The organism is Agarivorans sp. 2_MG-2023 (assembly GCF_030548085.1).
Taxonomy (GTDB): Bacteria; Pseudomonadota; Gammaproteobacteria; order Enterobacterales; family Celerinatantimonadaceae; genus Agarivorans.
In genome coordinates this window covers 115,344-173,014 of record NZ_JAUORQ010000007.1, presented here as the reverse complement: position 1 = coordinate 173,014, position 57,671 = coordinate 115,344, and the positions used below count along the sequence as shown (strand labels likewise).

Genomic DNA, 57,671 nt, shown 5'->3' with positions numbered 1-57,671 from the left:
GCTGAATAAATTCTTCGTGCAGTAAGGGCGGCACAGTAGTAAGAATATCGTGGCCGCGGCTGGTAAGCCGTGGGTTTACAATGCGTCGGTCGGTGGCACAGCGTACTCGCTCGATCAGCTGCCGCTCCTCCAATCGATTAAGAATAGTGGTTACTGTGGCTTGACTCAATGAGACTTGGTCGGAGAGACGTTTAACATTAACGGTGCCCATTTCTTCAATCGCCCGTAATACCATCACTTGCGGAATGGTTAAGCCACAGGCTTTTACAATGCGTTTGGATTGTAGGTCGGTAGCGCGGATAATTTTCCGTAAGGAAATCAACACGTCTTGCCAGTAAGCAGATTTTTGCATAACTATTTAAATGCTTTTTTGGGGTTTTTCGGAGTATATCCCATACTCAAACCAGAGGGTATACACAGTAGTTAGTTTGAACTCTAATTATTTGAAGTGTATGATTCTTAACGCTAAGAAAGCACACAGGGAAGGATAGGGATATGAAGTTAAGATATGCAGCACTGCTTTTAGTGAGCGGATTTGCTCAAGCTGAAGACAGCTGTGGCAGTGTTACCATTGCAGACATGAACTGGAGTTCTGCAACCGTTATTGCCAACGTAGATAAATTTATTCTGGAGCATGGTTACGGTTGTGATGCCGAACTTGTACCAGGCGACACCATGCCAACCACCGTTTCTATGATGGAAAAAGGCGAACCTGATATTGCTCCTGAGTTATGGAGTAACTCTGCTAAAGAAGTACTAGATCGCGGCGTAGCAGAAAAGCGTATTCGCTTTGCGGGTAAGTCATTGTCTGACGGCGGTGAAGAAGGCTTTTGGGTACCGAAGTACTTAGTAGAAAAGTACCCTGAAATTGCCACTATCGAAGGCGTTAAAAAACACGCTAAATTATTTGTTCACCCTGAAAGCAAAGAGCTATCTGGCTTTTACGGCTGCCCAGCGGGTTGGAACTGTCAAATTTCTGCAAGTAATTTATTTGATGCTTTAGAACTAGAGAAATCAGGTTTTGAACTGATTGATCCAGGTTCGAGTGCGGGCCTTTCAGGTTCTATTGCTAAAGCCTACACTCGTGAACAAGGCTGGTTTGGTTATTACTGGGCACCTACTGCTGTGCTAGGTAAATACGAAATGGTTAAAGTGGATACTGGAAACGGTATTGACGAGCAAGAATTCTTGAACTGTACCACTCAAGAAGATTGTGAAAATCCTAAAGTAACCATGTACCCACCTTCGCCAGTTCACTCAGTAACGACTGAAGAGTTTGCCACTAAGGCACCGGCTGCTTATGAATACATTACTAAGCGTTCATTCACTAATGCTGAAATGAATAGTTTATTAGCGTGGATGGAAGAAAGCCAAGCGGATGGCGATGCAGCAATGTATCACTACTTAACTGAAAACCCAGAAAGCTGGAAAGCTTGGGTATCAGATGACGTTGCCGCCAAGGTCAGTAAAGCTTTAGCCAGTATGTAGTTTAAGTAAAAAAAAGGCCAACCTCGGGTTGGCCTTTCGCGTTTTTAATAGAGGTAGTTATTTATGGCGGATTCGTCATGGTTGGAACGTTTTCCACAAATGAGTCGAGCCGATCTCACCGTTATTCGTAAGTCTTTAGATGGTGCATATCGAAATTTTTCCCGAGAGTATGGCGAAGCCATCGAATCATTTTTTGAGCCCCTTTTACAGTTTCTAGTTTGGTTTGAAAAATTGCTTATTACCACTCCGTGGTGGTTAGTATTGATTGTGTGTGCAGGTTTGGTTTACGCCGCGAGTCGTTCTTGGAAGCTGGTTATTGGTTCCGTAGTATCACTGCTACTGGTGGGTTACTTCGGCATGTGGGAAGACATGATGCGAACCATGAGCATCATTACCGTGTGTACTATGCTGGCCATTGCCTTAGGTATTCCTATTGGTATTGTGATGGCCCGTTCTAATCGAACCCAAGCGATTATTACCCCTATGCTAGATGTTATGCAGACGCTGCCAGCTTTTGTATACCTGATTCCAGTAGTGATGCTGCTGGGCATTGGTAAAATTCCTGGCGTGATCGCGGTGGTTATTTACGGTATTCCTCCGGTAATTCGTTTAACTAATTTAGGTATTCGCTTGGTGGATAAAGAAGTGTTAGAAGCCGCTACAGCCTATGGCGCGAGTACCACACAACGTTTGTTTGGGGTGCAGATCCCCTTGGCGATGCCCACCATTATGGCGGGAATAAACCAAACCATTATGATGGCCTTATCGATGGTGGTGATTGCCTCAATGATTGGGGTGAAGGGTTTAGGCCAGCCAGTATTAAAATCAATTACCAATCAGTACTTTACCTTGGGTTTACTCAACGGTTTAGCGATTGTAGCGCTGGCGATTATATTTGATCGTGTCTCACAAGCTTACGCTAAGCGCACCCAAGCACATCTTCAAGGATTTAAGCATGACTGAGCCGCTAATTAAAATTCAGGGCTTATACAAGCTGTTTGGTGAAAATCCGAAGCAGGTGATGCCGCGAGTAAAGGCCGGAGAATCTAAAGATAAAATTCTGGCAGAAACTGGCCACACTTTGGGTCTTAAAGACATTAACTTAGAGATACAGCAAGGCGAAATCTACGTAATAATGGGTTTGTCTGGTTCTGGTAAATCGACCTTGATTCGTCACTTCAACCGTCTGATTGACCCTACCGAAGGGGTGATTAGCATTGAGGGCACTGACGTAATGAAGCTGAGCAGCAAAGAGCTGCAAGATTTCCGTCGTCATAAAATGTCGATGGTATTCCAACGTTTTGGTTTGATGCCACATCGTAGTGTGATTGAAAATGTCGCTTATGGTTTAACCGTGCAGGGCGTGCCTAAAGAGCAGCGTTTAGCAAAAGCCCAAGAGTGGTTAGATACCGTGGGCTTAAACGGTTATGAGCAGCAATATCCTTCGCAACTTTCAGGTGGTCAGCAGCAGCGTGTAGGTTTAGCTCGTGCCTTAAGCACCGATGCAGAAATTTTGCTGATGGATGAAGCCTTCTCAGCCCTTGACCCGCTGATTCGAAGTGAAATGCAAGATCAGCTGATTGAACTCCAAGAAACCCTGCACAAAACTATTATCTTTATTACTCACGATTTAGATGAAGCGCTGCGCATTGGCGACAAAATTGCTATTTTGAAAGACGGTGAGGTGGTACAGCAGGGCACGCCAGACGATATTCTATTAAACCCCGCTACCGATTACGTTGAAGCTTTTGTAAAAGATGTAAACCGAGCTCGTGCCCTTACTGTAGAGACGGTAATGCGGCCTCCTGCGCGGCGAATCACGGCTGATACTATTGGCGAAGCCTTGCAGCAAATGAAAAAAATCAAAGGCGACTACGCTTATCATGTTACCGAAGATGGCTATCAAGGCATTGTGACGCAAGATTCGCTTGAGCAAGCATCGAAAGCAAATGCTGATGAGCAATTCGAAACGTGTGAGTATCAAGACGTGCCGACTATTTCACCAGACGCGGCCATTGAGAGTGTTATAACTGACAGCTTAGAAAGTGATTTCTCATTGCCTGTAGTAGATGATGACGGCAACCTCAAAGGTGAGTTAACTCGCAAGTCGGTGGCCGAAGTATTTGCCGAGCCTGAAGAGTTGGAAGTAGACGCTGACTCTAATAAAGAAGCGCTTGTTTCGAAATAAATATGTCAACAAGTCTTGCTAATATCGCTTAGCAAGACTTGAGTTTATTCCTTCCTTGTAAGCCGTTTTTATAGGGCTTAGCTAAATACCTTAGTCTTAAATTCAAGCATTCATACTCAACGTTGTGCTGCTATAGGTAGCATGGTTAATCCTTTAGAGAGCCTATAGAATGCAAGTGAGCTTACTGCAATCTGATACTGAATTAGGGCAAGTGGCAGATGTTATGCTGGCGCTTCGCCCAAGCTTCACCAAAGCTACATTGATTGAACAAATTAAGTTGCAGCAGCTGCAGGGTTATCAGTTGAGTTACTTAAGTGACCAGCAGCAAATTGTTGCAGTTGCCGGTTTTGTGATTGCTTGGAAGCTATCTTGGGGCAAACATCTTTATTTGGATGACTTAGTAACACTGCCGAGTTGCCGCTCGAAAGGTGTTGGAAAGCAGTTGCTGCATTGGCTAGAAGACTATGCCAAGCAACAACAGTGTGAGCAGTTTCATTTGGGATCTGGAGTACAACGCTTTGCTGCTCACCGGTTTTATCTACGTCATGGCTTTGATATTAAAAGCCATCATTTTACTAAGCAACTAAGCAACTAAGCAAAGCAGTACCTTTCAATAACAATAAGGTCGAGCGTTATTGCTATTTGACTTAACGCATTGCTAGACCAGCGCTTTGTGCGCAAAGTTGCTTCATCCGGTCGTAAGTAGCAGTAAAGCCTTGTAAAGATACAGATGTGGTCTTTAACTTCAAATTTGCTGTTAGCGTCGGTTGCTGAGAAAACTGTAAGTATCTACCTTGTTTTAGCTGGGTAATTTGTTCTTGAGAGCTAAGGCTATAGTTGAATTGGCTAAGCGTAGTTTTCAGTTGTTTGTGGTCAATGGATACATGCTGTTCAGGCGCTTTAATCACATTGTGTTTCACCGATACCGCGCCATTATTCGCGCAGCTAAGCTTTAAAATTGCGTAACCATCAATAATCCCCACCAGACCTTTTATACGCGCCGGGCGATCACCTAGGCTGGTGTTGTAATAGTGGTAGTTAATTTGCGCGTTTGAATTAATGAATTCAGATGGCGTGGACTCTACTATGTGGCTATTAAAGCCCCAACAGGAGAAGGACAGAGTGCTAAGTGTCCCTAGTATTATCGCTAATGTTCTCACGGAAGTTCCTTGATAAATATCTCTATAGTTAGTTTACTTATTAACCTATCTGTCCGTTTTTTTTGCACTATACTTTGGTCTAATTTGTCCTACAATATTTAAGGTCAAAAAACTAGCATATTTGTGTTATCGCTAACGCTTTAAAGGCAATTTTTGTTTACAAATTTGAGTAATACAGCTTGAAGATATTTGCCCTAGTTAGATGTGTGGAGCTCAAATACAGTATTCGTTTAAGGTTTTGGGCTGCCAAACCGATGCTCAAGCCGATTGTTTGCTGACTTTTCCCCCCACTTTCGATGCTGACTGTGCACTCTCGTTATGAGAACTAAGGGTTAAAGCAACTAAGTTGGGCATTGCTACTTCTTTATCATTTGGCGTTGGATGGAGTTTACGGCTATGACAGGTTATACAAAATCTTATGCATCTAGCAGGTCAAGCGGTATAAAAATTGCCCTTCTAATTTTGTAAAAATGTTTTATTGTGGGGGAGTTTAACTCTGTATTAGGGTGCTTATAGCTCAATTTAGTTTCAACATTGAAGCATAATCTTGTTGAAGGAACGTCATCAAATATTTTACTTTTGTCTTGTATCAAGTTGGCTTTGTTTTTAAGTCGCTGACAGTCAAGCGACTTGTTTGGTGAATACAGAGCGGTATTCGATAGGAAAAGGATAACCATGATCAGAGATGCACAGTTAAGTGATTGCCCGCAAATTTGCAGTATTTACAATTATTTTATTGAAAACAGTCGTGCCACCTTTGAAGAGCGACAGGTGGAGCCTAGTGATATCGCTTCGCGGGTCGCAACTCTGCAAAAAGAGCTGCTGTGGTTAGTGTACGAGCAGCAAGGTGAGATATTGGGTTATGCCTATGTGAGCCCGTGGAAAGGACGTAGTGCCTATCGCTTTTCCGTTGAAAGCTCCATTTATGTCGCGCATAGCGCCGCTGGCCAAGGAGTTGGTACTCAGCTGTACCAAGCTTTGTTAAACCGCCTTCAGGATTATCCTATTGCCACTGTTATCGCGGGTATTGCTTTGCCTAACCCGGCTAGTGTGGCCATTCACGAGCGCTTGGGCTTTCATAAGGTGGCTGAATTTGAAAAGGTAGGGCGAAAATTTGGCCAATGGGTCAATGTAGGTTATTGGCAGCAGCAAATTAAAACCGAGCAACAAATAGATGAGTTGGAACAAGAGGTTCTAGAGGAATATTAACCATGTCTGCTATTGAGTTTTCAGTTGAACAAAAACGCGCATTAGTGAGTAAAGTCCAAAGTTATTGTGAGCAACAGTTAGATGTTGAAATTGGTCAGTTCGATGCCGAGTTTCTATTGGATTTTTTCTCTGAAGAAATTGGCGCATTTTATTACAACCAAGGTTTGCAAGATGCGCAAGTGGTAATGCAAAAGCGTATCGATAATATTGCTGACGATTTGTATGAAATAGAAAAGCCTACCAAGTGTTAGCTGGGCGAGTATTGAGGTTGCGATGAAAACAATTGGCATTATAGGCGGCATGAGTTGGGAATCGAGCCTGATGTATTACCAGCAACTGAATCTTGCCGTTAAGCATGCAAAAGGTGGCTTGCATTCAGCCAAAATAAATCTAGTCAGTGTCGATTTTGCTGAAATAGAACGCTTACAACACCAGGGGGATTGGCAGGCTTTAGCTGAACAAATGCTGGCTGCTGGTTTGTCGGTTCAAGCCTCAGGCGCAGATTTTCTGCTAATTGCTACTAATACAATGCACAAAGTAGCGGAGCATGTAGAGCAAGCTTTAAGTATTCCCCTGCTGCACATAGCGGATGCTACTGCGAGTGAGTTGCTTAAAAATGGTGTTAAGCGAGTGGGTTTATTAGGTACTCAGTTCACTATGCAACAGAATTTTTACAAAGGGCGCTTGCAGCAGCGTGGTTTAGATGTGTTGGTGCCCGACGATGCTGGTATGGCGTTAGTGCATACCATTATTTATCAAGAGCTGTGTCAGGGGAAAGTGTTAGACAGCTCTAGAGATGTTTATTTACAGGAAATGGAAAAGCTTAGAGCTGCAGGGGCGGAGGCTATTATTTTAGGCTGTACCGAAATTGGTTTGTTGGTGCAGCAATCAGATACCACCATTAGGCTTTACGATACTACCGCTATTCATGTTGCTGCGGCTGCGCAGTTCGCCTTAGCGGATTAATCGCTATGCTTACTTTTCTACAGGCAATAAAAAACGGCCAAGCAGGCCGTTTTTTAGCTTAAAGCTAGTGTCTAATTAATCAAAGACTAATTGGATACTATGCCTTAAAGAGCAGCTTAAGCAACAGTTACGTTAGCAGCTTGAGGACCCTTAGGACCTTCTTCTACTTCAAACTGTACTTCTTGGCCTTCAGCTAAAGTTTTGTAACCGTCGCTTTTGATAGCGCGGAAATGTACGAATACATCTTTACCATCTGGACGCTCGATGAAACCAAAACCTTTTTGCTCGTCAAACCATTTTACGCGACCTGTAGCCATGAGTAATCTCCAAAATATAATAAATAAAACTTACACCAAAAACGGGTAAGTTAAAGGGTGCCGAAAGATGCAGAAATTACTTACGAACAAACAGGTATGAAATCTAAGAAATCAACGCATTTGTATGGGGCATAAATATCCGCTGTAACCTTTACCAGCGAGCGAAGTGTAACGTATATTGGATTAATGTAAAGGTGTATGTGTGATCTTTCGCTCACTGTTCAGAGGAGTGCGTCTTGTAAAGTTGACGAGCCCATATATCTCCCCCCGTTGACAATAGGCAATTAGTCTAATGATAAGGAACACAATGAACCTGAAGATTCATCAAGTGGATAGCTTTAGCCAAGACTTATTTAAAGGTAATCCGGCAGCGGTGATCATTCTTGAACGCTGGCTGGACGACGCATTAATGCAGGCAATCGCCATAGAAAACAACTTGTCTGAAACCGCGTTCTTAGTACCTCTCGCGACCAACTATTATTTTATCCGCTGGTTCTCGCCTATTTGCGAAATTGATTTTTGTGGGCATGCCACGCTGGCAGCTGCACACGTTCTCTTTGAAGACAATGCTGAGGCCTTAGAATTAAGATTTTCGACTTCTAAAGTAGGAGAGCTAAGCGCACGCCGAGCGGAAGACCATTTAATTGCTATGGATTTCCCCATTCACCCGCCTCAGTCAATACAAGAGATTCCAGATGCTCTATTAAAAGGCGTATCGATACAACCGAGTGAGATTTTGCGAAATCAACAGGCTTATTTCTTGGTCTATGATCAGCAAGCGCAGGTTGAATCGATAGTTATTGATGAAGCGTTAATTAAAACTCTTGGCCCTTATGATGTGGTTGTTACCGCTAAAGGTCGTGATTACGATTTTGTGTCGCGTTACTTTTGGCCTGCCAATGGCGGATATGAAGATCCAGTTACTGGGTCTATTTATGCTGGACTCACACCATTTTGGGCGGCGCGTTTAGATAAGAAGAAAATGGTGGCTTACCAAGCTTCGAATCGCGGTGGAGTGTTGCATTGCGCGTTAAATGCGCAAAGTGTCACCGTTGCTGGGCATGCTACAACCTATATGCAGGGCACTGTGTTTATGTAAGTGCTAACTCAATTAACTTTCAAGGAGTGAATTAATGAATCAGCACGAAAAGCTGAACTACGTAGAATTCCCCAGCAGTGATCTCGTTGCCACTAAGCAGTTTTTCAGCACCGTTTTTGCTTGGCAGTTTGAAGATTTTGGTGAGCAATACACCGCGTTTTCTGGACAGGGCTTAGATGGTGGCTTTTTTCAAGCGCCGTTAAAGTCGTCAACCGAAAACGGTGCTGCTTTATTGGTGTTTTATAGCCAAGACCTAGAACAGACTCTTTCTAAAGTGGAGCGGGCTGGCGGGAAGATAGTTAAAGCTATTTTCAGTTTCCCCGGTGGGCGACGTTTTCATTTTTGCGAACCTAGCGGTAACGAATTTGCAGTGTGGTCTGAACTTGAGTAACTCCCAGCCTATGCGCACCTACTTAACCACTCTTGTTGCGTTAATTGCCTTTGCCGGTAACTCGGTATTATGTCGCTTAGCGTTAGGCGAGCAACAAATAGATGCTGCCAGTTTTACCGCCATACGTTTACTTGCCGGCGCAGTGACTTTGGCGATACTTATTGGTATGGCTCGACAAAATTCAGCGAATTCCGCCAAAGGCCGTTGGTGGTCTGGTTTTATGCTATTTGCTTATGCCGCGTGCTTTTCTTTTGCCTATTTATATCTAGATACTGGCATTGGTGCATTAATCTTATTTGCGGCGGTGCAGCTAAGCATGGTGGGTATTTCTATGGTAAAAGGTGCTCGATTATCTGTGGGTGAGGGCTTTGGTATTGCTTTAGCCTTTAGTGGTTTAGTGTGGTTATTAGCGCCTAATGAGCAAACCTCAATCTCTTGGTTAGGGTTTGGGTTAATGTTAGTCGCGGGCTGCGCTTGGGGGGTATACACCCTCAACGGTCGAGGCTCAAACAGTGCAAGCCGTGATACCTGTTATAACTTTTGGCGTAGCTTACCGTTTTTGGTGTTGTTGTTACCTTGGCTGTTGATGGATTCAAACTTGAGTGCTGAAGGTGTAGCGTTGGCAGTGGTATCTGGTGCATTGGCATCGGGTTTAGGTTACTGGATATGGTATGTGGCACTTGCCGGCCTATCGGCAAGCCAAGCAGCAGTTTTGCAGCTGTTAGTGCCGATTATTGCGGCACTGGGTGGTTGGCTATTTGCGAGTGAAGGCTTAGGTTTGAGCTTTGTGGTGTCAGCCAGTCTGGTACTTGGTGGCATACTACTTACAATATACAGCAGAGCAAGTATGGAGAAAGTAACAAAGAAGGATTCACAGAATGAGCAACACACTTAAACTGGTGGTAGGGCGAGATTCTACCTGGTCGATCCGCGCCTACTTATCTATGCAGTTAGCTGAATTAGAACTTGAGTTAACTACAGTGCCTTTAGGTGAAAAGGGTTATAGGCAAACGCTATCTACTTTATCGCCAACTGGCTTAGTTCCAGTCCTTCAGCATGGCGATTTATTGCTCCATGATTCTTTGGCTATTAGTGAATATGCTAATGAGCTTTCTCCGGGAACTGTACTTCCGGTTGATAAAAGCAAACGCGCCCTAGCTCGTAGCTATCTAGCCGAGTTACATTCTGGTTTTATCAACATTCGCACTCAGTTACCCTTTCAGTTTAAGCAAGTGGATCGGCCATCTATCAACGCTGACTTGCAAATCGAGCTACAGCGTTTATCTACTATTTGGCAATCCTTTGACGGCTGCTTTGCCTTTGGCCAAGCCAGCGTAGTAGATGCTTTTTATGCAGTGATGGCGGTACGGCTGTTCAACTATGGGATTGAGTTAGACGATGCTGCAGGGCGCTATCAACATCATTTAATGGCTTGGCCATTGTTCAAACATACTCTAAAAGAGGCGGAGAACTGGTGATGCGAAGTGAGCTTGCACCAGAGCTTAAGTTAATCATCGCCGACTACCCGGTAACGGTGCAACGCCAACTAATGGTTTTGCGCCAAGCAATCCTTCAAGTTGCTAAACACACAGAAGGGGTAGGCGAGTTGACCGAAACCAGCAAATGGGGCGAGCTGGCTTATCTTACCGAGCAAAGCAAATCTGGCTCTACCTTGCGAATTGATTGGAAAGCAGCAAACCCCGATTACATAGGTTTATACGTTAACTGCCAAACGCATTTAGTTGCTTCTTTTGGTACTCTGTTTCCAGGCTTGTTTTGTTATCAGAAGCAGCGTGCAATCTTGTTAGGCGTCGATCAAGCATGGCCTCTTGCCGAGCTCAAGATATGTATCGCTATGGCGTTGCGCTATCATTTAGATAAAACACACTAACTATTCACCGAAGAGGGAATCACTATTTCAAGGATGAAAAAAGTGTTAGCTAAGCGATGTAGCCCGTTTATCTTGATTGGCTTTTGCTTACCGTTTATGGCTCAAGCTGCGTTGGTAAAAGGGCATTTAGAGAATGAAATCTTACCCATACTAGAGCGCAATTTGTCGGGTACCTTTGCCGCAGATGCCATTATTCATGATCGCGAAACGGTAACTATTGGTTTTGTTAATTTTGACCCCTCAGGTTTTATTCCCATTGACGATGACAATCTCGGTGGAGACGATGCTAATCGTTTAAAAAATGAGTTGAAAACCATCACATTACCGCTAACGCTAAGTTTGCCTTGGCATGGTTCTGGTTGGGAAACCTACACCACAGGCCGGTTGGGTTATACCCAGCGCTTTCATGATGTGGCGCTGTTTGAAGAAATCGACTCTACCCGAGACCACGAAAAACTTCAGGTTTATTCTGCTTATCTTGGTGGTGGCTTGCATCTAGACCCTTGGTCTAATTGGCGCTTAAGTGCGGAACTAGGTGGAAGTTTGCGTCGTTTGAATCAGAGTTACACCTACAACAACTCGATAAGTCAGATTTTTCAGCCTGTATTTGACGGAGTGCTGACCAACTTTTCTTTGAATGCATGGATGTTACACCCGAGTATTGCGTTGCAGTACCAGCGACGTTGGACTAACCATAAGTTAAAATATCGTTCCCGTTTTGAATACCTACGCGGAGAAAGCTTTGGCTCCGATGTCGCTTCGCATCAAGTGCAAATTGCTGCTACTTCGTGGCGTAATACCCTGTATTACGCTCACCCTATTGGTCGCGCTTTAGATATCTCTTTTGCTGGGCAGTTATCGGCTTCACGGGTTGATTTAACTGGCAATACTAACGAGGCTTTTCAAACACCGCATTATTATGAATTTGGTTTTGATTTGTTAATGGGCACTGGTGCATATGGCGAAGGCTGGTTAGATAATGTGAGCATTGGCTTGCTATTTAATTACGGTAGCGTGCTAAAAGGTGGCAGTTTGGTCTTTAATTACAATACCTATTAGGTCCGCCAGCGATCACTGGCGGAGTGTGAGTTTGCTTAACTTAGCAAGTTAGGTGTCTAACTCTAAACGAGCGGCCTTTCATTTTTCCGTGCTCTAGCTTCTTACGTGCTTGCTTAAGTACTTCGCGTTCCACTGCTACATAAGCGCGGTTATCAAACAGGTTAATTTTGCCAACTTGTGCGCCGCTAATACCATTTTCGCCCGTTAACGCACCCAGAATATCGCCGGCTCTTACTTTTTGTTTCTTGCCGCCGTCAATTTGTAGGGTAGCCATTAACGCGCCCGCTGGTTTTTTGTTTAGTAAAGACATGTCTGGAAGTTCTTCGTCTTCAATGGGGCGGCTTAAGTAGTCTTCCAGTAAGGCGACTTTGTAATGCTCTTTATCGCTAAAGAATGAAAAAGCCAAGCCTTTGCTGCCAGCACGCCCGGTACGACCAATGCGGTGCACATGCACTTCTACATCGCGCGCAATGTGGTAGTTAATCACGGCATCAAGCGAGTCAATATCTAAGCCTCGAGCTGCGACATCGGTTGCCACCAAAATGGCGGCACTGTTATTGGCAAACTGCACTAAGGTTTGGTCGCGATCACGCTGTTCTAAATCACCATGTAAGGCAACAGCGCTAAAGCCGAGTAGGCGTAATTCATCGGCAACTTCTTGTGCTTCGCGTTTGGTATTGCAAAATACCACGCTAGATTTAGGACGATGCTGTAATAACAGCAAGCGTAGCGCTAACATACGTTGCTCGTTGTCATCTACCTTATAAAAGTGCTGAGAAATAGACGAGTCATCGTGAGTGCTAGCCACTTCTATACGTACTGGTTCGCGCATTATGTGCTGAGAAATACTCTCAATTTGAGCAGGGAAAGTTGCGCTAAATAGCAAGGTTTGGCGATCACTCGGTGCTAACTCAATAATGGCATCAATGGCCGATTGAAAGCCCATTTCCAACATGCGATCTGCTTCATCAAGAATCAGATTCTTAATGTTATCTAACTTCAGCGTGCCTTTGTTTAAGTGCTCTTCTACGCGCCCCGGTGTGCCAACAACAATGTGAGCTCCATGTTCTAGCGACCCAATTTGCGGGCCAAAAGGCATGCCTCCACATAGGGTTAGCACCTTAATGTTATGAATGCTACGTGCCAGCTTACGGATCTCTTTAGCCACTTGGTCGGCTAATTCACGGGTTGGGCACAATACTAAGGTTTGAATGCGAAAGCGTTTAACTTCCAAGGCATTAAGCAAACCTAACCCAAAAGCGGCGGTTTTACCTGAACCCGTTTTGCCTTGAGCGATAACATCTTTACCTGCCAGAATCTCTGGCAGACTTTGCGCTTGAATTGGCGTCATGGAGCTATAACCCAGAGTTTCCAGATTTGCTAATAAATCAGGGTGTAGGGCAAGAGTAGAAAAATCAGTTTGGCTCACAATGGCGTCCTCTTCGAGGGAAAAATAAAGGTATAACCGCAGCAGCAATTGCTTTCGGGGGCGCGATGATAGCTGAAAACACGGCACAATTGTGTAAAAAATAGCAAGTTTTTCACTTTACTGAGCTTGTCTTGTAAAAATATATGTCACTTAAGGTGTTTTAGAAGGGCCGAACAGCAAAACTAGGCGGCGTTTTGCTGGGTGCTAATGTGGGCAGTTTATTGTAATAAAGGCTGCTCGATGGCTTGAAACTCACTAGCCGAGTTAACTAAGGCATTGGCGGTAAGGCTAGGTACGCCATAGACCAAGGCTTCAACCGAATACTCTTGAGTGATTTTATCTAGCAAAATGGCAAAGTCACCATCACCAGAGAGCAAGACTACCATGTCTACGTTACGTGCCGCTTCTAATACGTCGATGGTAATGCCAACATCCCAGTCGCCCTTGGCTGAGCCATCGCTGCGTTGAATAAAGGGCTTAAGTTTTACTTTGAAACCAATGTGTTTAAGTGCGTCTTGAAATTTTAGCTGCTGGTTATCACCGCGATCAATCGCGTAAGCATAAGCTGCAACAATCTCGCCTTGCTCTTTTAACTGCTGCCAAAGTTTGCGGTAGTTAAACTGTTTAGCGTAGGCCTCGCGGCAGGTGTAATAGATGTTTTGAACATCGGCGAATACGGCTATTTTTTTCACTAGGCGCTCTCTAAGCTGGTGGCTATGAAATGACTGGCGGCTATTTGATGTATTAAACATTATTACATGCTGGTTATGAAAAGCCCCGCTCTAGCTTATGTTTATAAGTAAAAACGGGGGCTAGCTTAAACATTAAGCAATATAAATACTGCTCATATAGCAGTAATTACCACTTTTCTTAGGGTGTTTTTGAAGACAAATTTGTCATTGGCATTTAAGCAGGGGCAAAATACTCATCATGGATAAGCAAGGCTGTATTCCGTTTAAAACTCGCTGTCATTGCTAAGAATACTGCTACATAGATGCTTATTGCAGAGTCGTGAGTAGGACTTTATGGAATTAAAACGCGGCTAGCTTTGCGCTAGCCGTGAGTGATTAATGGCGTAGTGTGTTGCTATTTTCTGCTGATAGAAAAGGCATCTACGCGTACCTCCAGCTCTTTATCTAAGCTGGGTGTCGTGCTGGTGTCTACTTCTAAAAGGCTAAATATTTCCACTTGGTTATTATCGCCAGTATTGAAGTCGATACTGACTTGGCGGAAACACTTCTTGTTCTCTCCTTGTGGTGCGTTGGCTAGATCTCGCACGTGCGCGCGAGTTTCGGCTAGCATATTGCCGGTGAGTGATGCATCGCCAACTTCTCGAACACCAAAATATAATTGTGTTGGTGAGCTATTACCTTTTTTATCGCAATAGAATAGAGAGAACACCATGTCTGTATTAGCTGGTAAATCACGTACCAGCTGACTTAAACCAGGCATAGCTGAAAAATTATGGTTACTGACATCGCGCTTAAAGCGAAAACGAGATGAGCCTTCTCCTTCAAAAGCGCTATCTTTTGAGCTGCCCACATCGCCTAAACCATTACTTGAATCTTCGTGGCTTAGCCATACTGCACTTTTACCTTTGTCGGCGCGGTAGTTGGTGAGCTGCGGATCTTGAACATAAGCGTGAGCGGATAGGGCAATACAAGTGCCCAGAATGCCAGCACCAAGAGCGATTGTTTTTTGTAAGCGCATAGGTAATCCTTTTGAGTCGTCGATAAATCCCATTATATTTGTATTATTATATAATTTAAGGCAGGTTTGCTGTGAACCTACTCGCGTTTTTGTAGATTGTTTTAACAGCCTGGATTGACGGCATTTTTTGGTGGCAGAGGTTTAGCGCTTGGCGAGTGTTGGTTTAGCCATTTTACTTAAGGCTTATTGGCAATAACGAGGCTGGCTTTCGAGTAAACAGGATTACAGGCGCAGTGCTTTAAGAATGGCTAAGCAGTGGAGGAATAACATTATCAGTCTATTGAGTTTTAGACGCTTGAGCACCGAATATACCTGCAGAGCGTAGCCAATGAGCTTTTAGCTAAAGCAGGTAGACCGATGACTCGGCCTACCTGCTTTGAATCACTCTAAACTGTCATTACTTAAGGGTAACTATAAGCGCGGGTGAAGCCGTTTAAGCGTTATCGGCAACGCGAGCATCTTGTACTTTGGTCATTAAGTCTTGCGCTTTTTTCATTACGGCACTGGCTTCTTTAGTACGGCGTTTCTTCAATAAGTAATCTGAAAAACGTAGGTACTTGTTAGCCATGGATTGGCGTGTTTCGACTAGGTGTGAGAAGTCGTTAGGCAACTCTTTGGCCATCACATCTACTTCGCGCGCCATTTTATCTAGCGTTTTCACACGGGTTAAACCATCTATGCGTTCTTGCATTTGTGCGAAGTGATTTTGGTAAAACACTTCAGCGGCTTGATAAGGAAAATCAGCCTCTTGTTCATTGGCTATAGCTTGCTTGTACTCTGCCATGGCACTAATTGATGACTTCAACTCTGCTGCACGAGCAATGCGCGCTTGCTGTTGTTCGCTATTAGCAAAAAAGGTCTCACCCGCAGAGATCATGTCGGCAAGAGCAACTACATCTAAGTCATCTGCGGCTTTGTCGAAAAGCTGAGTGAACATTTTTTCTGACTTTTCATTGGGCGCAAACTGATAGTCAGTTCTTACTTGCAACAAATCTTGATAGATAAGGTAAATATCGTCGCCATCTTCGCTATGCTGGTATCTACCTTGTTCTAGGTTAGTGTCTAAACGTTGGCTTAGTGCTTCAACAGTTCCCATCCAGCCTTGGTTTACGTCTTCAGCGATTAAAGCCAAGCTATAGGAATCAGGATAAATTCGATTTACTTCTTGAAGTAAAGACTGAATAGCGTAGTAATCGGGGTAAGCACTGTCTCGATTATTTAACAAATCGTCGATTTGTTTCTCATAATAATCAATCACTAAACGTTGCTTATCACGAAGCATTGCTTGTTTAGGCACATGTTGCTTTGCAGGAATCGTGCTGAGAATAGGCAAAAATTGCTGAGGTGTTAAGGCCACCAATTCTTGGTTAGCTAGCTCTACTCGTTGCAAGGTTTCTAGGGCTTGTTGGCTTTGGCTAAATTGCAGCTCAGTTTGTTGGTAGCCATAAGCTGCAGAGCCAATTAACGCTATGCTGCAGGCAACTGCAAAAGTAGGCTTAAAGTAACTATTGGTTAGGCCTTTTTCCAACTTAGAAAGATCTGTTGTGCGTTGATTTAACTCGAAATTTAAGCCTTTTTTCAAACTAGCCCAACGAATTAAAGGAGCATGTTTAGGTTTAGCTGGAATAATCTTTTCTTTTGCTGCCTGGTTTGCTGTTTTGCGATTAAATGGGTGCTTGCTAGATAGCAACTCGTAAGCGATACAGCTAAAGGCAAATACATCGTCGGCGATACTCGGCGCAGCGCCATCCAGCAACTCTGGTGAAGCATAAGTCGGTGTAAAGCCACTCACTGGTGATGTTTCTTCAGGCTTGTCTGCAGCATACTGATCGGCATTTAAGTTAAGTGCGCGTGATACACCAAAATCAAAGATCTTGATGGTGCCGTCGCGCGATAGCATGATGTTACCTGGTTTTAAGTCGGCGTGTACTACGCCATTTTCGTGGGCATAACTCAGTGCAGAAGTCAGCTGCTGAAGTAGAGCCAAGCTGCTTTTATAAGACAAACCATTTGGTCGATGACTCTTTATCACTTCATCTAAGGTTTGCCCATCTAACCACTCCATCACCAAGTAGTAGTCTTCTTGGTCTACGCCAAAGTCGTACACGCGAATAATATTAGGATGGCTTAAACGCTGCGTTTTCCGAGCTTCTCGAATCAAAATACGTGCAGCATCTGGCTGATCGTGAAATTCTTTTTGTAACAGCTTAATCGCCACATAAGGTTGACTATCACCAGCGGCTTCTAGCAATAAGTCTTTGGCGCGATACACATCGCACATTCCACCGTGGCCAACCAAACCTTCAATTTGATAGCGCTTTTTGATGACGCGATTGAGCATTTGATCGTTAGGAGTGTGCGCTTTGCTTTTTTTCGGGGTTACCGTTTCTGTATTACTTACTACGGTTTTGTCATTTGAACCTGAAGAATTAGCTGCTTGTTCAGCCTTTTTTTTCGGTGTGGCGGTTTGGTCTTTATTAACGTCATCCATGGAAACTACCCTATCAGGCTAAAACACATTTTATCATTAATGTGTGACAAATATATTAATAGTAAGAATACTATTTTCGGTTTTTCTAGTCTTTGATTTTCTCGAATTAAAGTCTCTTTAATAGAAGAAAATTAAAAGTATTTTTAAGAAACATAAGAAATTTATTGTGAAATCCGTTCGCTTTACTTTTTTGATTGTTTTTTAGTCATTGCTTTACATGGTTTTTAGCTTTTAGCCCAGTAAAACAAAGGTTCGGATGCTAACAATAATATTGTCAGAAATCAAAGGTAGGGAAAAATAATTTTATTATTAAAATTATTTATTTTGATATTGATTGGTTTATTTATTAAGTGTAATAATACCGCTTCTTTTTCTGGTGATATATAAATCATTAGTATCTTTAGGGTGATGGGTTCAGCCTGAGGTAAAAAAGTACTTCTAAGGGACGGGAAGAAAATGAATTTGTGTTTGTCTGTGATGAGTTATCACAGGTTTACCTCTGGCGTGGAAGAAAAGAAATTTCTTTCTACTGATTCAGGGGAGTCTGTAATTACTATTGGCCGAGCTAGCCAATGCTCATGGTGTCTGCTAGACCCCGAGCGTGTTATCTCAAGTCGTCATGCTAGAATTGAATCGAATAATGGTCAGTTTTGGCTTTACGATACGTCTACCAATGGCGTATTTGTAAACCGCTCGGTTGAGCCATTAGCTAAAGATACGCCTTATCAGTTAAACGATGGCGATGTGTTAGCTATTGGTGACTACGAGATTGAAGTGGCTATCTCCGCGCAGGCCCAGCCTGCTAGTGTTGCGGCTCCCGCAACGGTTAGCTCTGCACCCGTTCAACCGGTGGCAGAAGACTTTGGTGTATTGGCTGAACCAGAGCCGGTAGCAGTTGCGGCAACCAGCTTAGATTCTAGGTTAAATGCCAATCTAGATGATGCGTTTGCACTGCCAAAAACCTTAACCGATGACGAGCAATCTAGCATTCCAGAAGATTGGAATGCCCTATTCTCTAGTCCTGCTACGGTGTCTCAACCGGCGCCCCAAAACAGTCAGCCTGCAGAACAACCAGCGCCTACAGCAGCGGTAGTGAGTGCTCCTGCACCGTCCCCAGCAGTACCTCATGTTCCTGTTGCTCAAGAGCCAGTTGCCCCTCGAGTTGATGAAGGGCTTACCTTCGCAACCTCGCAAAATACTGCTCAGCATTCAAATCACGTGGCGCCAGCAGTTAGTGCGCCAACTCAGCAAAATCAGGCTAAACCAACGGCAACAGTTGCTGATGAACACGCCCATCTCACTGCTTTTTTAGAAGGCATGGGAATATCTGCTGAGCTTGTTTCTCAAGATAATCCGGTACGCTGGTGGCACCAACTAGGCGTGATTACTCGCGACTCTTTGGATGGCATCATGAATACCCTGCATAACCGTGCTGCCTTTAAAGAAAACAGTCGAATCAATCAAACGACTTTCAGAAGGAATGAAAACAACCCGCTTAAGTTTTCTACTAATGCCGAAGATGCCATTCATAACTTATTACAACGCAAAACTGCTGGTTTTCTGCCTCCAGAGCGAGCGGTTAAAGAAGCGTTTATCGATTTAGAGCGCCATGAATACGCCCTGTTATCGGGGATTGAAGGTGCGGTTGCTGGAGTGATGCAACTGCTCGACCCTAAATCGATAGAATCCAAAGATCAACACGCTAAAGGAATTGCCAAGGTGTATTCGGCAATTGAAAAGCATAAGAGTTGGAACCGTTACTGTTCAATTTACAGTGATTTGGAAAATGAGTTTAGCCGAAACAGCAACGCTTTCTACATGGAAGACTTTGCCAAGGCTTATGAATCAAGCTTAAAAAGCATAGAGCAAAAGGGATAACGATGAGCAACATAGGGAAGTTAGTACTTAGTGTATTACTAAGTGTTTCAATGTTTGGCTGTACCGTAGCCAATTACGTAGTAGAACCATATTCAAAACTACAGTTTCATGTCGACGAAGGGGTTAATCCAGACATTACTGGGCGTGCTTCACCGGTCGTAGTGAAAGTCTTTGAATTATCGTCTCGCACCTTATTCGATAGCCAAGATTTCTTTGCTTTGTACGACGATGCATCGCAAGTGCTTGGTCCTGATCTAATCAATCGCACCGAGTTCGAATTTGAACCAGGTAGCCAGTTTGAATATAAATTGTCGTTGTCTCCGGGCGTTCGTTATGCCGGTGTATTAGTTGCTTATCGAGATATCGACACCGCCAGCTGGCGTGAAGTAGTAACTATTGACCCTACCAACTACAAAACCTTCGATGTTCATGTGGGTGAACTCGCCGTATTTGTTGGCAATCCATAAAGCAGTATCACGGGATTAAAACATGAGTGACTTTTGTCGTGTCGCCTGGAGCGAGGGGATGTTTTTGCGTCCGCAACACTTTCAGCAGCAAGAACGCAGTTTGAATTTTCAGTTGCAGCAAAATCTATTACAGCAATCGAGTTATTACTGGGGTGTGAGCGAACTCAATTTTGACCGTGCTCTATTAAGTAATGGCAAGTTTGGTTTATCTACTCTTAAGGCTTGTTTACAAGACGGCGCGGCAATTATTAGCCCTACTCGAGACCCTATTCCAGAGCCTCTTTCTTTAGATAGCAGCGTTAGAGACCAATTGGTGTTTATTGCTCTACCTACCGAAAAGTCGAACGGTTTGAATGTATCAGCCCAAGGTCGCAGTGTTACTCGCTATCGCTTTGTTGATCACGAGGTGGTTGATACCAACATTGGCAATGACGCAGTTGAAGTATTGCAATTAGCCCAAGCGGGTTTTGAACTGAAGCTGGAAAGTGACAACTTATCGGGTTACGACACCTTAGCGATAGCCAAAATCATCGAAGTGTCGGAAGAAGGTCAAGCTAGCCTAGACGAAAAGTTTATTCCCGCGTCATTAAACGCTCAGGCTAATCCGGTACTAAAACAACAGTTAACAGAAGTTCACGGTATGTTGCGCCAACGCGCCGAAGCCTTGGCTGCTCGTATTGGCGCTGGCCAAGGCAGTGCCAGTTCCATCGCAGATTTTTTAATGCTGCAATTGCTCAACCGTTACGACGCGGTGCTTGCACATATATTGGCGACCAACGGTTTGCATCCGGAGCGCTTATATCAAGAGCTAGCAGGTCTTGCTGGTGAGTTGGCGACGTTCTCTAGTAAAGAAAAGCGTGCCCCGCAATTACCTGGTTACCAACATGATGAGTTAACCCGCGTATTCGGTGACGTGATGGTGGTATTGAACCAATTCATGAGCATGGTACTAGAACAAACAGCGGTACAAATAGCCTTAGATGAAACCAACTACGGGATCCGTATTGCGCAGGTACAAGATAAAGGCTTGCTAGAGCGTGCAGAGTTTGTACTTGCGGTTAACGCCAACATTAGCCCAGACGAGTTGCGTAAACGCTTCCCATCACAGGTAAAAATTGGCCCTGTTGAGCACATTCGAGACTTGGTTAATAACCAGCTCCCGGGCATTTCTGCGATTGGTTTGCCCGTAGCGCCACGCCAAATCCCATACCACGCTGGTTTTCACTATTTCAAATTGGATAAAAGCAACGATTACTGGTCGCGCCTTAGCGCCAGTGGTGGTGTCGCCATCCACCTTTCGGGGAACTACCCCGAGCTTGAAATGCAAATTTGGGCGATTAGCCAGTAATCAACGTTCCAAGGATGAATATAGATGTCTGAAGCTACAGTGATGAAGCCTCGACCAGGAAGCCGCGGTGGTAATAAGCCAGTGAGCGACCTTGGTAAAATTGCCGCAAATGCTGCTGAAGCAGAGTGTACCGTGGTTATCACCCCCTCTAAAAACAAAGAGCGTGGTGTACAACTACCAAAGTTTGGTGATAACCCTCTGATTGACGAGGCCAGCGCGCTATTGTCAATGGTAGGCCAGATTCGCTGTACTTCTAAACATGGCGATATCGCGTCATTACGCCAAGTGTGTATCGACAAGATTCGTGATTACGAAGCTAACCTTAGGCATCAACAAATAAGCCCCGAGATTATCGATGCAGCCCGTTATTGTGTGTGCTGTTTCATTGATGAAACCGTACTCAATACCAATTGGGGTGGCCAATCTGTATGGGCGAGTGACAGCTTATTATCTACGTTTCATTCGCAAACCTCAGGTGGCGAGCATTTCTTCACCTTGTTAGATGAAAACCTGATTTCTCCGCACGCTAAAACCCAATTGTTAGAGCTGCAGTATCTCAGTTTGTCGCTAGGTTTTGTTGGTAAAATGCGTTTAGAAGAACGCGGCCAAGAGAAGCTAGAAGAGTACCGCCAGCAAGCATTTGACCGTTTGCAGTCTATCCATGGCGAAGCCGATATTGATTTGTCTCCACAAAGCCAAGCGAGTGTGAGTATTGGTAATGAAGCCAACGGTGGTTTACCACTGTGGGTGATAGCGGCAATTTTTGGTGTGGTGTTGTTATCGATTTATATGAGCTGCAGCTATTTCATTAATAGCTATTCAAATCAGGTGTTTAACCAAATTAATACCTTAGCTCGCTGGGAAAGCACGTCAACAACAACCGTTGCGGTAGACGATCAACAAATTCTTATGCTGCAGCAACGCCTGCAAACAGAGGTCGATCGCCAATTACTCGAAATTGCTCCATTGAGTGATCGTGTTCGAATCACTATTAATTCTAGCGAGTTATTTAGTGCAGGCAGCGCCGAAGTTAAATCGTCAATTGTGCCAGTACTGCAAAAGCTGTCTCGAGCCTTAGAGTCCACGACCGGGCGAGTACTTATAACCGGCCACACCGACAACCAACCTATTTTTACTAGCCGCTATCCCTCTAACTGGCACTTGTCATTGGCGCGCGCGACTTCAGTCGCCAACACCATGTCGATAGGTACCTTGTTACAAGGCAGGTTATGGCCAGAAGGCCGAGGAGATTCTGATCCACGTGCTAGCAATAACACTGAGTCGGAACGTGCTTTGAACCGTCGTGTAGAGATTGATTTGCTTTACTAAGCAAGGCTAAAGGATTGAAAAATGTTTAACAGTTTGTTTTTTCAACGCTTAATTCAAATGTTGAAGTCTAAATGGGCAATTACCTTACTAGGGTTTCTTGCCGTAGCCTTTCTCATCTGGTTTGGTGGCCCGTTAATCGCGATTGCTGGTTCAGAGCCTTTAGGTAGTGCGGCTGCGCGTTGGTTCACTATCATTACCTTGGCCTTAATCTGTATTATTTATCAGTTTTGGCAGCACATACAAAGCACTAAGCAAAACCAACAAGCGGTTCAGTCTTTACTGGATGGTGAAGATGAGCATGGTGACGATGAAGAAAGCCGCCGTGAAGTAGAAACTTTGCGTGAGCGAGTGGTAACGGCTTTAGATGTATTAAAAAATTCGAGTTTAGCCAAAGGCCAAGGCGTTTATCAATTGCCTTGGTACATCATGATTGGCCCTCCTGGTACCGGTAAAACCACCGCGCTACAAAATTCAGGCTTAGAGTTTCCGCTTAAAGACAAGCTAGGTGACGATCCTTTAGCTGGGGTAGGTGGTACTCGCCATTGTGATTGGTGGTTCACCAATAAAGCAGTATTGATTGATACCGCCGGGCGCTACACCACGCAAGACAGTAACAGTGCTAAAGACTCCCGTGCTTGGTTGGGCTTTTTAGGGCTATTGAAAAAATATCGTACTAAGCGGCCGATTAACGGTGCCATTGTTACGGTGAGTTTGGCGAGCCTGTTACAACAAACTCGCACCGAGCGTAACTTGCATGCGCGCGCTATTAAACAGCGTATTCAAGAGCTTAAAAATCAGTTAGGCATGCAGTTCCCGGTTTACGTGGTACTAACTAAGGCTGACTTAATTGCTGGTTTTAGCGAGTTTTTTGCAGACTTAAACGCCAATGAGCGAGAGCAAATTTGGGGTATTACGTTCCCACTTATTGCTGAAAACCAAGATACCGGTGTAGTTGGTTTGTTCAACCGTGAGTTCCACGGTTTACTTAAGCGTATTCAAACTCGCTTAAATGTTCGGCTGCAGCAAGAGCGCGACATTGATAAACGTACCTTGATGTACGAATTTCCTAAGCAAATGCATTTATTGCAATCAAGCATCGATGATTTCTTAAAAGAGATTTTCTCACCCAATGCCTTTGAAGAAGCGCCAATGCTGCGTGGTTTATACATTGCCAGTGCGACTCAAGAAGGTAAGCCGATTGACCGAGTGATGGCTGAAACGTCTAACGGTTTGGGCTTAGGCCAAGTGCCTCTGAAGCAACAAGGCGGTGAGACCAAAGGTTACTTTATTAAACGCCTGCTTGAAGACGTAATTTTCCCCGAGAAGTTTGTTGGTTCGGTTAATCGCCATCACCAGAAACATTCAATGTGGACCCGTCGCATTGTGGCGGGAGGTTGTGCTTTTACCCTGCTGACTTGTAGCGTGCTTTGGTACAACAGTTATAGCTGGAACAAACAATTAGTTGATCACAGTGAAACGGCTGTTAGCCAATATAAAGACATTGTAAAACCCGGCCTAAGTACTGATACCGACGTGATTACCTTGGTACAAGCTCTTAATGCTTTACGCGATTTACCGGCAGGTTTTAGTGAAAAACTGATTGATCAAGACGTTCACCGCATGGGTTTATACCAAGGTGAAAAAATTGGTCAGCCTGCGCAAATGGCTTATCAACGTGCCTTGCAAGGTTTCTTTGCTTCTTACTTAACCGATGCCTTAACCACCGAGTTGGCCGAAAATGAAGAATACCTCGAGTATTTATACGAATCGCTTAAAACTTATTTGATGATTTACGATGCCGAACATCGTGAAATTGAGCAAATCTATAGCTGGTTTGAAATCTACTACGAGCGTCACTTGCCTGGTGAAATTAACACTGGGCTTCGCCAAGATTTAATGGCTCATACCCGCAACTTGTTTGCTGATGGCGTGAACATTATTCCGGTAAATCAAAACGCAATTGCCCAAGCGCGTAGTGTATTAACGCGTATGCCTTTGGCCGAGCGGGCTTATCAACGATTACGCATTGAGTTTTTGTCTAGCCACGTAGCCGATTTTAGATTGAGTGACGTATTTGGCCGCCAAGGTCGCCAAGTTTTTATTCGTAACAGTGGCGAGCCCCTGCATGAAGGTATCCCTGGCTTATACACCTACAGTGGCTTCCACGGCTTATTCCGCATTGAAAACAACCGCATCGTTAAACGCCTAATGGAAGACAGTTGGGTATACGGTGACAGCTTGTCAATTGATGAAGCGACTCGTGATGAAGTCGTTAAAGCGGTGAGTGAACGCTACTTCCGAGATTATGTTTATGTTTGGGAGCAATTGCTAGATGACGTTCAGTTGCGCCCATACTCGTCGGCTAAAGAAGGCGCAGAACTGGCTAAAAACTTAACTGGTTCAGAGCGTCCCTTACAAAGCTTCATTATGGCGGTGCAAAAAGAGCTTCGCTTAACCGATATCGCAGTGAGCGATAACGCAAAAATGGCTGGTGAAGTGGCTGGAAACGTTACAGATGTAGCCTTAAAGAGCCAAAAGGCACGTTTAAATCGTTTCTTACCTAACGATATGTCTAAGGCCAAAATTTCGTTGCCTGGCTCTGAAGTAGAAGCCGAATTTGAAGACTTGTTAAGCATTAATGAAGCTGACCTAGAAGGCATGCACGTTTCAATGCTGCAGCTACGTGATTACTTAGAAGTACTGTCAGAATCAAATAACAAACGCGCTTATACCAGCTTAATGGATGACAACAGTCAATCAGCGGTGACTAGTGCGCTGCGTCGTTCTCGTAAAGACTTACCCGCGCCGTTCTCGAATATGATGGGTGAGCTATCTAGCCAAACTTCATCATTGGCTAAACGCGGTGCGCAAGTGCATGTAAACGCAATTTGGAAAGACAGTGTTTACAAAGAATACCGGGCAGCGATTCGTGGCAAATACCCATTTAATAGTAAAGCGGGTGAAGAGGTTCGTCTAAAAGACTTTGGTCGCTTCTTTGGTTACGGCGGCACCATGGATACCTTCTTTGAGCGCTACTTAAAATCATCGGTTGATACCAGTAAGCGTAATTGGAAACTGGAGCGTTCGGTAGGCATAGACCCTGCGTCACTAAAAGTATTCCAACAAGCCCGCCGTATTCGCGACGTGTTTTTTGAGCCTGGCTCGCAAACACCAAGGGTTGAGTTTGGCTTGAAGCCACTTTATTTAGATGGCCACATTAATAACTTCCGGGTTGAGTTAGGCGAGCAAGAGTTGGTGTATCGCCATGGCCCGCAGCGAACCTCGCACTTTATTTGGCCAACTGACTCAAGCCGTAGTACCCGCTTAGCCTTTGTACCACCTAAATCTGGCCACTCTATTTCTGAAACTTACCCAGGTCATTGGGGCTTGTTCAGAATGCTAGATGGTTTAGCTATGCAGCGTCCAGAAAGCCGTAAAGACAACGTTTTAGACATTGAATTTAAAGGTAATAAAGTGCAATTAGAGTTGATTCCAACTACTGCGATGCACCCATTCTGGTCTAGAGATTTAGCGAGGTTCTCATGCCCAGTAACGCTATAAACGGATTTGGTTACTTTGGTAAGGTCCCGGCTCGCGGGGACTTTATTCAGAGTCATTTACCTAGCGATTTTGTCGCTGGCTGGAGCGAGTGGCTACAAGCTGTTATTGCAGTCAGCCGAGAGCAGTTAGGTGAACAATGGTTAGACCGTTACCTCACCAGCCCGATTTGGCATTTTGCTCTATCGCCAGGCGTATGTGGCGAGTCGGCCATGGCTGGCACGCTGATGCCAAGCGTAGATCAAGTGGGCCGGCATTTTTACTTCACCATGGCTAAACCTATAAGCCAGCCGCCAGTGAACGCTTGGCAGCAACGTGAGTGGAGTGAACTAAGTGAACAAAAAGTACTGAAGCTATTAGATGATGATACTGACGTAGTTCGCTGGGCAGAAAGCGTGGCAGACGTAGATTGGTTAGATGCTATCAAACCCGCTAATCGTTTAGTTAATCATGCCAAGCAAAGCCAGCAGTTAGTGTTGGAGAGCGAGCAGTTTATTAACCCCGAGCACCTATTACATCAGCAATTACGCAAGCGCTTAGATCGTTACTGCATATGGTGGACTGCCGGTTCAGAGTTTGTTCCAGAATGTAGTTTGGTGACCGAAAGCTTACCTCTTGTCAGTCAATTTTCAGCCATGTTAGATGGCCAATGGGAGCAATGGGGATGGTAGCTAGTTCAAGCTTGATGGATGGCTTTTTTGTGAGTTTTGCCCAAACCCATCCGGGCAAGGTAAGACCTTACAACGAAGACGCTGTGCTAGACATGCGAGAAGAAGGTGTTTGGGTCGTCGCCGACGGTATGGGCGGTCATGCGGCAGGTGATGTAGCCAGCCAAATGGTGATTGATGCGGTGAAGCAGTGCGTAGAGCAAACCCCTGCGGCGAGCTTAAGTATTGACTGCTTACGCAAAGCATTTCTACAAGCCAACCAACAAATTATAAATTATTCGCAGCAAAACTTAGACGGCAAAACCGCTGGTAGCACTGCCGTATTACTGCATGTACGCGATGGTTTTTATCACTGCTTATGGGTGGGCGATAGTCGTATTTACCTCATGCGTCACAACCATCTACAGCGTAAAACCCGGGACCATAGCCAAGTAATGGACATGGTAGAGCAAGGCTTAATTGCCGAATCAGAAGCGGAAGACCACCCGTTGTCTAACGTGATTACCCGCGCCATTGGTGTGAGTGATGAACTGACCGTTGACCAAAACTCTGGGCAGTTGCTACCGGGTGACCAATTTTTGTTGTGTTCCGACGGACTGACTAAAGAGCTGAACGATAGCGATTTAGCAATGTGCATGCAGGCAAAAAGTGTCTCTGATATTGGTTTAGCGCTGATGCATTCAGCGTTAGTGAAAGGCGCTAGTGATAACGTTACCTGTGTATTGGTAAAAGTAAGCCAAAGTGACGCAGATACCGAAGACGAACACTGTGACGACACTGTGCCGGTATTTTTTAATCGTCGCGCAGCGGTAAGGACTTAACAGCATGTTTCTAGAATTGACCGATATCGATTTTGAACAACTGGCTCAGCCGCTTTCAGATGAACAACCTTGTGGCGAAGATCCGCGTTTAGATGCTTCGCCTATGTCTACTTATTTCACGCTTAAAGATGTGCGCAACACTGCCCGTGCTGCCGAGCGTAATGCATTGGTGGATAACGAACCGCTACTGAGCTTTGCTAACGAATGGGATCCAATCGTTAATCAAGTTCCTGAGGTATTAGTAGAAAACTGCAAAGATCTAGAGCTGGCGGCTTGGCTTATTGAAGGTTTAGTGCGCCGTAAAGGTTTTAAAGGCCTACGCCAAGGCTTTGATATAGCTCGAACATTGATTGAAAACCACTGGGACAATTTATATCCAAGCCCCGATGAAGACGGTGTTGTGACCCGAGTGGCTCCACTTGTGGGGCTAAATGGCTACGATGGCGAAGGCACTTTATTAATGCCTATCGCCTGTGTGCCGCTGACCGATTTAATTGACGTACAGCCCTATTCATTATGGGAATTTGAGCAAGCCAGTGAAGTGGAGCGCTTAGAAGAGAAGAAGCGAACTCAACGTCATAACTCCGGTGCGGTGCGCTTAGAAGATATTACCAATACGGTAAAAGCCACTTCGGGTGCGTTTTTTGTTGAATTGCTGCAAGACATTGAACTGGCCAGCGAAGCTTACAAAAAGTTATCAGCCGCTATGGATGAAGCCGTTGGCGAACCCCAACCTAGCTCACATATTGTAAAGCGTTTAACCGATTGTATAGAAGCCGTGCGTTATTTAGCTGCAGACAAATTGTCGGCTGTAGAAGCACAGGCATCCATAGAAGAAATATTAGAAGAATCTGATGAACAGCCAAGCGACGCGGAAGCGGTTGCCGGGCCAAGTAATCAATTAAGGAATCGTGCAGATGCGATTCAGCAACTAGGCAAAATTGCCGAATTTTTTAAAGAAACCGAGCCTCACTCGCCAATGGCTTATGCCATTGAACAGGTGGTGCGTTGGAGTGGAATGAACTTGCCAGATCTATTGCAAGAGTTGATTTCCGACAACGATGCTCGTACGGGTTACTTCCGATTAACTGGTATTTCATCGGAATCACAGGACTAACGTGGTGCTTCGCGCTCTACGTGTTAATCAATAACAAGGAGATTGATATGGACAGTATCCACGGCAAGTTGTCTCGGGTACGCAAACCGAGAGTTCACATCACTTATGATGTAGAAACTGAAGGTGCTGCAGTTAAAAAGGAATTGCCTTTTGTAGTAGGCGTAATGGGTGATTTTGCAGGCGATAACACCGCTGCACTAAAACCGTTAAAAGACCGTCGTTTTATTCAAATCGACCGTGACAACTTTGATGATGTGCTTAAGCGCATGAATCCAAAGCTTGAGTTTCGTGTTGATAACAAGCTAGCCGATGATGACTCACAAATGTCAGTGTCGCTTGAATTTAGCTCGATGAAAGATTTCGACCCAGCTGCGGTAGTAAACCAAGTTGAACCATTACGTAAGTTAATGGATACCCGTAATAAATTACGCGACTTGATGACTAAGGTTGACCGCTCGGAAGACCTAGAAAACATCTTGGAAGAAGTATTAAACAATACTGATTCTCTGCAGAAGCTAAAAGGCGAGTTAGATAAAGAGCCTAGTGCGGAGGGTGCAGAATGAGCGTAGAAAGCCAAACTGCCCTAGACCCAAGTGTTGAGGAAGCCCAAGGTTCAATCTTGGAGCAAGCTATCGGCGCAACTAAGCAAACGGATAGCTCGCGTTCAGCAGAGCTGATCCGCACGCTAGCCGATGAAGCACTTAAAGGAACTGTAAGCTGGAATAAAAACCTTACGGTGACTTTTAGAGAAGCTATTGCCGGTATCGATGAACTGATTTCTACACAGCTAGCTGAAGTTATGCACCATGAAAGTTTCCAAAAATTGGAAGGTTCTTGGCGTGGGCTTAACTACTTGGTCATGAATTCAGAAACCAGCCAAACGCTTAAAATTCGCGTACTAAGCATGAGCAAGAAAGAATTGCACAAAGACTTAAGTAAAGCGGTTGAGTTTGACCAGAGCCAAATCTTTAAAAAGGTTTATGAGTCTGAATTTGGTACGCCAGGTGGCGAACCTTATGGCGCATTGGTAGGTGATTACGAATTTACTAATCACCCTGAAGATATTGAGTCACTAAGCTTAATGTCTAATGTAGCTGCTGCTGGTTTTGCACCGTTCTTATCTGCGTCTTCACCTGCATTGTTTGGTTTTGATAACTGGACAGAGCTAACCAAGCCGCGTGATTTAGAGAAAGTGTTTGAATCTCTTGAGTACACTAAATGGCGTTCGTTCCGTGAAAGTGAAGATTCACGTTTTGTTACCTTAGCAATGCCTCGTGTATTGGCGCGTTTACCTTATGGTGAATCAACCACGCCAATTGAAGAGTTCAACTACGAAGAATTCCAAGTTGATCCTAAAACTGGCATGTCTAAAACCACTGAGCATGACGAATACTGTTGGATGAATGCTTCTTACGTACTAGGTGTACGTATGACAGAAGCCTTTGCTAAATACGGTTTCTGTACGGCAATTCGTGGGGCAGAAGGTGGCGGTAAAGTTGAAAACTTACCATCGCACTTGTTTGTGTCTGATGATGGTGACCCAGATCTTAAGTGTCCTACCGAAATTGGTATTACCGATCGTCGCGAAGCTGAACTAAGCAAACTAGGCTTCTTGCCGCTTTGTCACTACAAAAATACTGACTACGCAGTGTTCTTTGGTTCGCAAACTTGTCAGAAACCTAAGAAGTATGACAACCCAGATGCAACGGCTAACGCAGCCATCTCGTCTCGCCTACCTTACATGATGGCCACTTCTCGTTTTGCTCATTACCTAAAAGTAATGGCGCGCGACAAGATTGGTAGCTTTATGGAAGCTGAAGACGTAGAGACTTGGTTAAACCGTTGGATATTAACCTTTGTTAATGCTTCTGAGGGTGGTGGCCAAGAGATTCGTGCTAAGTACCCACTGGCTGATGCAAAAGTGCAAGTGAAAGAAATTCCTGGTGCACCTGGTTCGTACAACGCGGTTGCGTGGTTACGCCCATGGTTACAAATGGAAGAGCTAACTACTTCATTGCGCTTAGTTGCAAAAATTCCAGAAATTGGTGGCTAAATAGATGGCGGGTCGCAAGGCCCGCTAATTTCTTATGACGATGACTCAAACTTTACCACCACTGAGTTTTGTGGACAGCCAAAGCCTGCATCAAGTTGAGACTGATACTCAACATGTTGATGTGGATTGGTGTGCCCAGAGCCAAGTGGTAGATAAGTTTCTAGCGGCAGAAGACGCCTACTTAGCGCTACGCATATGGTTAGAACGTGATAATCAGCAATACAACACCGCTTGGACAGCTGAAACCTTAAGGCCGATATTGCTGCGCGCCATTCGCGATATTGATGAACGTTTAAACGACCAAGTTAATGCAATTATTCATCATGATCGCTTTCAGCAATTAGAAGCAAGTTGGCGCGGGGTTAAGTACCTCACCGACAATGCGGGCACTCAAGATCATAGCTTAGTGACTAAGGTTAAGCTGATCAGCATTAACTGGCGTGAGCTCTGTAGAGACGTATCTCGCGCGATTGAGTTTGACCAAAGTGAACTGTTCAAACTTATCTATACCAATGAATTCAATATGCCGGGGGGAGAGCCTTTCGGCATGATCGTGGGCGATTACGCCATCAGCCATAAAGCCAAGCCGGGTATGCCCACCAATGACATTGAAGCGCTCCGCGCAATTAGTCATGCCGCTGCGGCAGCTTTTGCACCTTTTGTCACGGGGGCTGCACCCTCAATGTTTGGGGTGGATTTCTTTAGCGAGTTGGCGTCGGTCAGCGATATCAGTGCGCAGTTTTCTCAAGCCGAATACCTTAACTGGCGTAAATTACGCAGCCAAGAAGACTCACGCTTTTTGGGTATTACCGCACCCAATATTTTAATGCGCGAACCTTATCAGCAAGATGGTCGCCGCCAAGAAGGCTTCATGTTTGTAGAGCAAGTAAACGATGCCGAAGGCGATTACTTGTGGGGCAATGCAGCCTATGGCGTTGCCACTGTCGCATTGCGCGCGTTTAAAGAATCCGGTTGGTTTAGCCAAATACGTGGCTTACAACCAGGCCAATACAAACATGGTTTGCTGTTTGATTTGCCTAGCTCGCGTTTTAAGTTGTCTCGGCATATTCGCTCAGCCAAACCCTCAGTAAATTTACAAGTCGGCGACCGTTTAGAAAAACAGTTATCTGACAGTGGTTTTATTCCTGTTTCTACCGTGCCGCATACCGAACATTTGGTGTTGTATAGCAATGCTTCAGTAAATTTACCGAAACATTACGACAGCTTGTCGGTGACGGTAAATGCGCGTTTATCGTCAATGCTGCAGTACGTTATGTGTGTTTCACGCTTTGCTCATTATTTAAAAGTGATGGGGCGTGATCGGGTGGGCTCTTTTGAAAATGCCGATTCGATAGAACGCGACTTACAATCTTGGTTGCGCAGTTACACCACCGCATCCGATGAAGCCTCTGATGAAATTAGAGCGCGCTACCCCTTAAACGAAGCCAATATTCAAGTGAAGGAACAATCCGGCAAGCCGGGCCATTACTACTCGATTATTCATTTACGTCCGCACTTTCAGCTAGACCAAATGATCTCAAGTATTCGCCTGATAACCGAGTTATCTCCAAGCTATAAACAAGCAGGATAAACAGATGCAACAACAAATTAAGCAGTTGATTCAAGTAGGACAATTAAGCGAAGCGATTGCCGCTACCATCGCGCATTTAAAGGTTAAACCTAAAGATTTAGAAGCGCGCAGCAGCTTTATTGAGTTGTTATGTATTGACGGTCAGCTAGAGAGAGCAGATCAGCAGTTAGATTTGCTGGTAAAGCAGCACCCAGAATGTGTACCAGGCGCGCTTAATATGCGTCAAATCGTGCACGCTGCACAATCTCGAGTAGATTTTGCCAATGGCGGCGATACCGCCACCTTAACCAGTGGTGCAAAACAAAGCCTTACTCCTTTGGTAGAGCTGCGTTTAGCCTTGTTGAATCAAGATAAACCAGAGCTTGAAAGAACAGCTCAGCAATTGGAAGCCCTGCGCGAGAACGCGCCGCTAGATATCAATGAAAAAAGCTGCGACGAGTTGCGCGATATAGATGACAGCTTAGCGGGTTACCTGGAAGCCTTTGGTTCTAATGGTTTGTATTACTTGGTGCCGTTCTCTGAAGTGACGTGGTTAAAACTATTGCCTGCCAATAACTTGTTTGAGCACATTTGGCGTCGTGCAGAAATCGACATTAAAGACGGCCCAACCGGCGAAGTATTTATCCCAATGACCTACCTAGCCAGCGAAACTGATGCTGAGAAACTAGGCCGTGAGACCGATTGGCAGCCATTGCTAGATAGTGAGTTTTACCAAGGCCGTGGCCAAAAGCTATGGCTGGTTAATGATGGCGCACTAACTTTATCGCAGCTGGAATCATTTACTGAAACCAAACAAGTTGAGACCGCCGAATAATGAGCGCAGTTCAACCGGCCTTACAACTCTCATTGCTTGATCGATTGAGCAATACCTTGGATGAGGATATTAACTCAACCAACGTGTATTCCAATTATGGTCGTCAGGCATATCGACGCAGTATCCGTCGAGATTTGGAAGCCTTGTTGAACGCCAAATTGCATTGGCATACCTGGCCCGAATGGTACGGCGAGTTGGATCTTTCTTTGTTTAGCTATGGCTTACCAGATTTTTCATCAATGCCGTTAAGTAGCCAAGATGGTCGCGACAAGTTGTGCCAAATTGTTGAGCAAACCATTCGTAAATTTGAGCCTCGTTTTATCGATTTGTCGGTGACCACAGTGAGTGAAGAGCAACCCTTAGACAGGGTAATGCGATTACGGATCCATGCCTTATGCCATGCCGATCCCGAGCCTGAAGAAATGACCTTTGATTCAGAAGTAGAGCCCCTAAGTCTTGGCATCAAGATAGTTGAGTAGAGCATGAGCGACGAGTTATTAAAGTACTACAATCGAGAGCTAGCGTATCTGCGCCATATGGGAGCAGAGTTTGCCGAGCGTTACCCAAAAGTGGCTGGGCGCTTACGCATGAGCGAAGAAAATGTAGAAGATCCACATGTCTCTCGTTTGTTAGAAGGTGTCTCGCTGCTCACCGCTCAAGTTAGGCAGAAGTTAGACGATAGTTTTCCTGAGTTAACCGAAGCCTTGCTAGGTCAGCTTTACCCTGATTATCACGCGCCTATTCCGTCGATGTCAGTGATTAAAATGAGTACGCAAAACGTCACCGACTATAGCTTGATGATCCCTAAAGGTACTGAATTAGAAACCCAGGTTCCTGGATACAAAAATTGCCGTTTTAATACCTGTTACGACACTCAAATGTGGCCAGTTGAAGTGACTCAAGCCAAATTTGAAGGGGCGCCGTTTAAAGCCCCGCGACCTAACTTTCAAAAGAACGCCTCTGCGGTAATAAAGCTGCGTTTGAGTTGTGAATTTGATGACGTCGCGTTTAGTGACTTAGGTGTCGATAAATTACGTTTTTATATTCATGGTCAGTCGCAATTAAGTTATCAGCTATACCAACTGATATTTCAATCCAGTGTTGGAATGGCGTTTGCGGCGCCGGGCAGTTTAACTGCCACTCAATATCTACAAGCACGGCATATTAGTGCGGTAGGTTTTGGCGACGATGAAAAAGTAGTGCCCTATGACCAGCGTACTTTTAATGGTTATCGCTTGCTGGTTGAGCACTTTCTCTGCCCAGAAAAATTCATGTTCTTTGAGCTACAAGATCTAGACCCAAGTTGGTTTGGTGAACAACATGAAGTGGACTTATACATCTATCTGGATTCTGACTCAGACATTCTGGCTAAACAATTAACCGCCGACAACATTATGCTGGGCTGTGTGCCAGTGATTAACTTGTTTGAAGACGAGTTAGAGCCCTTACGTTTAGACCCTGCACGTTTTGAGCACCGTTTGGTGCCGCGTTATCGTGATGCTGATATCTCTGAAGTCGTGAGAGTGACGGAGGTTGAAGCCTTTGACCAACACGACAATAGTGTGGATGTTACGCCGTTTTATGGCAGCCAACTACCGCACTACCCGCAAGCTGGAAACCTATTCTGGACCTTACGCCGAGAGCTCAACAAATGGGCGGGTGGACATGATGAGCCAGGCGTAGAAAGTTATTTAGCAGTGGTTGATGGTAACGCTAAGCCGCTGGATATAGATGAGCACGACCAATGGCTAGTATCGGCCAAAGCCTTATGCAGCAACCGTAATTTACCGGCGCGTTTACCGTTTGGTGGCGGTCAACCTTCAATTTTGGTTCCGAGCAGAGCTGACTCACTAAAAAATGTACGTTGTTTACTGCCGTTTAGTGAACCTATCCGCCCTGCGATGTTTGATGCATCTCGTTGGCAATTGGCTAGCCATTTAACGCTGAATCACTTTAGCCAACCTAATGCGGTAAAACTGTTGCAAGAGTTACTGCAACTCTATGATTTTAAACAATCACCACAAACCAAAGTGCTGATTGAAGCCATTGCGAAAGTGAATATTGAACGCGCCACTGCACGGGTTGTGCAAAATGGTCGAGTAGGTTTTTGCCATGGTTCAGACATTATTCTGGAATTTGTTAATCAAGATCTCTCTGGTATTAACCTGTTTTTCTTTGGCAATGTATTGGCGCACTTCTTTGCGCAGTACACCACGATTAATAGCTTTACTCGTCTGTCGATTAAATTGCTAGGTGATAGCAATGTATTGCACCGCTGGCCAGCAATGGCCGGTGACAAGGAGCTGATATGAGGCTCCTTGGCACTGTAGTCAGCAGCAAAGTGCTAGCTTTCAACGCAGTTTATACAAGGCGGCTTAAGCACTGATATGAAGTTATTTGATACCTTAAACAGCGGTAGCGAGCAAGATTTCCACCATAGCGTAGTGGCGATTCAAGCGAGTCGTGGCGCGCAGCATAGTGGTGTTGGCTCAGACACCTTGCCAAAGCATGAAGCGTTGCGCTTTAAGGTGCCGCAAAACTTAGGTTTTCCTGGTAAAGCTTTAGAGCGCGTAGATGTTCCTCATACGGCTGAGCAGCCTTACGAGGTATACGTTAATTTCTTTGGTTTAACTGGGCCAAGTGGCGTAATGCCAAGGCATTACAGCGAATGGGTGATGGATCGCTGTAAGCAAAAAGATGAATCAATGCGTGATTTCTTAGACATTTTTCATCATCGATTGATTTCGCTGTATCACCGCGCTTGGGAAAAGTACCAATTTCCACTGCAGTACCAGCGTCAGCTACAAACCGATAAGAAAGACCCAATTTCTATGGCCTTGCATTCTTTGGCTGGCACCTCTGATCACACCCAACAGTTTTTGGGTGGTTTGTTTGCGCAGTCAATTCGTAGTGCTCAAGGTTTAAAACAAATTGTAGAAGCGCTGTCTGGCTGCAAGGTAGTGATAAATGAGCGTTTAGGCCAGTGGTTGGCGCTTACCGAAGAAGAACAAAGCAGCTTAGCTAGCCGCGTAAACCCTGAAGGGCAACATGCTCAGCTTGGACGCAGCGCCACCTTGGGTAGCAAGGTATGGGATGTAGGTTCTGCCCTTGAGATTGAAATTCATGCCGCCAACCAGTTGCGGGCTCAGCAATTATTGCCGGGCAGTAAAACATTAACACTATTACAAAAAACAGTAGCCGAATACCTACCTGCACATGTGCGACCGCGTTGGAGCTTAATGGCTCGTTATCGCGATATGCCTAGTTCGCGTTTAGGTAAAAGCGGCTTGGGCTTAGGCCAAGGTAGCGCGCTAACCATTAATAGTAAGCGTATGGACGAACAAACCAAAATCCCCATCGCGTAAACGATTTTGTTTAAAGGATTATAGGAAGTATAGATGTCGACAATGACTTTAAAATCAATGGTAGAGAAGCTATCACCAGCAGCTAAACAAAGTTTAGAAGCGGCAGCAGCTCTCTCTAATAGCCGTAGCCATTTTAGTGTAGAAATCCAACATTGGTTATTGGCCATGTGTGAAGGCCAAACCGAAGATTTAATGCTGGTGGCAGAACACTTCGGCGTAGATTTGGATGGCCTTACTAGCGATTTAAATCGTAATTTGGAGCGTGCTAAAACCGGTAATCAGCAAACTCCGGGCCTGTCACCGCAAATTGTTAGCTTGTTAAGTGCAGCTTGGATGGCGGCCACCATTGAATATGACAGCGGCAACATTGCCCCTATTCACATCATTCATGCTTTATTGAATGACGACACGCTTAGCTTCAATACTATGCATTTTCTAAAGCATTTGGAAAGTGTAGACCCGGCCCAGTTAGCGCAGGTTTGGCCAACGTTAAGCCAAAATGCTGAAGCGGCACCTGCCAACAAAGCTAGCGGTTCTGGCAAAACGCCAAACCTTGATCAATTTACTATCGACCTAACCGAGCAAGCACGTTCTGGCAAGTTAGACCCAATTTTAGGCCGTGACGAAGAAATCCGTCAGATGATTGATATTCTTACTCGTCGTCGCCAAAACAACCCGATCCTTACTGGTGAAGCGGGTGTGGGTAAAACAGCCGTTGTAGAGGGTTTAGCCCAGCGTATCGCCGATAATGACGTGCCAGAGTCGCTACAAAATGTGAAAATTCACGTGCTTGATTTAGCCCTGCTACAAGCTGGCGCAGGCATGAAAGGCGAATTCGAAAATCGTCTAAAAGCGGTGATTAGCGAAGTAAAAAGTTCTGCTACTCCAATTGTGGTGTTTATCGATGAAGCCCACACATTGATTGGTAGTGGCGGGCAGGCAGGCCAAAACGACGCTGCTAATATTCTTAAGCCGGCGTTAGCGCGTGGCGAGCTGCGCACCATTGCTGCGACTACATGGGCAGAGTACAAAAAGTATTTCGAAAAAGATGCTGCCTTAACCCGCCGTTTCCAAGTGGTAAAAGTAGAAGAGCCTAGCGAAGACAAAGCAATTGTTATGTTGCGTGGTTTATTGCCAGTAATGGAAAAACACCATCGCGTAGCGATTAGCGACCAAGCCTTACAAGCCGCGGTGCGTTTATCAAGCCGTTACATTAATGGTCGTCAACTGCCAGATAAAGCTGTGGCATTGTTAGATACCGCTTGTGCGCGTGTAGCAATGAGCCAAGCTTCTACGCCAGCTCAAGTAGAGCGTTTACAACGTAAGCAGCAGCAACTTACTGCGCAAATTGAGCAGCTTGAACGTGAGCAACTAACCGGCTCAGAGCACCAAGAGTTATTAAGCCAGCTAAATGCAGAATTAGTGGACACTAATACCGCCTTTGAGCAAGCCGAAAGCACTTGGCGTGACGAGCAAGGCATGGTGCTACAAGCCAAGCAACATTCTGATGCCATTTTAAACACCGAAGAACAGCAAGAAGACGATACTCGTGAGCAACTGATTGAGCTGAAAGCGAACTTAGCTGAAGTGGCTCAGCCAATGGTTTTTCTAGAAGTTGACGAAGTATTAGTGGCTGAAGTTATCGCCGATTGGACGGGGATTCCTTTAGGGCGCATGCAGTCGGACGAAGTGGAAACCATTCTTAGCCTACCGCAAAAAATGGGCGAGCGAATTGTTGGTCAAGATCACGCCTTAGAGCTGATTAGTAAAGTAGTGCAAACCGCGCGCGCGCAGTTAAGTGATGAGCGTAAACCTAATGGTGTGTTTTTACTTACCGGCCCAAGTGGTACTGGTAAAACCGAAACGGCGCTTACCTTAGCCGAACAAGTGTATGGCAGTGAAGATAACCTAACGGTTATTAACATGTCGGAGTTTAAAGAAGAGCACAAAGTATCTCTTTTAGTGGGCTCACCTCCGGGATACGTAGGTTATGGCGAAGGTGGAGTGCTGACCGAAGCAGTGCGCCGCAAGCCATACAGTGTAGTACTACTTGATGAAATGGAAAAAGCCCATCCAGGCGTGCAAGACGTGTTTTATCAAGTGTTTGATAAAGGCACCATCAAAGATGGCGAAGGTCGAGACATCGACTTCAAAAACACCATCATCATTATGACTTCAAATGTGGGAACCGAAACCACCACTGCCTTGTTTGAGGATGAAGAAACCGCCCCTGACATTGAAGGTTTAAAGCAAGCCTTAAGTGATGATTTGCTCGCCGTGTTTAAGCCTGCCTTTATTGGCCGCCTAAACCTGATCCCCTTTGTGCCGCTTAATCGCGACACCCTCAACCAAATCGTTCGCCTACAGCTAAGTCGAGTAGAGCAGCGTTTTGCACGTAATTACCAAGCTGAATTGAGTTTTTCAGAGGACGTGGTTGAGCATTTAAATGCCCAATCGCAAAACGCAGATGTGGGGGCTCGGGCAATCCAGAATAATATCCAGAATGAATTGTTACCAATAATTTCGAATGTGGTGTTGGAAACAATATCTCAGCGTAAAGATATACAGAAAATAAGCGTTGATATGGTAGATGACACTTATTCTGTTGAAATGTTGTAATTAGTGTTTCTTCTATTGATCTAAATATCTATAATGTGGCTCTTACCATGTTTATGGTTGTCATTTTATTTGTTTATGTGTTTATCACTTTTATTAAAATTTGATGACTGTAATAAAGAATTTGCGCGTTTTTAAAATCGACGCATTTGAAAACTAACCCATTAGGGTGAATTTTATTTAATTAGCTAAAGGAAATTAGCATGCAAGCGAATACTTATTTGAAGTACGGCGATATCAAAGGTGAAGCGACAGCTGAACAGTACAAAGACATGATTACTCTACTAGCAGTAGATTGGTCTGTTGCTCGTGAGATTTCTTCTCACACTGGTACTGCTCAAGATCGTGAAGCTAGCTCTACACGTCTTTGTGATATCACTATTTCAAAACTGCAAGATAAAGCTTCTCCTGATCTTTTCAAAGAAGCCACTATCGGTAAAGGTAAACCAGCGGTTTTCCATATTACTAAGCAAGGCGAGAAAATCGAAGAAATCATGAAAATTGAACTAACTGACGCTATGGTTTCTAGCTACTCAGTATCAATTCAAGATGACCGTCCAGTAGAAAACATCACTATTTCTTACACAGAAATGATGATGACAGTTACTCCTACTGATGACCAAGGTAACGTTCAAGCTCCGCTTGTTTACGGTTACAGCGGTGTTAAAGGCCAACAAATGTAATTGGCTTTCTGCGGGGTGGCTTGCCATCCCGCTTTTTTTGTTTAAATAGTGTGAACATGAAGCATATGGAAAAGGCAAGTCAAAGTAAGAATATCATCCAAATAGAAACTCCTTTGGGTAAAGATGTTCTTCATCTTACTCAGTTTGATATTCAGGAAGGTATTTCTGCGCCTTTCTTAATTAATGTTTCTTGTTATACAAATGGGCAAGTAATTGCTGAAGAAGACGTTATTGGAAAGCCGGTTACCATTAATTTAGATTATCTAAAAGGTAAATCGACTGTTACCCGTTTTTTTAATGGCGTTGTGGCAAGTGTGACCTCTTTAGGGAGCCGTGTGCCCAGTGAAGCTGATGGTGAGAAATTTCAAGATTATCAGCTACAAATTGTCTCTCATTTACACTTTTTAAAGCAACGCACCAACTGCCGAATTTTTCAGAACTTAAGTGCTGATGAAATCGTTAAAAAGGTATTGGCAGAACACGGTGTGCAAGTTAAAAGTGAGCTTAAAACGAGCTATCCAACTCTAGGCTTTAAGGTTCAATACAACGAAAGTGATTTTGCCTTTGTTCACCGTTTGTTAGAAGAAGTGGGTATTTTCTACTTCATCGAACATACCAAGGCAAATCATAGCGTGGTATTGGCTGATGCCTTAAGTGCCTATCGTGAAGCCGATGAAAGCAAAGTGGCCTTCACCACGGGATCATTATCCGAGTCTCACGTATTTTCTTGGAGCGGTAACCTTAATATTACGCCAGGTCGGGTAAGTAAAGGGGGGTTTGATTTTGTAAAACCGAGTGCTAAACCTAAGGGTGAGCATCAAAATACCGCCTTAGCCAAGCAGCAGAAAAGTGCTGAAGTATTTGAATACTACGCAGGCTCAGAGTTTAATCCACAGTTACAAACATCGGCTAACGTTGCGTTAGAAGCAATGCAGCGTGATGCGCTTATTTGCAGCGGCGGTAGTACCTGCGCCACCTTTACCGCTGGCCAATATTTTAGCTTTAAGTCGCATGAAGATCCGGCTCAAGTGAATAAAACTTACTTGATCACTCAATTGTCTTTGAGTGTCGCTATTGCTAGTCAAACTGGTGCGGCTAAAAATAGTGGTCAAGTATTGCACAATCAGTTTTCTTGTATTCCCTCAGATGTGTTGTTTAGACCTTCCCAAGCCACTGCCCGGCCGGTGATTCATGGCGCCCAAACGGCTTTGGTAACGGGAGACCCTGGCGAAGAAATCCATGTCGATAAATATGGTCGCATTAAGGTGTTGTTCCATTGGGACCGCGAAGGTAAATCAGACGGCAACAGCTCTTGTTGGATCCGTGTTTCACAAAGTTGGGCCGGTAGCCGCTATGGCGCGTTTTTCTTACCGCGAGTAGGCCAAGAAGTATTGGTAAGCTTTTTAGAAGGCGACCCGGATCAGCCAGTCATTACTGGCGCGTTGTATAACGGCGACCAGATGCCGCCGTACGGTTTACCGAGCAAAAAATCTCAATCTGGCATCAAAACGCGCTCTACCAAAGGCGGTGGAGACAGTAACTTTAACGAAATTCGTTTTGACGACGATACCGGGAAAGAGTTGCTGTATATGCAGGCCGAGAAGGATCTGCAAACCGAGATTAAGCAAAACCAGTCGGAAAAAATTGGTAAAGACCTTAGCGTAGAAGTGGCTGAGAACCAGTCTGAAAAAGTGGGTAAAAACCTAGTGATTGATGTAGGCAAAAACATCGATTTAGTGGCTGGTAGCAATATCACCATTAAAGCAGGAGGCGCGTCTATAACGCTTTCTAGCGGTGGCAGTATCGATATCAAAGGCACCTCTATTTCTATTAATGGCACGTCTATCGCGCTAAAAGCGCCAGCTATTTCACTTAATTAGGAACGGTAATGGGTAAGCCAGTAGCAATGCTTGGGTCATTTCACGTGTGTCCTAAAGTTCAGAATAAGGTGCCACATGTGGGCGGCCCAGTAGTGGGTGGAAATGGCACGGTGACCGCTGGCGGTATGCCAGTGGCTTGTGTTGGTGACAAACTGGTGTGTATTGGTCCGCCGGACACTATTTCAGCTGGCTCTTCATCGGTAACGGTGGGCGGCAAAGCTGTGGCTCGTTTAGGTGATTCCACCTCACATGGTGGCAAAATTGTTGTGGGTAATCCTACTGTGTTAATAGGTTAAGCGGTGAACCTACAGCTTAATATCGATGCGCTATTGCTCGGAAAACACCATCAACTTGACGATATTTTGGGGCTAAGCGAACAAGTGCTTGAGCCACAACTGCGGGTGAGTGATGAACACTGCTTGCGTCATTTTAGTTTTTCAGAAGATGTCGTTAAGCGCATTGAAAATTTTGATTTTAGCGCGGACGCGGTATTTGTTCTGTTGCCAGAGGCTCCGTTAGAAGAAGCCAAAGGTGAGGCTTATCAAGCGCTGTTAGCGTTAGCGCCAGCCTTGGAGCAAGCCACTAAAGTGTATTTGTTTCCTTATGGGCGAAGCGCTATGCAGTTGGCGCTTCGGCAAGCTTTGAAGCTGTTCGAGCAACAAACAATTAGCACGATTCAGCTAGTCGCGTATCACCAAGACGAACGCTTGCAAGCAAATGCTGCCGAGAGTGAGTCGCCGAGTGTGGCCAGCCAGTGTTTTATTGCTGCTAGCCTTCAACCGGCTAAAAAAGGATTTACGATCCCATGGGCGAGCTACGAGGTACAAACGCCCGACAAGAGTGTTGAAGCCACGGTCAGCGCACTTATTCAACGCTATCGACAACAGTGCGGCGAAAGCTTAACGCAATGTTATTTACCCAGCGCATTAAATACTGAATTAATGGATGCATGGCTAAATGCTTATCAGCAGTTCCAAGACTGCGTCGGTTCGCGTAGCCAAGTTGTTTTTGCCGACGCCCGCGTTGGCGATTTGGGTGTATGTAGCGGTTTGTACAATTTGTGTCACTTATTTATGCATTACCAGCGAGAGAAGCATGCTGGTGTGAGTTTTCAATTAGATATTTCTGATAAGACCTACCGCAGCGCAATGATGCTGGCTTGGGTCGCTTAGTGGTGTAGAGCAGCAGTATGGATGGAACCCAAAAACAAGTAGTTAAAGGGATAGACGGCTACGCCTATGAGTTTTTCTCTGGCACTAAGCGCTCTTCAATCGCTCCGGCTTTTAACGACTCAAATGCAGCCGATAGCTTTTTAGCTAACTTTGGCGGCGTAGCCGATGCGAACGGTAAAGGATTACAACGATTATATAATTTAGTGTCTAATCAAAAAAACGGTGACCGACACCAACAATTGATTAGTGCATTGCTTAATGGCGAGGTGTGGTTTTATGCTCAAAAAGAGCAGCAACTGCCTAGCCATAACCCCTCTTCGAGACCCTCCCGAAGTTCATCCGTCCTGAATGAACCCAAAGCTTCGGGAGGGCGCTCGAAGACCCAAAGTAACGGTAAAGATAAACACAGTGACGACGCGGTAGAGCAAGCGGTAGACCACCAGGATACTCAAACCTGTGGCGACCCAGTAGTAATGAGCAGCGGCGAAGAAGTACTGGAGCTAGAAGATGTTTGTTTAAGCGGTCATGTCGCTCTGCGTTGGCAGCGTTGTTATCGCTCAAGCTTGTCTCATATCAATGAGGGGATGGGAGTAGGTTGGCGCCACAACTTTCATTATTCTCTAGAAGAGCAAACCGGTGAACAAGCCGGTTGGTTATTTACCGATGCCTTGGGTCATCAGCAATTTTTCCCTTATGTTGCCCTTGGCGGCAAAAGTAGCCAGCTAAAATCTGGCGTAGTGCTGCAGCATCAAACTGACGAAATCACTATTAGCGGTAGCGACGGCAAATTGCTGCGATTTACCAAAGATCAGCAGCATTGGTTATTAAGCAAAATGTCTGAGGGTGTAGATACCACTTACCGCTTGCGTTATTCAGCGGCGCAGCGCTTAACCAGTGTTGAGGTGAATCACAGCCAGCAATTGTTCTTACGCTACGACTTAGAAGGCCGATTGGTGGAAGCGCGTAGCAGTAAAGCAACGGATGCGCAGATTTACGCCAGTTACGCGTATGATGATGACAATCAGTTAGTTAGCGCCACCAATCGTTTAAACCAACAAGAGCAATACCGTTACCAGCAAGGCTTGTTAATTCAACGTACCCGCGCATCAGGTTTTTCACATTATTTTCGTTGGAATGGCTCAAACCAGCATGCTCGATGTATAGAGCAGTGGGGCGATAACGAGCATTATCACTATCGCTTTGAATATGAGCTTGAGCAGGGTATTAGCCGCAGCTTCGACAGTTTTAATCATTGCTGGAGTTACTTGCACAATCCTCAGGGGCAAATCCTTAAGAAAACTGCACCCGACGGCGCAAGCTGGCAATATGAATATGATGAGCTGCAACGAAAAGTGGCAGAGGTAGACCCAAACGGCTCCACTCGTCGTTTTCATTACAACAGCGTAGGCCAGTTGGATGCAGAGCAACATCCCAACAAAAGCCTTACCCGTTACCACTATAACCGTTTGGGTTTTATCTCTCAGATTGATTATGCCGACGGTTCAAACCTTAAGCGTGAATTTAATAGCCTTGGCTTATTAACTCAGGAAACTGACGTACAGGGTGTAGTAACGCATTATCGTTACGATGCACAAAGCCGCTTAGTGAATAAGTCGGCCAGCAACCAAGTTACGCAAACGTACTGGTGGAACGAACAGGGTTTACTCAGTGCCAAGCAAGAAGGTAAAGCGTTAACACGTTATAGCTATAACGCGATTGGTGAATGCAATGGCCAAGTTGATGTAAACGGTTGGGTAAGCCAGTTCGAACGCGATGCACAAGGCAATGTGATTAGTGTTGTGGGTTATCATCAAGATTCACCAGAAAATAAGCAACAGCGCAAGTATGCTTATGACGATGCAGGGCGCGTTAGCTGCGTTACCGACCCATTGGGCCGCAGCACCAGTTTTGAATACGAGGGTTTATCGCAGCCCAGTAAACAGATAAACGCTGACGGCTCTTGGTTGGCATTTAGTTATGACAAAGAGCGTAACCTTACCAGCATTGAACGTAGTGACGGCCAAACTTACCAACTGGAATATGACAGCTGCGAACGGATTAACAAAACCATTGGTTTTGATGGGCGTGAACAAGCTTACCAATACAATTTGGTTGGCCAACTTACCCAAGTCGCTGAAAACAGCGAGCGCCTGGTTCAATTAAAGCGCAATGCCATCGGCCAAGTGATAGAGCAGCGCAGCACCGGTAGCGACGGTATTAGCCTCATCAATAGTTTTGCCTATGATATTAACGGCCGTACAGCGTCTGCCAATAACGCTGCTCGAAAGAGCCGTTTTAGCTATTTTGCTAATGGGCAGTTACAAGAACACTGGCAAGATAATTGGCAAACCTTGCACCAGCTAAATACGCAGGGCTTACGTAGCCACACCACCTTATCCGACGGTGGCGAACTGAGTTACCACTACGATGAGCAAGGCCGATTAACCGAGCTTAAGTTTAACCAGCAAGCCATTGTGCAACGCCACTTTACCGATGCGGGCGAAGAGGCGGGGCGCCATTTAAGCAATAGCCATCAGCTACATAACGAATACGATCCGCAAGGCCGCTTGCTTAAGCAGCAATGGATAACAGAAACAGGCCAAGGCGACGCTGCCAGTATAGCGCGTGACTATCGCTTTGATGCGGGCGACCAGCTTATCGGTGTAAACGACAGCGAGCTAGGCAGTAAAAATTATGCTTACGATGCACTGAGCCAGCTGAGTAAAGCTAGCAGCTTAAGTGAAAGCAACCAGCAGTTTGAGTTTGATAGCTTTGCCAACCCAAAACAAGCTGAGCGGGTGGGCGATAAACTGATTAGCGTTAATGAGCGCAGTTATCGATACGACCGCTATGGCAACCAAGTAAGCGCCAGCCAAGCCAAGGCTCGCCAACAGCGAGTATTTAATGGCTTAAATCAATTGGTAAGCATTAGCCAAGCAGGCAGCAATACCCTTTACCAATACGATGCTTTGGGTCGCCGCGCCAGCAAAACTACCGCCGCAGGCAAAGTAGATTACTTGTGGGAAGGCCAAACGCTAATCGGTGAACACAGCCAAGGCCAGTTCACTTGGTACGTATACGAGCCAAATAGCCACCGCCCACTGGCGATGATTAAACAGGGCCAGGTTTACCACTACCACTTAGACCACATCGGCACGCCCATTCGTTTAAGTGACGAGCAAGGCAACATAGTGTGGCAAGCCCACTACCAAGCCTATGGCGCGATTGAACAACTCAGCATCAACGAAATAGACAACCCACTACGTTTTCAAGGCCAGTATTTTGATGATGAAAGCGGCTTGCACTACAACTTTCATCGCTACTACTGCCCGCAGCAGGGCAGGTATATACAGCAAGACCCAATTGAACTGCTCGGCGGCTTAAACCTTTACCAATACACGCCAAGCCCGACTAATTGGGTAGATCCGTTGGGCTTGTGTAAAGAAGATGGAGCACCGCTGTTAGCTGGCTTACCGCTATTAGCACCAGCGGCACAACCACTAGCATCATCTGGCTCCCAAGTATTAGGGCAATACGTTGGTCGTCAGGCTGCTAATCAATCTGTTTACGCCGTAGCTAGTTCTTCGCCGCTGAGGGGTTTAATACCAAAACCTCCTTGGGCTTTGTTGTTTTATTCGGCTGAAGTAGGAGCCGGTTCAGACGACGTTGATGGCTTCATTCAAAAACAAGCCGCACAAGATGAGCTAGGGCATCGCACTTGGTTGGCCAATGGTGGTGATGGTAGTATTGACGAGTGGAAATCGCAGGGCAGGCCATCTGAGACAAGTGACAAAGAAATACCCGATGTTGTATTTGAAGGTGGAAGTACGTATTCAGAAAGATTGAAACAAACTCCAGTAAATGGAACGTGGACTGGTGAAAGGGGTGAGTCTACTTTCAATCATATAGACCCAGAAGTTAACGCACTGACAGATAACAAAGGCGTAGCTTATAAGAACGCTTACCCAAATTTTAATCCTTTTTCGTCTGGAACTGTCGAAATTGATATGACTACATCTAGAGATAAGAACTTTAGGCGAGCTGATAAGGCTCTTGCTGAGAAGAAAGGTGTCTCACCAGCCGAGGTGAGAAACTGGAGAAGGGAAAGTAAATATACTTGGCATGAGGTTGAAGATTTAACAACCATGGAATTGGTTCATACTGACCTAAATGGTAAATTCGGCCATATGGGTGGTATTGGAGAGTTAGAGCGAGGAAAACAGCGGAGTGAATAATGAATGTAAACGATGAGCTATTTGGATGTTTAGAATACGATGACTCTTGGATTGGTGCTGTTTCGTTACCTTTTTTTTCTGAAGTTAGGCAAGCCGAACTTGTAATTGAATGTTACGAAGGTGAAGAAATAACAGAATTGCAAAAGCGGTCTTTTAGACATTTGCTGCTCGACCCAACCGCGCTGATGTCTGAAGTTAATGACAAAATTTTTGCTCACTACAAAGAGTCATATCAAGAGTACCGAACAAAATTTGGTATTGATGCTCGAGATGAGTTAGCTCCCGAAATAAACTCAACAGATGAAATGATTAGCATTATCGATCTTAAAACTGTGTTTCTTCCCCAGGCGTCTGAATCAAATATGTATTTGGGTATTATTTATACTTGTTCATGGGAGCCTGAATTAGGACTTGGAGTAAAAGTAGTAAATGGTTCAATTCAAGTTGGAACTCAAGATTTAGTCTTATAAATATAATAATTGGTTTACGGCTCTCTATAGATTTAGTTGTCATTATCACCTTCTCTACTGTTGCCAGTCAGCAAAGCTCAAAGCGTTCGTTCAATTTCCTTTGTATCAGGAACAGAATAAACGGGGGGCAGAGTCACTTTAAGCCCCTCTTTGCGCACAGGTAGCATTATCGTTGTAGTTAGCGAGAAGTCGTAATAAAAATATTTTAAATATAGCTTTGTACAAGGAACAACAATGGCTAAGTTACAAATCACTCAATCAGTCGGAATGGGTGGCACAAATAAACCCAACGATGTAAAAGCAGTACAAGCTGCTTTGAACCAAATACTGGGACAAATTCCACCGACTAAAAAGTTAGTGGTAGACGGAAAATTAGGCTCAAAGCCAGAAAATTCAAAAACTGTAGCTGCGATTAAAGTCTTTCAAAAGAAAGTCGTTGGCATGGTGCGCCCGGACGGCAAGATTGACGCGAATGGTCGAAGTCATCGTAAATTAAATGAAAAATTAGACTTAACCGCTTTAAAAAAGTACTCGTTACCAGTAATTGGAAATAGTGAGAAGCTTCTAGAGTCAGACTTTGAAGCTGTAGCAAAGGCCTTGAAATGTGAAGTTGCTGCAGTTAAAGCTGTAGCTGAAGTAGAAAGCTCCGGGGACGCCTTTTTCAGCAATGGCAAGCCGAAGATACTTTTCGAAGCTCATATCTTTTCCAAGCTAACCAAGCGAATTTTTGACACCAGTCACCCCGAAATATCTAGTCGAACGTGGAATAGAAGTTTATATGCTGGTGGTATTGCTGAATATAAGCGATTGGAGAAAGCCATTAAACTGAATTCAAACGCTGCTATACAAGCTGCTTCGTGGGGGCGGTTTCAGATTATGGGGTTCAATTACAAGTTAGCGGGTTTTTCAACTGCAGAGAGTTTTGTTTCTGCAATGTTCAGCTCAGAGCGGAAACAATTAGATGCGTTTGCATCTTTTGTCGAAAAATCTAACTTAACCAAGCATATTCAAACAAAAGATTGGGCTGCTTTTGCTAAAGGTTATAACGGCTCACAGTATCACGTGAATAAATACGATGTTAAGTTGGAAAAGGCGTATAAAAAGTATGTTTAGTTCTCAATTTCTTAATAAGGTTTTAGTTGCTCTCGTTTCGATATTTAGCATGTCATGTAGTGTTGCAGAGGAATGTAAGAAAGAAGTTTTCGTGTGCAGTTCAACTGAGCCAGAGCTTGTTGCTCTAAAATTATGCGCTGGTATTAATGACTTTCATTTGGCTGAATTAGTTACAGAAGGGTACAGCTTTGATGCCAGCAGCCAGCCTGATGCCTTTATTAAAAGTAGTTACCATCGCGCAATGGTTGATGAGCATAGCGTAGAATTCAAGCTTGATAATATAAAAGTTATTGTTAGTGATTATCATAGCGAAGAGTTAGATGATGTAACGGGTGAGTTGAGTGTGACTTTACTCGAGGGTGAAAAAAAACGATATTTTGAATGTGATGCTGATAGTTTTAGTCATTTGCCAGACTACGCCAACACTACTCAGTAATTCGTTTGCGATGGAGTGGCTTGGATTTAACAAGTGCCACTCCTTTTGTTTTGATTCAATCAAAACAAATCAACAATCCAACCCACAAGCAACACCACTGGCCCACGCCCACTGGAAATTAAACCCGCCTAACCAACCACTTACGTCCATTACTTCGCCTATGAAGTACAAACCTTTTACCTTGTTTGCTTCCATGGTTTTAGAGCTAAGTTCGTTGGTATCTACACCGCCCAATGTTACTTCGGCTGTGCGGTAGCCTTCGGTGCCGTTCATGGTGATTTGCCAATTGTTGAGTTGAGCGGCAATGCTGTCGCGTTCGCCATGGCCAAGTTGATTTAGTGCTTTGGCTAGCATGGCTTCTTCAAACAGGGCTTCTACTAAGCGTTTGGGTAACCATTGGCTTAGAGTGTTTTTAAGGCTTTGTTTGGGGTGCTGTAGCAATACTTGTTCTAGCAGTGCTGCGGCATTTTGCTTAGGGAGTAAATCAATGCCAATGGCTTCACCGGGTTGCCAATAGTTTGATATTTGTAAAATGGCGGGGCCAGAGAGGCCACGATGAGTGAACAATAGGGCTTCGCTAAATTGCTTGCCGTTGGCGGCGGTTATGCAGCTCGGAACGGCAATGCCCGAGAGCGCTTCAAAGCGTTCTTTCTGCTCGGTATGCCAAGTAAATGGCACTAAACCTGCGCGAGTAGGGAGCACTTTTAAGCCAAATTGTTCAGCCACTTTATAGCCAAAAGGCGTAGCGCCTAATTTAGGCATAGACAAGCCGCCTGTAGCAATCACTATGGCGTTACTTTGGTAAGTTTGACCGCCAGCGCTTACTTCAAACTGTTGTCCTGCTAACTGTTTAATGTACTTAATTTCACTGCGTAGGCTGATGCTTACACCCGCCCAATCACACTCGGTAAGCAGCATGTCTACTATCTCTTTCGCGTTGTCATTGCAGAATAGTTGGCCGTGGTCTCGCTCGTGGTATTCAATGCCATGGCGTTCTACTAATTCGATGAAGTTGCTAGAAGGGTAGCGGGCTAATGCCGATTTAACGAAATGAGGGTTTTCACACAGGAAGTTGTCTGGCGCGACGTGTTGATTGGTAAAGTTACAACGGCCACCGCCACTAATTAGTATTTTTCGACCGGCTTTTTTAGCGTTATCAATGACTAATACCGAACGGCCGCGATAGCCTGCCGTAGCAGCACACATTAGACCTGCAGCGCCTGCGCCAATAATGATTACGTCGAATTGCTGTGTCATAACTTGCCCCTGAAAAATCAGGGGCATTGTAACGCTAGCGCTGAGATTGAGCTAGCAATGTCTGTGGCTAGTTAAGCGCTCGCCCTGCGCCAGAGCTAAAGGCTTCAGCTTGAAAGGTAATACCGCTTACAGGGGCTGGCGAAGGAGCCTCTGGTTGAACGCTAGGGTTTAGCGGGTAACTTAGGCCGTCAAAGCGTAATAAACGCAGCCCTGGTGTGGCGCCGCCGCCCGATACTTGTATTAATAAATCTTGCCAGCGGGCATTGCTTGATGTGGCCAGAAAGAACGGCGTATGCACTAACGTTGTTTTGCTTAAGAAACGGTGATTGTTATCTTTGGCTTCAAATACCAATAAACTACAACCGCCGCTACCACACCAGTCTACGTAGCTAATAATTTCGTCTTTACCATCGCCGTTTAAATCAAACTTCCACCATTGGTACTTGGTGCCATTTAGCTCGGTGCGATGCAACTTGAAGTACTGCTTTAATGCCGCCTCTACCTCAGGGTTGTATTCGCTGCTGGCCTTTAAGGTGGCGGGCTCAAAGCTGCGTTGATGGTAAGTCTTTTTAGTTTTACTGTTATGCGCCATGGCTGGACCGTTCATTTTCATCATATTAAGGCCAGCGCTGCCTTGTTGCTGAGACTCTGGGTTGCGTAAACGCAGTAGGCGTCCGTCCCAATCAAAAATCATATCGCTTTTAACTTGCTGATTACGGCTTTGGCTAACGGTAAATGCCAGGCTAGTTTGGTTTAGTGGGTACCAATAACCTTTTTCAACAAAGCTTTTGTCTTGTTCTAAATAGGTGTTTTGTAGCTGGGCGCTAAAATCACCATTTAGGGTTAAATCTACCACTCGGCCAGATCCCGATGCAGTAGGCAGTTTTACTTGATAATAACCGGCGAGTAAGTCTACATGCTGCTCGAAGGGGCGGCGGGCACAACCTTGGTATACTTTACCCTTGTAGGTGAGCTCTGCGGTATAGGGATACACGCTGTCGGCCATGGTATCCATGCACTGCTGCTTGGTTACGCTAAGGTAAAGGTCAGCACCGGCTTGCCAAAAATGAACGCCTTTATCTATACCACTGCGAGTAATTGCTTGGTTGGCTGCACCAGACATCGTGCTGAGCAGAATTTTGTTTTCTTCTACATCTATTCGCCAGCTAGGTTCGTTACCCCAAGCGCTAAGCTCGGAAACACTAAACTCGCAACCAGGGCCTTCAGACGCTAGGTATTGCCAGCTTTCAGGAACAATTTTAGCAATATAGTCAGCCTGTGGAGCTTGCTTGCTTACGTTATCGAAGCGGCCCATCATTTCTACGTGTAGTTGGCTGTTGTCGGCAAAGCGTTCTAGCAGTTGTTTGTCTGCTGAAGAAAACTCTACCCAGTACTGGCTACTGCCTTGGCAGGGGGTAAATATAGCCCCTTGTTTGTTGAGCTGAAGTTGGCCGGTAAGCTGAGTGGCGGGGTTGAGTTTAACCGCTACTTTAACTGGCTCAACCTTTTTGGGTGGGGCGGGAGGTGGCGTTTGAGAACACGCAAATAAACTGATACAACTTACTGCTGCAATGCCAAGTACCTTAACAAACCTCATTACCTTTCCCTTTTAAATACCGCTACAACTTGAAAGTGCCGATAAGAAACTCAGCGACTCCATTTTCTTTGTTGCTAAGTGTTTGTTCTAAATGAGGTAAAGTCAACTTTAAACGGTCATGCGCGTTGGCCATGATCACACCTTTTCCTACCAAAGCCAGCATTTCCTTGTCATTTAAGCCATCGCCAAAGGCAATGCAATTTTCAGCAGAGATAGATTTTTGTTGTAACACTGCATTTAGGGCCTCGCCCTTGTTAGCTTTAGCGGTCATTACTTCAAGGCAATCGGTAAGGGAAAAGGTGATGTTTAGTGCATCGCCAAACTTCGCCACCAGTTCTTTTTCCAGCTCAAGCAATATTTCATGGTCGGCAACAAAAAATAGCTTACAGATATGCTGATGCTCTAAATCTTCAAAATGCGTGACTTGATAATTGAAGCCGGAGTGTTGGTTAAACGAGCGCACATATTCGTTTTCTTGTTCAACGTACCAATTGTCTTCATGGTAAATATTTCGGTGTAGTGGATACTTAGCTGAAATATCTAAAATGCCTTGGATTTGCTCAGAGTTTAAATCGGCTCGATACAGCACTTCGCCTTGTTTGTTATGCACTCGTGCACCGTTTGAGGTGATTAAATACATGGGGAAATCAAACTGATCGGCGATCGGTCTTACATCAATATAATGGCGGCCAGTAGCAATTAAAAACTTCACGTTTTGCTGGTACAAGCGGGTAACCGTTTGCATTGTGTGTTCAGATATTTGATGTTCGCCGTTTAACAGCGTGCCATCTAAATCAGTGGCGATAAGTTGATACATATTAGCTCCTTGGTAAACCACTAAAGCGGGTTACTGCTAGTTAGAATGCTGAGCAAAAAACGCGAGAATGTTGTTTAACGCTGGGTTACGAAGAGTATCGCGCTCAAACAGTATCTCGTGTCGTGAACCGGCGATAATCTTAAATTGCCCCTGATCATTCGAGCTGGTCATCGCCTTAAAAAAGGCCCGTTGGGCAGCTGCGGTAACTATAGAATCCTGCTCAGCTTGTAGTAATAATAGTGGAAGATTAATGCTCTTGGCGTGTTCTATTATCTGCTGCATAGCGGTAAAACTTTGGTGAAGCCAACGATTTGTTGGGCCGCCAAGTTGTATTTGTGGGTAACTAAGATAAACCTGCTGCATTTGCTTAAAACGCGCTTCACTATGGGTAAGGTGATTGTTGTTAAAACCACAGTGTTTGTAGTTAGATTGGCCTACCGCATAATAAGGACCGCGTTGTAATGAGTGCTCTAATCGACTCATTGTTGCAGCAAGAGAGGTGGCAATTAATTTGGGCACTAATCCTAGGTTTATACCAAACATAGGCGCAGATAGCGCCGCCGCGTTAAATATACCGGGGTGCTGCTGTAAGTAATGGGCGGCAATCGCGCCACCCATAGAGTGGGCCAATATAAAACGGTGTGAGTAGGTTTGGCTAAGCACCTGTTGTTCAATAAGCTGAGCCAGGTCGTCTACATAATATTGAAACTGCGCCACATCACCAGGCTGGTGGCGAGCCGACTCTCTGTCTGATAGCCCTTGGCCACGGTGGTCGATAATAAAAACATCATAGCCTTGTTGAGCCAAGTCGTAGGCCAGTTCATCGTATTTTAGGTAAGCTTCGGTTCGCCCAGGAGATACTACTATTGCCTGCTGGTTTGGTGTCTCTGCAGTGACTTTTACATAGTGAATATTTAAACCATTCACCCCAGTAAAGCTGGCTGGCTGAGCATGCTTTTGCCAATAGGGATCAATCTTCTCTGGATACACCGTGTCGAGCTCATGCTCTTGGCTGAGCCGGAAAGATGGAGTAGGCATATCGTAAACCTCAAACGCTAAGTGTTGTTCGCTGTGCTTATCTATACAACAGGCACGACAACAAAAACAGCCTAAAGGTAACTTTAGATCTTAATTGCTCGTTTAAGAGGTAAAACGGTGTTTAGTTACCAAACCCGGCACGCGCTAACGTTACCAACATTGGGATTAACAATAACACCCCTAGCTCTAAACGAATTAGCCAAATGACCGACGAGTGTTGGCGGTAGCTAATCATTGAAGGTTTACCTTGCTTTAAGGCTCGGCGCCAACGGTAAAAGGTAGATGAAGGGTAAAGAGATAACAGCACTACCACAAAAAATAGCAGCATTTTTAAGGCAAAAAATGGATTGTCTAGGTAAGTTTGGCTGGTGCTATGGAAAATAAATAATCTTAGCGCGCCAGTAATAAAAATCAGCACGGTAGAAAATGCGTGGGTGGCATCGGCTAATAACAGCTTTTTAACGTCGTCTTCGTTCATTCCACGGCGAAACAGAAAGGCTTCAGAGTACAGCGCACCAGCCAGCAAAATAATTGCTGTTACATGCAATCCTGCATTAATAGCCTCGAGTAGACTCATTGATCGTTATCCATGAATTAATGTTGTATTAGAAAACGCTATCAGCGCGATGGCGGATAGTACTGCAAATCACCGGCTGATGCTATACCCTAACAGCCCTAAGTGCTTGAGGTCTAGAGTGAGAAAGGAAGGTTTCATGAAAGGAAAGCTGTTGGCCTATGGTTTACTGGTTTTACCGCCGCTATTCTGGGCCGGAAATTTTGTTACAGGCCGTTATATTTCAGACCAAGTGCCGGCCATGTCTTTATCTTACTGGCGCTGGACCTTAGCAATGTTGATTGCCATGCCCTTGTTGTATTCCAGTATGTGGCGCCAGCGAGCAGTAATTAAAGCTAATTGGCTGCGTATTAGCACTTTAGCGTGTTTGGGTGTGGCAGGTTTCAACTCTTGCGTGTATATCGGTTTGCAAAGCACTACGGCTACCAACGCCCTCATTATTAATTCAATGATTCCCATATTCATTCTGCTGGTGAGCTGGATAGCGCTAAAACAAAAAATTTCTGCTCGGCAATTGTTGGGGATTGGTTTGTCGTTTGTTGGGGTATTGGCTTTGTTAGTAAAAGGCCAATGGCAGCAACTCGCCAGCCTAAGCATTAATCAAGGTGACGCATGGATCGTGTTGTCATCGTTAGTATGGGCACTGTATTCAATAGGTTTGCGTTTTAAGCCCGCCGATCTAGGTGGTGCAGCATTCCTAGGTTGTACCTTAGTGGTAGGCTCGTTAGTGCTTAGCCCATTTTATTGGCTAAACCTGCCACAAGCCGCGTTTAACCTCAGTTATGATGCTATGGCTGCCTTGGCCTATGTCGCCATTTTCCCTTCTTTACTGGCTTATTTAGCCTGGAACTACGGAGTAAAAATTGTTGGGGCTAATCTTGCTGGTCAATATATTCATTTAATGCCGTTATTTGGCGCGGTGCTTAGTGTGAGTTTTTTGGGCGAACAGTTAGCGGCCTACCATGCATTGGGCGCGATGTTTATAGCCGCGGGTCTGCTGGTGGCCTTATTGCCCTTCGCTATCTTGCGCGCTCGCTTGGCCCGCTTCAAAGCTCACTAAACGACTACCTTGAATGGTGAGTTCGCCTTCAAGATCTTGGGTAAGCTGATTAAACTGCTTACGCTTAACTTGAAAGCGGCGTGATTCACCTCCCTCAAGGGGGGTGAATTCAAGAAAATAGCGGTAGCGAGTGTGTAAGTCTTCATTTTCTTTACCGGGACGGGTTATCGGAATTTCATCACGTTTAGACACTGTTACCCACAAACTGTGTAAGGGTTGTTGCGAATCCCAGCGGCGCTGCTGTACGTTACGCCATAGTTGAAAAACCACCATGCCGATGATGATGGTCATGACCAAAAACCACCACCATGGCATTAGCGTGTTCCCCGCGTTACTGTTACACCCATATACGTAGCTCCTTGATAAGAAAAAGAATGCGGCGGCTAATAAAACTGATTAATAGTCTTAAGTTTTTGTCGCTTTTAGCTGATTCGTCAAGCTCAAATAATTATTGAGCAAGTTGTTTGCTCGTTATTCAAGGCAAAAACGCTTAGTATTCAAACATACCCTTAAGCCAAAATGGAAGTAATCGCTTGCGTGGAAAGGCCCGTCATTCAGCCTTGAAGAGCCCTTGTTTTATTCAAACTCTTAGCTTAAATATATGCGTTTTTATGGCGTGTGTTTTTAGTAGCGTGTGCTTGGCGAATACTCAGCTGCTTGCTGCGATGGCTCAAAGTGAGTGGGGCGGATGCCCGGCTGTGCATACCGAAGGGTTGAGTATTACTGCCATCCCACTATCTGTGAGTATTGAGAGCGTACATCTAGATGTGTCTTGTTTGCTAGATACCGAGCCAGACGCTAGTTCTGAGACTATTGACCCCGCAAAGTTACAGGCTGCCAGCCAGCAAATGTTTGAACAATTGTTGGCGCTTCCTCAAGCATTGAGTGCTAGCCAGATTGAAGTGAAAAACTTGCAGCTTAGCGCTCACCAGCAGTTAATTACTCAGGGCAAGCTTGGGTTAAAACAGCAAGGTCAGCAATGGCAGCTTAACTATCAAGAGCAAGGCCCCAATTCGACTAGTCAGTTTAGTTTACTGATATTGCCTAAAAGCAGCCATATCTCTTTGAGCGGCATGTTAGACAAAATGCTTTTAGCGCGTTTAGCCACGCTTAGCCAACAACGCTGGTTAGCTGATTCGCGACTACATAATCTCGATTTTTCGCTAAGTGGTTTAGTGGGGCAGGAGCTGAAACTTAAAGGCGCGCTTAACTTGCCAGAGATCGATGCCTCTTTTACCGCCAAGCTAAGCCAATGGAACAACTGGCACTTAAAGTTAGCAAGTTCGCCCTTAAGTATTGCCGACATCAATTTACCTGCGGCAAACTGGCAATTAACCAAAGACTCTTGGCGGGTGAGTGTTGATGATTGGCAAGCCCAAGGCTCCGGCAGCTGGCAACTAAGCCCTGAACTGGCTGTTAAAGGTCGCTTAAGCAGCGATAACCTTCTTCCCCTGCAACAAGCCTTTATTGATTTGCCAGAGCCAGCAAATTTGTTATCCGCTGCCGCTACCGTGGATTTTACTTGGCAATCGCAACAGCTAACAGGGCAGATTGATGCCACGACAATCAATGCACTGTGGGGAGAGTTACGTTTTGATGATGCAAGCATAACCAGTGCGTTTAGCTATCAACCTCAGCTGGGCTGGCAGCATCAAGGTGAGCTTTCGCTGGCACAATGGGATATTGGTATTCCCCTAACAGAGCTTGCTCTGCACTGGCAGCAACCTACGTTTTCGCCGATAACTCAATGGCAAAGTCTGCTATTGCAGAATATTTCTTTCAAGGTATTAGGTGGGCAAGCTCAGCTTGAAGAAGTGCCTTTAGCGTTACCAAATACGGCCTTACTAAAATTAGAGAAAATTCAGTTAGAGCAGTTAGTTAAGCTGTATCCTGAGTTGGGTTTAAGTATGCATGGCTCGGTATCGGGTCGTTTACCGATGCGCTTTGGTGAGCAAGGCATCGCGATTACTGATGGTGAGCTGGCGGTAGTAGAACCGAGCGGTCATATTTCGCTAACTCATCAATCCTTAGTGGCGGTTAAGGCGCAGCATGCTTCTCTTGATTTTGCGTTAAGCTTATTAGAAGACTTTGATTATGAAACACTTGCAGCCGAGGTAGATTTTGCCGAAGATGGGCAACTGGATATGCAGGTAAAGCTTATTGGGCGTAATCAACAAGTCAGCCCGCGCTTGGTAACCTTAAATTACGGCCACCAAGAAAACATTTATCAGCTATTACGTAGTTTACGTATTGGCGAACAACTGTCAGGACAACTGCAGCAATGGATAGACGACACATCTTCGTTAGCAGCGCCAT

At 45.0% G+C, this 57,671-nt stretch carries 52 protein-coding genes (2 of these 52 cut by a window edge); 39 read left to right on the top strand and 13 right to left on the bottom strand.

Annotation, left to right across the window (positions count from 1 at the left end; genetic code table 11):
• Positions 1–352, bottom strand: partial view of a MarR family winged helix-turn-helix transcriptional regulator gene (locus Q4549_RS12485; protein ID WP_137672506.1) — the 5' portion only. It extends 140 nt beyond the left edge of the window; only the first 352 of its 492 coding nucleotides appear in the window; the start codon lies at positions 350–352; its stop codon lies beyond the left edge, outside the window.
• Between the two features lie 143 nt (positions 353–495).
• Here Q4549_RS12485 and Q4549_RS12480 point away from each other — a divergent pair, with 143 nt between their 5' ends.
• The 4 genes from Q4549_RS12480 (at position 496) to Q4549_RS12465 (ending at position 4,271) form a co-directional block, all read left to right on the top strand.
• Entirely contained in the window at positions 496–1,488 is a 993-nt protein-coding gene (locus tag Q4549_RS12480) for an ABC transporter substrate-binding protein (protein ID WP_303514716.1), read from the top strand.
• Positions 1,489–1,551: 63 nt separating this feature from the next.
• The gene (locus Q4549_RS12475) at positions 1,552–2,451 is read left to right on the top strand and encodes a proline/glycine betaine ABC transporter permease (RefSeq protein ID WP_137672504.1); all 900 of its coding nucleotides are present in this window, start codon (positions 1,552–1,554) and stop codon (positions 2,449–2,451) included.
• Positions 2,444–3,676 carry a glycine betaine/L-proline ABC transporter ATP-binding protein gene (locus tag Q4549_RS12470; RefSeq protein ID WP_303514714.1) on the top strand — a complete coding sequence of 411 codons (1,233 nt, stop codon included), beginning with the start codon at positions 2,444–2,446 and terminating at the stop codon, positions 3,674–3,676. Before Q4549_RS12475 ends, Q4549_RS12470 begins: the two co-directional genes overlap by 8 nt.
• Positions 3,677–3,845: 169 nt before the next feature.
• A complete protein-coding gene (locus Q4549_RS12465; RefSeq protein WP_303552211.1) occupies positions 3,846–4,271 on the top strand; it encodes a GNAT family N-acetyltransferase in 426 nt (141 codons plus the stop codon).
• Positions 4,272–4,323: 52 nt separating this feature from the next.
• Here the strand turns inward: Q4549_RS12465 and Q4549_RS12460 are convergent, their stop codons facing one another.
• Entirely contained in the window at positions 4,324–4,836 is a 513-nt protein-coding gene (locus tag Q4549_RS12460; protein ID WP_303514711.1) for a hypothetical protein, read from the bottom strand.
• A 675-nt stretch (positions 4,837–5,511) separates the two neighbouring features.
• Between Q4549_RS12460 and Q4549_RS12455 the strand changes: the two genes are divergently transcribed.
• From Q4549_RS12455 to Q4549_RS12445, 3 genes are read left to right on the top strand one after another with little or no spacing between them, the layout of a single operon-like run.
• Positions 5,512–6,045, top strand: coding sequence for a GNAT family N-acetyltransferase (locus tag Q4549_RS12455; protein ID WP_303552209.1), 534 nt, complete (start codon positions 5,512–5,514; stop codon positions 6,043–6,045).
• Between the two features lie 2 nt (positions 6,046–6,047).
• The gene (locus Q4549_RS12450; protein WP_303552208.1) at positions 6,048–6,296 is read left to right on the top strand and encodes a DUF2164 domain-containing protein; all 249 of its coding nucleotides are present in this window, start codon (positions 6,048–6,050) and stop codon (positions 6,294–6,296) included.
• A 22-nt stretch (positions 6,297–6,318) separates the two neighbouring features.
• Positions 6,319–7,011: an aspartate/glutamate racemase family protein gene (locus Q4549_RS12445; RefSeq protein ID WP_303552205.1), complete on the top strand. Its 693-nt coding sequence runs from the start codon at positions 6,319–6,321 to the stop codon at positions 7,009–7,011.
• A 116-nt stretch (positions 7,012–7,127) separates the two neighbouring features.
• Here Q4549_RS12445 and Q4549_RS12440 read toward each other — a convergent pair whose 3' ends face one another.
• Positions 7,128–7,328, bottom strand: coding sequence for a cold-shock protein (locus tag Q4549_RS12440; RefSeq protein ID WP_137672498.1), 201 nt, complete (start codon positions 7,326–7,328; stop codon positions 7,128–7,130).
• A 307-nt stretch (positions 7,329–7,635) separates the two neighbouring features.
• Between Q4549_RS12440 and Q4549_RS12435 the strand changes: the two genes are divergently transcribed.
• Genes Q4549_RS12435 through Q4549_RS12410 form a run of 6 tightly spaced genes read left to right on the top strand, consistent with a single transcriptional unit; the run spans position 7,636 to position 11,768 of the window.
• Positions 7,636–8,427: a PhzF family phenazine biosynthesis protein gene (locus Q4549_RS12435; protein WP_303552202.1), complete on the top strand. Its 792-nt coding sequence runs from the start codon at positions 7,636–7,638 to the stop codon at positions 8,425–8,427.
• A 34-nt stretch (positions 8,428–8,461) separates the two neighbouring features.
• On the top strand, positions 8,462–8,818 hold the full coding sequence (locus Q4549_RS12430; protein ID WP_303514701.1) for a VOC family protein: 357 nt from the start codon (positions 8,462–8,464) through the stop codon (positions 8,816–8,818).
• On the top strand, positions 8,811–9,713 hold the full coding sequence (locus tag Q4549_RS12425) for a DMT family transporter (protein ID WP_303552199.1): 903 nt from the start codon (positions 8,811–8,813) through the stop codon (positions 9,711–9,713). Before Q4549_RS12430 ends, Q4549_RS12425 begins: the two co-directional genes overlap by 8 nt.
• Positions 9,697–10,296: a glutathione S-transferase N-terminal domain-containing protein gene (locus tag Q4549_RS12420; RefSeq protein ID WP_303552197.1), complete on the top strand. Its 600-nt coding sequence runs from the start codon at positions 9,697–9,699 to the stop codon at positions 10,294–10,296. The genes Q4549_RS12425 and Q4549_RS12420 overlap by 17 nt, the downstream gene beginning before the upstream one ends.
• Positions 10,296–10,709 carry a DUF1801 domain-containing protein gene (locus tag Q4549_RS12415; protein WP_303552195.1) on the top strand — a complete coding sequence of 138 codons (414 nt, stop codon included), beginning with the start codon at positions 10,296–10,298 and terminating at the stop codon, positions 10,707–10,709. The genes Q4549_RS12420 and Q4549_RS12415 overlap by 1 nt, the downstream gene beginning before the upstream one ends.
• Before the next feature lie 42 nt (positions 10,710–10,751).
• Complete coding sequence (locus tag Q4549_RS12410; RefSeq protein ID WP_303552192.1) at positions 10,752–11,768, top strand: Solitary outer membrane autotransporter beta-barrel domain; 1,017 nt, start codon at positions 10,752–10,754, stop codon at positions 11,766–11,768.
• A 40-nt stretch (positions 11,769–11,808) separates the two neighbouring features.
• On the opposite strand, the gene dbpA is transcribed toward Q4549_RS12410, so the two are convergent.
• The 4 genes from dbpA to Q4549_RS12390 all read right to left on the bottom strand — a co-directional run bounded on the left by dbpA (position 11,809) and on the right by Q4549_RS12390 (position 17,398).
• Positions 11,809–13,197: an ATP-dependent RNA helicase DbpA gene (gene dbpA / locus Q4549_RS12405; RefSeq protein WP_303552190.1), complete on the bottom strand. Its 1,389-nt coding sequence runs from the start codon at positions 13,195–13,197 to the stop codon at positions 11,809–11,811.
• A 218-nt stretch (positions 13,198–13,415) separates the two neighbouring features.
• A complete protein-coding gene (locus Q4549_RS12400) occupies positions 13,416–13,889 on the bottom strand; it encodes an NYN domain-containing protein (RefSeq protein WP_303514688.1) in 474 nt (157 codons plus the stop codon).
• A 394-nt stretch (positions 13,890–14,283) separates the two neighbouring features.
• Positions 14,284–14,907 carry a hypothetical protein gene (locus Q4549_RS12395; protein ID WP_303552187.1) on the bottom strand — a complete coding sequence of 208 codons (624 nt, stop codon included), beginning with the start codon at positions 14,905–14,907 and terminating at the stop codon, positions 14,284–14,286.
• A 433-nt stretch (positions 14,908–15,340) separates the two neighbouring features.
• Positions 15,341–17,398 (bottom strand): serine/threonine-protein kinase, encoded by a 2,058-nt coding sequence (locus Q4549_RS12390; protein ID WP_303552184.1) that lies wholly within the window; start codon positions 17,396–17,398, stop codon positions 15,341–15,343.
• 456 nt (positions 17,399–17,854) lie between these two features.
• Between Q4549_RS12390 and tagH the strand changes: the two genes are divergently transcribed.
• The 24 genes from tagH (at position 17,855) to Q4549_RS12270 (ending at position 49,012) form a co-directional block, all read left to right on the top strand.
• Positions 17,855–19,276 (top strand): type VI secretion system-associated FHA domain protein TagH, encoded by a 1,422-nt coding sequence (gene tagH / locus Q4549_RS12385; protein ID WP_303552181.1) that lies wholly within the window; start codon positions 17,855–17,857, stop codon positions 19,274–19,276.
• A gap of 2 nt (positions 19,277–19,278) precedes the next feature.
• Entirely contained in the window at positions 19,279–19,743 is a 465-nt protein-coding gene (tssJ, locus tag Q4549_RS12380) for a type VI secretion system lipoprotein TssJ (RefSeq protein WP_137672489.1), read from the top strand.
• 22 nt (positions 19,744–19,765) lie between these two features.
• Complete coding sequence (tssK, locus tag Q4549_RS12375; RefSeq protein ID WP_303552178.1) at positions 19,766–21,091, top strand: type VI secretion system baseplate subunit TssK; 1,326 nt, start codon at positions 19,766–19,768, stop codon at positions 21,089–21,091.
• A 24-nt stretch (positions 21,092–21,115) separates the two neighbouring features.
• A complete protein-coding gene (tssL, locus tag Q4549_RS12370; RefSeq protein ID WP_303552176.1) occupies positions 21,116–22,420 on the top strand; it encodes a type VI secretion system protein TssL, long form in 1,305 nt (434 codons plus the stop codon).
• 21 nt (positions 22,421–22,441) lie between these two features.
• Positions 22,442–25,981 carry a type VI secretion system membrane subunit TssM gene (gene tssM, locus Q4549_RS12365; protein ID WP_303514678.1) on the top strand — a complete coding sequence of 1,180 codons (3,540 nt, stop codon included), beginning with the start codon at positions 22,442–22,444 and terminating at the stop codon, positions 25,979–25,981.
• Positions 25,963–26,649: a type VI secretion system-associated protein TagF gene (gene tagF / locus Q4549_RS12360; protein WP_303552173.1), complete on the top strand. Its 687-nt coding sequence runs from the start codon at positions 25,963–25,965 to the stop codon at positions 26,647–26,649. The genes tssM and tagF overlap by 19 nt, the downstream gene beginning before the upstream one ends.
• Positions 26,643–27,467, top strand: a complete 825-nt coding sequence (locus Q4549_RS12355) for a PP2C family serine/threonine-protein phosphatase (RefSeq protein WP_303514674.1) — start codon at positions 26,643–26,645, stop codon at positions 27,465–27,467. The genes tagF and Q4549_RS12355 overlap by 7 nt, the downstream gene beginning before the upstream one ends.
• Before the next feature lie 4 nt (positions 27,468–27,471).
• Positions 27,472–28,584 (top strand): type VI secretion system protein TssA, encoded by a 1,113-nt coding sequence (gene tssA / locus Q4549_RS12350; protein ID WP_303552169.1) that lies wholly within the window; start codon positions 27,472–27,474, stop codon positions 28,582–28,584.
• Between the two features lie 47 nt (positions 28,585–28,631).
• Complete coding sequence (tssB, locus tag Q4549_RS12345; RefSeq protein WP_303552166.1) at positions 28,632–29,147, top strand: type VI secretion system contractile sheath small subunit; 516 nt, start codon at positions 28,632–28,634, stop codon at positions 29,145–29,147.
• Positions 29,144–30,637, top strand: coding sequence for a type VI secretion system contractile sheath large subunit (gene tssC, locus Q4549_RS12340; protein WP_137672482.1), 1,494 nt, complete (start codon positions 29,144–29,146; stop codon positions 30,635–30,637). Before tssB ends, tssC (Q4549_RS12340) begins: the two co-directional genes overlap by 4 nt.
• A 34-nt stretch (positions 30,638–30,671) precedes the next feature.
• On the top strand, positions 30,672–32,228 hold the full coding sequence (gene tssC, locus Q4549_RS12335) for a type VI secretion system contractile sheath large subunit (RefSeq protein WP_303552163.1): 1,557 nt from the start codon (positions 30,672–30,674) through the stop codon (positions 32,226–32,228).
• 4 nt (positions 32,229–32,232) lie between these two features.
• Complete coding sequence (locus tag Q4549_RS12330; protein ID WP_303552160.1) at positions 32,233–33,042, top strand: type VI secretion system accessory protein TagJ; 810 nt, start codon at positions 32,233–32,235, stop codon at positions 33,040–33,042.
• Positions 33,042–33,521, top strand: coding sequence for a type VI secretion system baseplate subunit TssE (gene tssE / locus Q4549_RS12325; RefSeq protein ID WP_137672479.1), 480 nt, complete (start codon positions 33,042–33,044; stop codon positions 33,519–33,521). Before Q4549_RS12330 ends, tssE begins: the two co-directional genes overlap by 1 nt.
• Before the next feature lie 3 nt (positions 33,522–33,524).
• Positions 33,525–35,354 (top strand): type VI secretion system baseplate subunit TssF, encoded by a 1,830-nt coding sequence (tssF, locus tag Q4549_RS12320; protein WP_303552157.1) that lies wholly within the window; start codon positions 33,525–33,527, stop codon positions 35,352–35,354.
• A 75-nt stretch (positions 35,355–35,429) separates the two neighbouring features.
• Positions 35,430–36,407, top strand: a complete 978-nt coding sequence (tssG, locus tag Q4549_RS12315; protein WP_137672477.1) for a type VI secretion system baseplate subunit TssG — start codon at positions 35,430–35,432, stop codon at positions 36,405–36,407.
• A 33-nt stretch (positions 36,408–36,440) separates the two neighbouring features.
• Positions 36,441–39,026, top strand: coding sequence for a type VI secretion system ATPase TssH (gene tssH, locus Q4549_RS12310; protein ID WP_303514657.1), 2,586 nt, complete (start codon positions 36,441–36,443; stop codon positions 39,024–39,026).
• A gap of 200 nt (positions 39,027–39,226) precedes the next feature.
• Positions 39,227–39,706 carry a type VI secretion system tube protein Hcp gene (locus tag Q4549_RS12305; protein WP_137672475.1) on the top strand — a complete coding sequence of 160 codons (480 nt, stop codon included), beginning with the start codon at positions 39,227–39,229 and terminating at the stop codon, positions 39,704–39,706.
• A gap of 65 nt (positions 39,707–39,771) precedes the next feature.
• Complete coding sequence (locus tag Q4549_RS12300) at positions 39,772–41,586, top strand: type VI secretion system Vgr family protein (RefSeq protein ID WP_303514654.1); 1,815 nt, start codon at positions 39,772–39,774, stop codon at positions 41,584–41,586.
• Positions 41,587–41,594: 8 nt separating this feature from the next.
• The gene (locus Q4549_RS12295; protein ID WP_137672473.1) at positions 41,595–41,882 is read left to right on the top strand and encodes a PAAR domain-containing protein; all 288 of its coding nucleotides are present in this window, start codon (positions 41,595–41,597) and stop codon (positions 41,880–41,882) included.
• A 3-nt stretch (positions 41,883–41,885) separates the two neighbouring features.
• The gene (locus Q4549_RS12290) at positions 41,886–42,758 is read left to right on the top strand and encodes a hypothetical protein (RefSeq protein WP_303552154.1); all 873 of its coding nucleotides are present in this window, start codon (positions 41,886–41,888) and stop codon (positions 42,756–42,758) included.
• Positions 42,759–42,775: 17 nt separating this feature from the next.
• Positions 42,776–46,993 carry an RHS repeat-associated core domain-containing protein gene (locus Q4549_RS12285; RefSeq protein WP_303552150.1) on the top strand — a complete coding sequence of 1,406 codons (4,218 nt, stop codon included), beginning with the start codon at positions 42,776–42,778 and terminating at the stop codon, positions 46,991–46,993.
• On the top strand, positions 46,993–47,463 hold the full coding sequence (locus Q4549_RS12280) for a hypothetical protein (RefSeq protein ID WP_303552148.1): 471 nt from the start codon (positions 46,993–46,995) through the stop codon (positions 47,461–47,463). Before Q4549_RS12285 ends, Q4549_RS12280 begins: the two co-directional genes overlap by 1 nt.
• Positions 47,464–47,697: 234 nt before the next feature.
• Positions 47,698–48,576, top strand: coding sequence for an N-acetylmuramidase domain-containing protein (locus tag Q4549_RS12275; protein ID WP_303552145.1), 879 nt, complete (start codon positions 47,698–47,700; stop codon positions 48,574–48,576).
• A complete protein-coding gene (locus tag Q4549_RS12270; RefSeq protein ID WP_303552142.1) occupies positions 48,569–49,012 on the top strand; it encodes a hypothetical protein in 444 nt (147 codons plus the stop codon). Before Q4549_RS12275 ends, Q4549_RS12270 begins: the two co-directional genes overlap by 8 nt.
• Before the next feature lie 69 nt (positions 49,013–49,081).
• Here the strand turns inward: Q4549_RS12270 and Q4549_RS12265 are convergent, their stop codons facing one another.
• The 5 genes from Q4549_RS12265 to Q4549_RS12245 form a co-directional block, all read right to left on the bottom strand.
• Positions 49,082–50,269, bottom strand: coding sequence for an NAD(P)/FAD-dependent oxidoreductase (locus Q4549_RS12265; RefSeq protein ID WP_303552139.1), 1,188 nt, complete (start codon positions 50,267–50,269; stop codon positions 49,082–49,084).
• A 67-nt stretch (positions 50,270–50,336) separates the two neighbouring features.
• Positions 50,337–51,866: a copper resistance protein NlpE N-terminal domain-containing protein gene (locus Q4549_RS12260; protein WP_303552137.1), complete on the bottom strand. Its 1,530-nt coding sequence runs from the start codon at positions 51,864–51,866 to the stop codon at positions 50,337–50,339.
• Between the two features lie 22 nt (positions 51,867–51,888).
• The gene (locus Q4549_RS12255) at positions 51,889–52,683 is read right to left on the bottom strand and encodes a Cof-type HAD-IIB family hydrolase (protein WP_303514631.1); all 795 of its coding nucleotides are present in this window, start codon (positions 52,681–52,683) and stop codon (positions 51,889–51,891) included.
• 36 nt (positions 52,684–52,719) lie between these two features.
• Positions 52,720–53,721 carry an alpha/beta fold hydrolase gene (locus tag Q4549_RS12250; RefSeq protein ID WP_303552134.1) on the bottom strand — a complete coding sequence of 334 codons (1,002 nt, stop codon included), beginning with the start codon at positions 53,719–53,721 and terminating at the stop codon, positions 52,720–52,722.
• Between the two features lie 121 nt (positions 53,722–53,842).
• Positions 53,843–54,298, bottom strand: a complete 456-nt coding sequence (locus tag Q4549_RS12245; protein WP_137672462.1) for a DUF2214 family protein — start codon at positions 54,296–54,298, stop codon at positions 53,843–53,845.
• Positions 54,299–54,434: 136 nt separating this feature from the next.
• Between Q4549_RS12245 and Q4549_RS12240 the strand changes: the two genes are divergently transcribed.
• Positions 54,435–55,355, top strand: a complete 921-nt coding sequence (locus Q4549_RS12240; RefSeq protein ID WP_303552131.1) for a DMT family transporter — start codon at positions 54,435–54,437, stop codon at positions 55,353–55,355.
• Here Q4549_RS12240 and Q4549_RS12235 read toward each other — a convergent pair.
• The gene (locus tag Q4549_RS12235) at positions 55,302–55,670 is read right to left on the bottom strand and encodes a DUF2500 domain-containing protein (RefSeq protein ID WP_303552129.1); all 369 of its coding nucleotides are present in this window, start codon (positions 55,668–55,670) and stop codon (positions 55,302–55,304) included. The genes Q4549_RS12240 and Q4549_RS12235 overlap by 54 nt on opposite strands.
• A gap of 323 nt (positions 55,671–55,993) precedes the next feature.
• Here Q4549_RS12235 and Q4549_RS12230 point away from each other — a divergent pair, with 323 nt between their 5' ends.
• A protein-coding gene (locus Q4549_RS12230; protein WP_303552127.1) for a YdbH domain-containing protein crosses the window boundary here: on the top strand, positions 55,994–57,671 show its 5' portion. Its footprint extends 8 nt past the window's final position; only the first 1,678 of its 1,686 coding nucleotides appear in the window; its start codon is at positions 55,994–55,996; the stop codon falls past the right edge of the window.

What these genes read in the sequence shown, in the direction of transcription:
- tssK (WP_303552178.1), top strand. Translation starts at nt 19,766, where the DNA reads ATGAGTGACTTTTGTCGTGTCGCCTGGAGCGAGGGGATGTTTTTGCGT.
- Q4549_RS12475 (WP_137672504.1), top strand. Translation starts at nt 1,552, where the DNA reads ATGGCGGATTCGTCATGGTTGGAACGTTTTCCACAAATGAGTCGAGCC.
- Q4549_RS12270 (WP_303552142.1), top strand. Translation starts at nt 48,569, where the DNA reads ATGTTTAGTTCTCAATTTCTTAATAAGGTTTTAGTTGCTCTCGTTTCG.
- Q4549_RS12450 (WP_303552208.1), top strand. Translation starts at nt 6,048, where the DNA reads ATGTCTGCTATTGAGTTTTCAGTTGAACAAAAACGCGCATTAGTGAGT.
- Q4549_RS12455 (WP_303552209.1), top strand. Translation starts at nt 5,512, where the DNA reads ATGATCAGAGATGCACAGTTAAGTGATTGCCCGCAAATTTGCAGTATT.
- Q4549_RS12480 (WP_303514716.1), top strand. Translation starts at nt 496, where the DNA reads ATGAAGTTAAGATATGCAGCACTGCTTTTAGTGAGCGGATTTGCTCAA.
- tssC (WP_137672482.1), top strand. Translation starts at nt 29,144, where the DNA reads ATGAGCGTAGAAAGCCAAACTGCCCTAGACCCAAGTGTTGAGGAAGCC.
- Q4549_RS12300 (WP_303514654.1), top strand. Translation starts at nt 39,772, where the DNA reads ATGGAAAAGGCAAGTCAAAGTAAGAATATCATCCAAATAGAAACTCCT.
- Q4549_RS12430 (WP_303514701.1), top strand. Translation starts at nt 8,462, where the DNA reads ATGAATCAGCACGAAAAGCTGAACTACGTAGAATTCCCCAGCAGTGAT.
- Q4549_RS12295 (WP_137672473.1), top strand. Translation starts at nt 41,595, where the DNA reads ATGGGTAAGCCAGTAGCAATGCTTGGGTCATTTCACGTGTGTCCTAAA.
- Q4549_RS12280 (WP_303552148.1), top strand. Translation starts at nt 46,993, where the DNA reads ATGAATGTAAACGATGAGCTATTTGGATGTTTAGAATACGATGACTCT.
- Q4549_RS12255 (WP_303514631.1), bottom strand. Translation starts at nt 52,683, where the DNA reads ATGTATCAACTTATCGCCACTGATTTAGATGGCACGCTGTTAAACGGC.
- tssG (WP_137672477.1), top strand. Translation starts at nt 35,430, where the DNA reads ATGAAGTTATTTGATACCTTAAACAGCGGTAGCGAGCAAGATTTCCAC.
- tssB (WP_303552166.1), top strand. Translation starts at nt 28,632, where the DNA reads ATGGACAGTATCCACGGCAAGTTGTCTCGGGTACGCAAACCGAGAGTT.
- tssC (WP_303552163.1), top strand. Translation starts at nt 30,672, where the DNA reads ATGACGATGACTCAAACTTTACCACCACTGAGTTTTGTGGACAGCCAA.
- tssH (WP_303514657.1), top strand. Translation starts at nt 36,441, where the DNA reads ATGTCGACAATGACTTTAAAATCAATGGTAGAGAAGCTATCACCAGCA.
- Q4549_RS12265 (WP_303552139.1), bottom strand. Translation starts at nt 50,269, where the DNA reads ATGACACAGCAATTCGACGTAATCATTATTGGCGCAGGCGCTGCAGGT.
- Q4549_RS12330 (WP_303552160.1), top strand. Translation starts at nt 32,233, where the DNA reads ATGCAACAACAAATTAAGCAGTTGATTCAAGTAGGACAATTAAGCGAA.
- Q4549_RS12465 (WP_303552211.1), top strand. Translation starts at nt 3,846, where the DNA reads ATGCAAGTGAGCTTACTGCAATCTGATACTGAATTAGGGCAAGTGGCA.
- tssA (WP_303552169.1), top strand. Translation starts at nt 27,472, where the DNA reads ATGTTTCTAGAATTGACCGATATCGATTTTGAACAACTGGCTCAGCCG.
- Q4549_RS12250 (WP_303552134.1), bottom strand. Translation starts at nt 53,721, where the DNA reads ATGCCTACTCCATCTTTCCGGCTCAGCCAAGAGCATGAGCTCGACACG.
- tssF (WP_303552157.1), top strand. Translation starts at nt 33,525, where the DNA reads ATGAGCGACGAGTTATTAAAGTACTACAATCGAGAGCTAGCGTATCTG.
- Q4549_RS12470 (WP_303514714.1), top strand. Translation starts at nt 2,444, where the DNA reads ATGACTGAGCCGCTAATTAAAATTCAGGGCTTATACAAGCTGTTTGGT.
- Q4549_RS12440 (WP_137672498.1), bottom strand. Translation starts at nt 7,328, where the DNA reads ATGGCTACAGGTCGCGTAAAATGGTTTGACGAGCAAAAAGGTTTTGGT.
- Q4549_RS12240 (WP_303552131.1), top strand. Translation starts at nt 54,435, where the DNA reads ATGAAAGGAAAGCTGTTGGCCTATGGTTTACTGGTTTTACCGCCGCTA.
- tagF (WP_303552173.1), top strand. Translation starts at nt 25,963, where the DNA reads ATGCCCAGTAACGCTATAAACGGATTTGGTTACTTTGGTAAGGTCCCG.
- Q4549_RS12420 (WP_303552197.1), top strand. Translation starts at nt 9,697, where the DNA reads ATGAGCAACACACTTAAACTGGTGGTAGGGCGAGATTCTACCTGGTCG.
- Q4549_RS12390 (WP_303552184.1), bottom strand. Translation starts at nt 17,398, where the DNA reads ATGGATGACGTTAATAAAGACCAAACCGCCACACCGAAAAAAAAGGCT.
- Q4549_RS12415 (WP_303552195.1), top strand. Translation starts at nt 10,296, where the DNA reads ATGCGAAGTGAGCTTGCACCAGAGCTTAAGTTAATCATCGCCGACTAC.
- tagH (WP_303552181.1), top strand. Translation starts at nt 17,855, where the DNA reads ATGAATTTGTGTTTGTCTGTGATGAGTTATCACAGGTTTACCTCTGGC.
- Q4549_RS12445 (WP_303552205.1), top strand. Translation starts at nt 6,319, where the DNA reads ATGAAAACAATTGGCATTATAGGCGGCATGAGTTGGGAATCGAGCCTG.
- Q4549_RS12285 (WP_303552150.1), top strand. Translation starts at nt 42,776, where the DNA reads ATGGATGGAACCCAAAAACAAGTAGTTAAAGGGATAGACGGCTACGCC.
- tssE (WP_137672479.1), top strand. Translation starts at nt 33,042, where the DNA reads ATGAGCGCAGTTCAACCGGCCTTACAACTCTCATTGCTTGATCGATTG.
- Q4549_RS12275 (WP_303552145.1), top strand. Translation starts at nt 47,698, where the DNA reads ATGGCTAAGTTACAAATCACTCAATCAGTCGGAATGGGTGGCACAAAT.
- tssM (WP_303514678.1), top strand. Translation starts at nt 22,442, where the DNA reads ATGTTTAACAGTTTGTTTTTTCAACGCTTAATTCAAATGTTGAAGTCT.
- Q4549_RS12305 (WP_137672475.1), top strand. Translation starts at nt 39,227, where the DNA reads ATGCAAGCGAATACTTATTTGAAGTACGGCGATATCAAAGGTGAAGCG.
- tssL (WP_303552176.1), top strand. Translation starts at nt 21,116, where the DNA reads ATGTCTGAAGCTACAGTGATGAAGCCTCGACCAGGAAGCCGCGGTGGT.
- Q4549_RS12355 (WP_303514674.1), top strand. Translation starts at nt 26,643, where the DNA reads ATGGTAGCTAGTTCAAGCTTGATGGATGGCTTTTTTGTGAGTTTTGCC.
- Q4549_RS12245 (WP_137672462.1), bottom strand. Translation starts at nt 54,298, where the DNA reads ATGAGTCTACTCGAGGCTATTAATGCAGGATTGCATGTAACAGCAATT.
- Q4549_RS12260 (WP_303552137.1), bottom strand. Translation starts at nt 51,866, where the DNA reads ATGAGGTTTGTTAAGGTACTTGGCATTGCAGCAGTAAGTTGTATCAGT.
- Q4549_RS12395 (WP_303552187.1), bottom strand. Translation starts at nt 14,907, where the DNA reads ATGCGCTTACAAAAAACAATCGCTCTTGGTGCTGGCATTCTGGGCACT.
- Q4549_RS12435 (WP_303552202.1), top strand. Translation starts at nt 7,636, where the DNA reads ATGAACCTGAAGATTCATCAAGTGGATAGCTTTAGCCAAGACTTATTT.
- tssJ (WP_137672489.1), top strand. Translation starts at nt 19,279, where the DNA reads ATGAGCAACATAGGGAAGTTAGTACTTAGTGTATTACTAAGTGTTTCA.
- Q4549_RS12235 (WP_303552129.1), bottom strand. Translation starts at nt 55,670, where the DNA reads ATGCCATGGTGGTGGTTTTTGGTCATGACCATCATCATCGGCATGGTG.